Origin of the sequence: Butyrivibrio sp. ob235 (assembly GCF_900109475.1) — a bacterium.
In the GTDB taxonomy this organism is placed as follows: domain Bacteria; phylum Bacillota; class Clostridia; order Lachnospirales; family Lachnospiraceae; genus Butyrivibrio.
In genome coordinates, this window is sequence record NZ_FOBE01000015.1 from 57,672 (window position 1) to 102,573 (window position 44,902).

Below are 44,902 nucleotides of genomic sequence, written 5' to 3' on the forward strand. Positions count from 1 at the left end.
AGACCGGAGCTCTTTACTGTCATGAAAGGTATGATGGCACAGGATATCCTGATGGCTTAAAGGGAAAAGAAATTCCTGAGATAGCAAGGATAATAGCGATTGCTGATGCTTACGGCACCATGATGGCTCCGAAAAGCTACCGCGATGCTTTACCTTATCTCACCGTGCGTGAGGAACTTATCAAGGGATCAGGCACGCAGTTTGATCCGGATTTTACCGACATTATGGTTAAAATTCTGGATGAAGATAGCAGAATTGAAAGTCAGGAGGAAATTAAGCTTCAGAAGACGCTTAAGTGCAGGAAGTACAGAGACAGTATCTCCGTGGGAATTCCGGTTAATACAAAGGAGAGGGAGATCATTTTTTCCTCCAAGAGGGCAGGTGGAGACAGTAAGAGCTTTTCAGCCCCTTCAATTATTCTGTTCGACTCCTATGACAGAATTGTGCATGACAATCAGAAAGCCATAGAGGCATATCATTATCTGGAATTCGGTGAAATATGGTTTGACGGGCATTATATCTCCACAAGTGCGAGAGAGGTGGAGATAACCGAGGCAGAGAAAACAGCATTAGATGGAAAACGTAAATACAGCATTCAGGCGGCAAAATTTGAGGATCATTTGTCACTTCAGATGATTAGCCCCGAGCACATTTTTAATGTTATTGTTGCACTGCCTGATAAATCAAAGGCTGTTTATATCGGTATCACCGGTGAAAACTGTGATATACATGATATCGAAGTTCAGCTTACAGGAAGAGAGATTAAGGAAGGTGATATAAGGAAAATCGTTGGTGATGTAAGCTTCATCGAGAGGATGGAATCCGATGTCCCGAATGTCCAGGTAAACGGCTTCCGCAGCGCATCAACTCAGGGGATAAAGGTTGAAGACGGTCTTAATATCAAATTCCATAGCATGACACTTCCCGATGCGGATCTTGTGTGGCATTGTCCTTACATAGTTCTTTTCTCCTCCGAGGATGGAAACATAGGAGGAAGCGGGTATAAGGAATATGCGCTTATTAAGATAAACGGCGAGGAAGAGGAAGTAGAGACCAACGCCCGCAACAAATTTATCATGAAAAAGAAGGACACCTTCCCAGGGTGGGATGTCTGGAAAACTGAAAATAAGGCAGGAATTGAGAGTGAGATAAACTTTATTAAGCGAGGAAACAAGATTACAACGATTACTGAGAATCTTGGTATCTACATAGAAAATATCACTGAGGTATCGGGAATTGGAGAGATTGTTTACGCGGCTCTGACCGGCGATGAAGTCGCCCTGACTGACATCAGAATAAGATAAAAAATGGCACAGACGCCTCTAAGAGGAACTGTGCCATTTCTGCGTTTAAACATCAGTCTTCAAATGATACATCAAAAAGACCACTTGTGATATCTGCTTTTATGTACTTTTCTTTATTATTGTCTGTTCTGAATTTGCGCTCTGTTATAGTGCCGCCAACCTTGATGGTTCCGGAGGTTGCATCTATATTAAAGTCGTAATCGTCCTTTTTTCCGGCAATACCAAGCTTCATATCACCTGAAGTGGATTGAAGATCAGCTTTGTTCACCTTGAATTTCTCAAAGACCATAAGACCGCTTGTCATATCGGCACTGAGTTCATCTGTTTCGCAATCTGTAAGGTGCATATCTCCCGAAGTGAGTTCGAGGCTCAGTTTGTCAGTGATGACTTTATCGAGATTGATGTCACCTGAAGATGCGGATACCCTAAGATCCTCGGACTTTATGTTATCAAGCTTTACAACTCCTGAAGATACGTCGACTTTTCCCTTGATATCAACACTGTCGACAGCTATTGTGCCGGAAGAAGCCTCGAGCTTGGTATCGATTATTCCGGCATTATCGGGAACGGTGATCTTGTAATACTGCTCGCCATCTCTGTCAAAATTGAAGCTGAGAAGAATTCCGTTGTGTGACGGCTGATTTATCTTAAGCTTCTTGCCATTCTGATCTACCTTGGGGATGTTGTCCTCATAGGCGCAGTACTCAAGCTTATAGGAATCGCCCCTTACAAGATATGTGTTGATTGATGCTGTATCCACGTCCAGCTCGTCAAATTCGGAAAGCTTTATAGTATCTTTTACCAGTTCTTTATTTGCTCTTGCGCTCGCGCCGTTTGAACCGATTGCGATAATGGGGCTGGCACCAAGAAGGATCCCTGCGCCGAGGATTATCGCACCGAAAGCTACCATCACACCTGCTACCATAAATACAATTCTATTATTCATATCGCGTCTCCCTCACTTTCTTATTTCTAAAAATCGAACGGAAAAATGCTTTAACAAATATAATAAGTGCATAGGTAAGTGCTATTCCAAGACCTGCCATGATCAATCCTGCACCTATTGTGAAGAACTTCTGGCCTATTCCGGGAACCATCACGCCCCAGAATATGGAAGCAAAACCTGCTGCTGCAATTGCAACTGCTGTAATTACCAGTGATAAGAGTATGGCCAGTAATGCTATGCCAAGTGCAAGCACAACCGCAACTGCTGCAATTCCAAGGGGCAGTGAGAGAGGGAGAGATATTATGCCAAGTATTGTGAGCCATAAAACTGTGGCCTTTCCCTTTACTGTCTTTTGCTCCTCGGTGTTCTCTATGTGCTTTTGCGTGCACTGTTCGATAATACTTTTGGCAACTTCCTTGGGAGTACCGAGCTTTGCTACAACATCCTCGTCTCCGGTAAGTTCCATGTCGGAAATATATCCATCGTAATACTCGATAGCATCCAGCCTGTCGTCGACAGGGATGAGTCTTAATCTGTTATCGAGTTCATTTAAAAATTGTTCCTTGTTCATTCTGTCATCCCCTCCTCAGAACTCTTGGCGATGTCTGATCCTGTCCCCTTTATCAGACCGTCGATTTTGTCCTTGTACTCGTTCCACTCGCCTTCATAGAATCCAAGCATCTGTCTGCCCTCATCCGTGATTGCGTAATATCGTCTGTTTCGCCCCTGAAATGGAGCATCATAGGTTCTTAGGCACCCTGACTTCTGAAGCCTTCTGAGAACCGGATAGAGGGTTGATTCCGAAATATCCACCACCTGACGCACCTTTTGTGTCAAAGTGTAACCATATGAATCTTCACTTCTAACTATTCCCAGAACGCAGGCATCCAGCAACGGTGCTGTTAATTGATACGTCATGCTTGTCGCTCCTTTCTACTGTTTTGATCATATAATATTATATAACGTATAGTATTATAAATATCAACACATTATATAAAAAATAATAATATAATAGCAATAAGAATAATATTTCAGATTAAATGTAAAATATACTTGACATATTTCATCTAGAGGGTTATTTTATAGTTACAAGAGAAAATGATCATGACTTTTGCGATAGCAAATAAAACGTACATTTATAGGAGGATGATTGAAATGAAAGAGTCTTGGATTTTAGTAATTATGTATCTGATTATTGTTGCTGTAATTGCTGTTATTGCAAGGAAGAAGAAAAAGAATCAGCAATACGACGAGATGCAGCAGAGCATTCGCGCCGAAGCATTTAAGCGTGCATACTTCACCACAGTTATACTTCTTGTTGGAATCATCATATATGATACCTGCGCCGGAGCACCCCTTCCGCAGTATGTTTTAAGCGGACTTCTCATCGTTGTGGTTATGGCAAGCTTTCTCATATTTGCGATTTACTGCGTGCTTCATGATTCGTTCTTTTTTATGGGACAGAGCTGGCGCAGCTACTTCGGAGTAAGCATAGGCATTGGCGTCATCCAGCTTATTTCCTTTGTATCAACTCTTTTGAGATGGTTCAGAGAGGATAGGATTAACGATTCCTTCGCGTACCTGTTTTTCTCAAAGCTTTCAAGCAGTGCCATGATGGCATTGACCTTCCTGACACTTGCGGTTGTTATCGGGGTAAAAAGTTTAAGAGATGGGAGAACAAGTGAGGAATAAGCTATGAAGAATCTTAAATTAAAATCAGCCAGAGCTGCGAAAGACTTATCCCAGGACGATCTTGCCAAGCTCTGTAATGTATCAAGGCAGACTATCAGTGCAATTGAAAAGGGTGATTACAACCCGACTATTAAGCTCTGTGTATCAATCTGTAAGGCTCTGGACAGAACTCTTGATGAACTGTTTTGGGAATGAAAATAATATGTTATTATATTGGTAAGAGGCAAAGACGCTTACATCAGTGGCGTTCTTTGCCTTTTTGTTTTACATAGTGTTTTCTCGCATGGAGGGCTTCGTATGGCAGCATTTGACAGAATATTGTCCGGGATTCCGGAGATGGATAAGGCACTTGATAATATAAGACTTGGAGACAACGTGGTTTTCAGAGTTTCAGAACTCTCGGAGTTTAAGCTTTTTGTGGATCCATATATTGAGCAGGCAAAAAAGGATAATCGAAACATTATCTATTTCAGGTTTGCATCCCATGAGCCTTTAGTGGAGGACTGCCCGGAGGTCAAAACTATCCATATTCCGCTGTCACATCGCTTTGAGACCTTCACTGTGGAGATACATAACATTATAGATAAAGAAGGTAAAGACGCCTTCTATGTGTTTGATTGTCTCTCAGAGCTTCAGATTGCCTGGGCGACTGACCTAATGATGGGCAACTTTTTCAGAGTTACCTGCCCGTTTCTATTCATTCTTGATACAGTGGCCTTTTTCCCGATTATAAGAGGTAAACATTCATATCATGCTGTTAATAAGATTCTCAATACTACTCAGCTTTTCCTAGATGTTTATTCTGATACCAGAAATGTCTATGTGAGGGCGGAGAAGGTCTGGAACCGCGACTCAGAGACAATGTTCCTTCCTCATATTTATAAAAAGGAGGATGGGACCTTCAGACCTATTCTGGATGGTGTCCAGTCAAGCCGGTTTTACCAGGTACTTGATAATTTCCAGAGACCCGGTGAGGATCAGTACATCGACTTCTGGGACAGATTTTTCAACATGGCGAAAATGCAGTACGACAATCACATGGACATCGAGGAGTCCTGCAACATGATGTGCAATATCATGATGACCCGCGATGAGAAGATGAGGCAGATGGTGAAAAAGCACTTTAAGCCGGAGGATTATTTCAACGTTCGAAGTCACATGATAGGTACCGGACTTATCGGAGGAAAAGCCTGTGGAATGCTGCTTTCAAGAGCCATCATAAGAAATATGGCTCCTGAAATTAACGAGGTACTGGAACCCCATGATTCATTTTTTATAGGTTCTGACATCTACTACACCTACATCGTTGACAATGAATTTTGGGATATCCGTGTCAGACAGAGAACGGAAGAGGAGTACTTCTCCCTTGCGGAGGAATTTGCAGATAAGCTGAAGAAGGGAGTTTTCTCGGAGGACCTCAGAACTCAGTTCGGACATATTCTGGAGTACTACGGGCAGGATCCGTTTATCGTAAGATCCAGCAGTATCCTTGAGGACGGTTTTGGTAATGCTTTTGCGGGAAAATATGAATCGGTATTCTGTGCCAACAGGGGTACTCTTGAGGAGCGCCTATCAGAGTTTGAGAATGCCATAAGGACTGTATATGCGAGCACCATGAGTCTGTCAGCTCTTGATTACAGAAAAAGAAGAGGGCTTGATAAGAGAGATGAGCAGATGGCATTGCTTGTTCAGAGAGTTTCAGGCTCCTATTACGGGCAGTACTATATGCCCTGTGCGGCAGGAGTCGGCTATTCCTACAGCCCCTACAAGTTCCTCTCGGGCATTGATCCCAAGGCAGGAATGCTGAGACTTGTCATGGGACTTGGTACCTCAGCTGTCGACAGAACCATGGGATCCTATCCTCGTCTCGTTAGTCTTGATATGCCTGAAGCGACTTCAGCCGTGACGATAGCGGAGAAACACCAGTTTTCACAAAGGGCGGTCGAAGCCGTGGATGTGGGCGAACACATGCTTAAGAGGCTTGAACTTCGCGACATCGAGAGCAAACTTCCAATGTATCTTATAAATACGCTCCTGGAGCATGACTTCGAGGTGGAGGATTCCCTTAAGGAGCGCGGAATCTACCGCGATGTGAGATTCATTTCCTGCAGTGGACTTGTGAAAAAAGAGCAGCTGATGACTCAGATGCAGCAGCTGATGCAGGTTATCCAGAAGGAATATGAGCACGCAGTGGACATCGAATTTACAATGAACCTCTCAGAGAATGGGGAATATTCGATAAACCTTTTGCAGTGCAGACCGCTGCAGATATTCAAGGATACAGCAGCAGTCGAGATCCCTGAGAATATTCCGAAGGAGAAGATCATCCTCGAGAGCATAGGAGCATCGATGGGACTCTCCAGAAGCGTTCCAATTGACCTTATAGTCTATGTGGACCCTAAGGCTTATTACAACATGCCCTACGCAGAGAAGTCCGGCATCGCCAACCTCATCGGGAAAGTCAACTGGACCTACAGAGAACAGGGTAGACACATGATGCTCATCGTGCCCGGCAGAATCGGAACTTCATCACCTGAACTCGGAGTACCCACAACTTTCGCTGATATCAGTGAGTTTGAGACTGTTTGTGAAGTTGAGGAAAAGGAAGTGGGCTACAATCCCGAGCTCTCCTACGGAAGCCACATCTTCCAGGATCTCGTCGAGGCTGACATCCTCTACACCGCTGTTTTTGCGAATGAAAAGACTCTTGTTTTCGCTCCGGATAAGCTCTCCGCATATAAAGATATCTCCTCTGATTTTATAAGTGATGAGAAAAATAAAGACATAGCCAGAGTCTACGATCTTAAAGGCAGCGAACTTACTCTGTACTACGACCTTGAGAACAACAAATTGCTATTGGTATAGGATAGTAAATAAAAATTTCATCCCCCGGTAAATAATTTGAACTTTTATTACGATATATAAGTATAGAACAAATTATGAGGGGGATCACATGTACAAGCACAGAATTACTTCACACATTTTATCAGTATGCTTTTCCTGCATGCTTTTTATTACTGCACTTTTCTCATCAAATATCACCGTTAGTGCCGACTCAGCGCCTACATCCTACAACCTCTGGATCGGCAGTACCCAGATCACAAGCGCCAACATGGCTTATATAAAATGCGGAACAGGAAGTGCTTCATTTGATCCTTCCACCAATACTCTTACCTTTAATAGTGCAACGGCAATAAGCGGCACCTACAATGGGAAAATCGCTTCAAACTGCATGGTCTACACAGAAATCCCTCTTAAAATTCGCGGCAACGCAAAACTACTGGCTCCCAATATCACAACTATGATAATCGGATCCTACATGGCTGCGCTCGACATACAAGGTAATTTTGATTTTAGCGGAGGAAAGAACGGCTTCTTCTCCACAGACAAAATAACAATTAGCGGTGGTAATACTTCTATTACAATAAAAAACGCTGACAAAGCGATATCAGGAAGAGGAGGAGTTCTGGTAGATGGCGGCACATTGGAATTCACCTCTGTCAATCAGGGAATCTATACGGATACAGGAGCGCTTGAACTCCTTAGCGGGAAAATAAGCATCAGTGCGAAAGAATCTGTAGTACTGGCCTATGATAACAATGACATAAATATAGCAAGTGACCTCATATTTGAAACACCCAAAAACTTCACAATTAAGAATATAAAAGTCGGCGATAGCAGCTATAACGTGATTGCGGACGATGCAGGAAATATTGCCAAAGAACTACGCGCAGCATCAGCACAGCCTACAACCTACGGAGAAGATCCGATTCCTGAGCCTGAAACAAAACCGGAAGATAATACGAGCAAAACAGGACTGCAGCCCGTAGAGGAAGTAAAGAAAGTTGAAGAACCTGCACCGGGAGGAAAAGCGGAAGGAACAGCCTTTACTGTGGAGGAAAAAGCGGCTGAGTTTGTAGTTACTTCCTCTGCACAGGAAAATCCTACGGTTGATTATAAATGTACTATTAATAAGAAAGCAAAAAGGATAACCATTCCCGAGACGGTTACTGTAGACGGAATTACTTATAACGTTACTGGTGTTGCAACCAAGGCATTTAGCGGCTGCAAGAAACTAGGGACTGTAACAATAGGTAACAACGTAATAAATATCAGAGCGAATGCATTTAAAGGTGCAAAGAACCTTAAGACCATAAATGTCAAATCTACAAAATTGACCAAAGACTCTGTTGCTTCAAAAGCTTTTAAGGGCACACCGAAAAATGTGACAGTAAAGGTTCCGAAGAAACTGAAGAAGACCTATCAAAAGCTTTTCATAAAGAAGGGCTTGGCAAAAAACGCTAAGATCAGGTGATCTCTATGGATGATTCAAAAAGAAGCCATGACTTTTTATGGATAGTGTTATTTCTTATTGTATTCATCAACGGCTTTGAAGCAGGCGGATATCAGGCAAGTCTGTGGAACATCGGGAAAAACTACGACTTGTCGGTTACATCCATGGGCCTGTTTGCTTCTGTTGAGCTTTTTGCGACAATGCTTGCACCGTTGATTCTCGGAGGATGGGCAGACCGAACCGGAAAAGCGAAGTGCATTACAATTCTCTTAGCTCTTCAGATCACGGCAGCAACTTTGATATTCTTCACTGATGCGGAGAAATTCTTTATCGGTGGAGTATTCTTCCTGGGACTTACCACCAGCGCTCTTCAATTTATTTCCATCGCAGCTCTAATTGACGCATATCCCATAAGCGGAAGTAAGAAGATAGGCTACATCACATCCATGTATGCCTTCGGTGCACTTACGTCGCCGCTTATTGTTAATTATTATCTTGGAAAAGGCCTAAGCTGGCGTACACTTTTCGCGCTTCTTGCAATAGGAAGCACAGTATCTCTGATAGGCCTGTTTAAAACTAAGAACACCGCGACTGAAACAGCAGTAGCGGGAGATTCCGCGCAGAGCAAGAACTCTGCCGGAGAATTTATCATTGGCGGAATTTTACTTTTGTGCACAATCATGTGTATCTATGTCGGTTTTGAAAACGGCTTTGCCTTCTTCGTCGATACACTGTTTACCGATGTATTAAAATCAGGAATCGGGAAGTATGCTCTGTCACTTTTCTGGGCTGTTATGATTCCTTCGAGAGTTATCGTCGGCCACTTCTCGAAGTATGCGCGGCAAATTCTCCTTACTGCCACTGCTGCAATTCCGATTATCACAATAATCCTAACCAATTCCGAAAACAGCATGCTTGTACTTTTACTTTGCATACCGCTTGGCTTTGCGAGCGGGGCAATCTATCCCTGCGTACTTAATATAATGAAAACTATGGCAGGGAAGAAGACAGCAACAGCAACCGGAATGATCACCACCGCTACAGGTATTGGCGGAGTAATATTTACAGCCCTCACCGGAAAATTCGGGGATCTTTTTGGACTTCGCAAAGCAATCATGTGTCTTGCGGGCTTCTTTATAATATCTTTTTTGTCAGCATATTTCGCAGGGAAAATTCATAATAGGAATAATATGTAATTCTCATAAGTAATTTTATATGTAAATTTTTTGTAAACAATTTTTTTCTTGTTCTTTAAAATGCCGGTTAAATCACACCGGTTTCCGCGCTATTTCTGCGCTAACAGAATTCATTTAACAAAAAAGCTCGATAATAAAAGAGGAAACTCATAAAATTCATGTATACTTGAATATATATGCAAAGAGCGCATGAATTTATTTTTGTATGTCTTAATAATTGTATAAAGTGATGAAATTACTAAAAAATGCTTGCTATAATCATAGAAACGTATTATATTGTAATCGTTTCATGTAATTATGATTGTGCTATGGAGAAGAAAAATGTTGAAGAGGTCTAGCAAAGTAATTTCATTCGTGCTCGCTATCGCGCTTATGATAGGGGTGTTCAATGTAAATACCCTTAGTGCAGAAGCAGCGACAATCAGCGGCTATGCTAATGTGAATTTTATCTGGTCCGGAAATGGTGACATTCCCGGTGAGTCCATAAAATACGGAAATAATAATAAGGAAGTTTGGCCCAGATGGAAAAGCACAGGTGATCAGTCACAACCGGCAAATAATATATACTTTGCGAGCAAGCATAAAGAATATATTTTTGAATTGAAAGATGAATATCAGGGCTATGATGTATACGAAATCAGGATAAAACTGAGCCGTCAGAATACTCCGATTTCCCTGGCATTGCATGATGAAATTACACTGAGCGATGGCAATAATGATACTCACAAAAATAAGGCAGATCTGTATAATCAAAGCATGAATTCAAACGGTGAGATTATTATCAAGCCAGATTTCTCCGGTAAGTTCAAATATATAGGCTTTGTATCCCAGGTAGCAGGAACAGTAATCGGAATAAACTCAGTTACTGTTGTAAAAAAGAGTCATGGTGATCAGTCATCTACATATTCCGGAACAACAAATACTTTAACGTATTTTGCAAAAAAGAATATGGCATTCTACAATATGTATCCTAATGAGGATAATAAGTATTGGGGTAATAAGAATGTCATAACAGACGGAAGTATTTATTTCGGAAGAGATTATCAGGAATCTTATTTTGACCTCGGACAAGATATTGATATAAGTAAGCTTGTCAGCATAAAAGCAAAAATATACAGTTGGGATACTTCTCTTAGAACTCTTACATATATTTTATATGATAAAAACTTCAATCAAATATGGTGCAGATATGATATAAACGGAACCGGAAACTTCGGAACTGAACCTGTGGCCGGAAAAGCCAGATACTTTGGCGTAATGTCAAATAATGATGATTACGAAGGGAATATATACTGGTCAACAAAAAAGGTATCCATCAGTGATGTGGAATTTGTTATGGCAGATAAGCCCAACCCGATCATTGATCCCAGCGCAGAAATTTCTGAAGCTCAGAGTGCATACACGGAAGCATACTATGCATACCTGGAAGCTTCAAATGCTGCAACAAATGTTAAGAATAATCCTACTGCAGATACTATTTCAAAAGCGCTTGAAGCAGCAGATTCAGCTAATAAAGCAGCAAGCAGAGCTGATGCAGCTGCAACGGCATTATATGATATTGTGTCTAAATTAACGGATTCAGATGCAAAAACCAGAGCAAATAATAATGTATTTTATGCCCGTTACTATGCTTATCTTGCTGAAAGCGCAGCTATACAGGCTAAATCAGCAGCAACTTCAGCAAAGAAAAAGTTTGATGATGCAGCAACAGCAGCAGCACAGGCAGCTAATGATGCAGCAACAGTTGCAAATAATGCGGCAAGCGCGGCCCAGAGAGCAGCAGATTCAGCAAATGCGGCACCAAGTGCAGACACAATCAAAACAGCAGAAACAGCAGCAAAGGCAGCAACAGATGCAGCAAAGGCAGCTGACACAGCTGCGAAAAATGCTAAAAATGCAAAAAGTGCAGCATATAGCAAAGATGCTCAGACAGCAGCTGGAAATGCATATACAGCAGCGAAGAATGCCAAGGATGCAGCTAATACAGCAGCGAAGAATGCAAAGGATGCTGTAAAATCAGCTAAGCAAAAACTTATTGATAAAGCAGAATCAGCAGAGGCAGCAGCAACAACTGCTGCAGATGAGGCAAACACAGCAGCAAAGGCAGCAAGAGATGCAGCTGCAGCAGCCAATGCAGAGTCAGAGAAGGAAAAACCTTCCATAGAAAAACTGGAGATAGTAGCAAAGAATGCTGAAGATGCAGCAGAGGCAGCAATAAACAAAGCAAAAGCAGCAGCAGAGGCAGCAACAGCAGCAACAAAAGCAGCAAATACAACAGATTCTACAGTAAATAAGAATGCGGAAAATGCGGCAACAAAGGCAATAAATGCAGCAAATGCAGCTACAGTATCTGCAGATGCAGCAAAGGCAGCAGCAGATGCAGCAAGAGTAGTAAAGATTGCTAAGGAAGTAAGTGATGCAGCACAGGCAGCAAAGGATAAGCCTTCAGCAGATACAGTAGCGGAAGCAAGTGCAGCAGCTAAGAAAGCAGAAGATGCAATAACTGAGGCACAGGCAGCTGAAAAGGCTGCAGAGGAAGCCATAACTAATGCAACTGATGCTGATACAAAGAAAGCAGCAGAAGATGCTAAGAAAGCAGCAGAAAATGCTGTAACAAAGGCTACAGAAGCTAAAAAGGCAGCAGAAAAAGCAGCAGAAGAGGGACAGGGAAAACTTGAAGCTGCAGAAAAGGAAGCAGCGGAAAAGGCAACTGCAGCAGCTAAGGCAGCAGACGAAGCAGAAAAGGCTGCAGTTAATGCTGAGAAGGCAGCAGAGGAAGCTAAGAAGAAAGCTTCTGAAGCAAAAGCAACTCCTACAGTAGATACGATAAAAGCAGCTGAGGAGGCTTCAGAAAAGGCAAAAACAGCTAAGACTGCAGCAGAGACAGCAATGGCAACAGCAGATGCAGCAGCTAAGGCAATAACTGATAAGAATAATTCTTCAAAGAAAGATGCTGAGACAGCAGTAGGCCTGGCAGATACAGCAATAAAAACCGTAGAAGAAGCTCTGAAAGTAGCAGCTGATGATATTGCAGCAGCTAAGAATGCTCTTGATGAAGCTGCAAAAAAGCAGGCAGAAAGTGCAAAGGCAGCAGCAGAGGCAGTTAAAGGTCAGGCGGATTCAGCAAAAACTGAAGCAATCAATGCAAGAGAGGCAGTTGATGCTGTTGATCCCACAGAAGGTCAGATTAATGCAGCTAAATCAGCAGCAGATGCAGCAGTTCCAACTGCAGACATGACAAAAAAGACTGCTTCATCCTTAACAGATATAATTAACAGCATTTTGAATAATCCTTATATATCGGATGCTACAAAGGATGCCGCAAATACAGCAAAGACAGCGATAGGGGATGCAACCACAGCTGCCAACCAGGCAATAGAAGAAGCTTCAGAGACAAGACGTGTTGCAGAAGAAGCTCAGAGTAAACTTAATCAGAAGGCAACAGAAGCACTCCAGAAAGCACAAACAGAAGCTGCGGCAGCAAAAACAGAAGCAACTAATGCAGTTGACGGAGCAAAGGATGCTGCAGAAGCAGCAAAGGAAGCTGCTGAAAAAGCAGAAGCGGCTGCAAAAGCTGCGCAGGAGAATCCGTCAGATTCAACATTTGAAGAAGCAAAAGCAGCAGCAAATGATGCTAAAGATAAAGCCAATAAGGCCAAGGATGCAGCTAATGATGCAGTAAATAAAGCTGAAAAGGCAAAGGAAGCAGCAGAGGCAGCAAAGACTGCAGCTCAGTCATCCGGTGATGCAGCAACGATAACTTCAGCAGGCAAGGCTGTAGATGACGCCACAAATGCGGTTTCAGCAGCAACTGCAGCTAAGAAGGCAGCAGAAGCAGCAGAGGCAGCAGCAAAGGCAGCAGAAGCAGCTATAGCAGCAAATGAGGCAAAGGCAGCTGTGGAGAAGACTCCTTCTCAGGCAACAATTGACGAGGCAAATACTGCAGCAATAAATGCAGAAGAAGCAGCAAAGGCAGCAGAAACAGCAGCAACTGCAGCCAGCGAGGCAGCCGGCAATACAGATGATGAAATTGCCAAAGGAGCAGCAAATACAGCAGCTGGAGCTGCTAATTCAGCGGCAGGAGCAGCAAATACAGCAGCACAGGCAGCAAGAGAGGCGGCACAGGCAGCACAGAACAATCTTGAAAAGGATGCAGTAGATAAGGCAATAAGTGAAGCACAGGCAGCAGCTGAGGAAGCAAACGAAGCAGCTAAAACAGCAAATGAGTTAGTTAATAACACAAATGATAGTTATTCTCCTGAGGCTGTAACAGCTGCGGAGACGGCAGCAAAGACAGCATATGAAAAAGCAAAAACAGCATATGAAAAAGCACAGGCAGCAACAGATGCAGCAGCTAAGACAAATAATGAAGATTATAAACAGACATTAGCAAAGGCAGCAGAAGAAGCCAGAAAAGCAGCAAATTCAGCATCCCAGGCATCAACTGCAGCATACCAGGAAGCAAAGAGAGCTTCTCAGGGTGCAGAGATCAGAAAAACTGTAGATGAGACAACAGCAGCAGCCGATGCAGCTGATGCAGCTAAGGTAGAGGCGCAGAATGCACAGAAAACAGCAGAAGATGTAGCAAAGAAGGATGATAATGACATTACTGAAGATGCAGTAAATGAAGCTTCTAAAGCAGCAGAGAAAGCAAAGACTGAGGCAAAGACAGCATCTGACAAGGCTAAAGCAGCTGAAAAATCAGGAAATAAAGCAGCTGAATTGATTGATACAGCTAAGAAAGCTATAGATCAGGCTGAAACAGAGGCAAAAGCATATCCTGATAGTGAAGATAAAACAGCATGGCTTAATAAGATTGCTAAGGCCAAGGATGCAGCTGAAGCAGCTGCTACGGAAGCGTCCAATGCAGTAGCTAAAGCGAAGAAAGCAGCTAAGGATGCAGCAGATGCAGCAGAGAAAGCAGCTGAAGCAGCAAAGGATGTTCAGAAAAAGTATAACGATAAGCTGAGTGCAGAAAATGCTGCAGCAAGACAGGCAGCACAGGATGCAGCAGATGCAGCTAAAAAGGCAGCAGATGATGCCAAGGATGCAGCTGATAAGGCAAAGAATCTTGCAGATGATGCAACAAAGAAGGCAGAGATTGCTGATAAAGAGCGTACAGCAGAAAATATAAAGGCAGCAGAGGATGCAGCTGACGCAGCTAAAAAAGCAGCAGAGGCAGCAGCAAAGGCAGCTGAGAATGCAGCACAGGATGCAGCAGATGCTAAGAAGACAGCAACTGATGCAGGAAATAAAGTTGCTGAAGGTACAGCTAATACTGCAGCAAATACAGCCGGAAATGCTGCAACAACTGCAAAAGAAGCATCAGAAGTAGCACAGGCAGCAGCAGATGCTGTAAAGAATACAAAGGAAGCAGCGGAAGCAGCAAAGAAGGCAGCTGATGAAGCAAAGCAAGCAGCAGACGCAGCTAAGAAAGCTGAAGCTTTAGAGAAGGCACAGACAGCAGCAGATGAAGCAACAAAAGCAGCTGAAAAAGCAAAGACAGCAGCTGATGAAGCAGCAAATGCTGAGGCAGAAGCTAAAAAGGATCCTTCAAAAGATACAGCCCAGGCAGCAGCTGATGCGGCAGACAGAGCACAGCAGGCAGCAGAAGACGCTAAGGATGCAGCAGACGCAGCACAGAAAGCAGCTGATGAAGCAGCTAAGGCAGCTGAAGGATTAGACGACACAGAAGCTACAGATGCTGCAGCTAAGGCAGCAACAGATGCAGCTAAGGCAGCTGAAGCTGCGGCTCAGGCAGCTGAGGATGCTAAGAGAGCTGAAGATGCAGCAAATCAGGCCGTTGAAGCAATCATATCTGATGAAGACAAGAAGGCTATTGAAGAGGCAGCCGAGGAGGCGGCTAAGAAGGCAGCTGAAGAAGAGGCAGCAAAGAAGGCAGCTGAAGAAGCAGCTCAGATAGCCGAGGATGAAAAGAAGGCAGGCGAGAATGGTCAGAATACTGATCCCTCCTCCAAAAATGATCCTGCAAATGGTGATAACGGCGCAGGCGAGAACGGCACAGGTAACACCGGCGCAGGCGAGAACGGCACTGGTAACACCGAAACAGGTGAAAACGGAAACGGCCAGGGTACTACTCCCGAAGGTTTGGAGAACGGTGGCAACAACGGATCAGGCAACGGCACAGGTGCCGGAACCGGTGAAGCAGTAATTCCACAGGATGTTGCCGGGAACAACGGTAATTCCGAAACAGTTCCCGAAAAATCTGAGAACTCAGAAAATGCTAATGAAAGTAATAACGGTCAAGCTAAGTCTGGAAGCAAATGGAGTACTTCTGATTATGAAGAAGATGATAATGAATTTGATCCCGATTTTGCTGACTGGGATGAGGACGAGAACTTCGAATTCAATGGAGTCCTTCCGGCAACTGTTACAATAAGAGGCATCACATACTATGTTGGTGCTGACGGAAGAGCTACAGTTACAAAGATTGGAAAGATTAAAAAGGCTTACATTAACGCTATTACATTAAATGGTGTTAAGTATCCTGTAGTTCAGATCAAGGCAAATGCCTGCAAGGGTAACAAGACTCTTAAGATTCTTAAGATCGGCAAGAACGTAAAGAAGATTGGTAACAAAGCATTCTTTAAGAATACAAAGCTTAAGAAAATAACAATTAAGGCGAATAAGTCTCTTAAGGTAGGAAAGGGCGCCTTTAAGAAGCTTGCCGGTGGTGCAACCATCAAGGTCAAGAGTGTTAAAGGAAAAGCTAAGGCTAAATTTATTAAGAAGCTTAAGAAGCAGGCAGATGCTAAGATAAAGTAATCATCTAAATAGCATAAGAAAAGACGCAGATAGAGAAATCTATTCTGCGTCTTTTTGTATTATCTAGCTAATGAGATATTGACACCTTCCGGGTGCCGGAAGATACCTTATTTATCTTCATCCAAAGGGAACGGAAAATCCTGAATCTCTGCGAGCGCATCGGAGAAACGTTTTGTAAGGCTCGCCTCATTATCCAGAATGTATCCAAGCCTCTGGCACCAGATTTCGTAAAGGATATTCACCATTTTTTCCGGATCATAGCCCAGATCGTTTAAAATGGCGCGCTCCTGATCAAGTAAATCATGGTAGTGCTTAAACTGCGGATCATCCTGAAGATCGTCTTTTGCTATATTTATAAGAGAATTGATTTTTAAGATATCCATAAGGTAGTCTCCTTGTTTCTCTATATCTATATTTTAACCCTTTTCATGCTATAAAAATCTAAAAGTTATCTTAAAAATAAACCAAGTAAGCTTTTGAAAAAAGGGCGTAAAAAGACTATAATTTGTATATTCGGTATAGAAAGAAAATACTATATGTAGTGGGAGGAAAAAAACAAAAATGTCAAAGACAATTACACTGACAATCAAAAAGCAGAAAAATATCGCGCTCATAGCTCACGATGGTAAAAAGGCTGAGCTTATCGAGTGGTGCAAGAATAATGCGGAACTGCTGAAGAAACACTTTTTATGCGGCACAGGAACCACAGCACGCATGATTACAGATGCGACGGATCTTCCGGTCAGAGGTTACAATTCAGGCCCTCTTGGCGGAGACCAGCAGATCGGAGCTAAAATCGTTGAGGGTAAGATCGACTTTGTAATATTCTTCTCTGATCCCCTGACAGCAGCGCCTCATGATCCCGATGTTAAGGCTCTCATGAGAATTGCCCAGGTGTATGACATACCTTTTGCAAACAACAAGGCAACAGCTGATTTCCTTATTCATTCAACACTTATGGATGAGGAATATGATCACGACATTATAAATTTCAAGCAGAATATTGAGCATAGAGCAGAGACCTTGCTCTGATGCCCGGGAGGAGAAGGAAAAATGGCATCAGGTACACTTAGATATTATTCACTTGCCCAGGGGGGACAGGTTAACATCAATTATTCTATTCCGGCAGATACTCCGGACTTTATGGTGGCAGAGAATCCGAATTTCAAGCGACCCATGAAGACCTTGTATCTTCTTCACGGCTATTCCGGAAATGAGAGCGACTGGATTTACAGCGGTGTCGCTGAGGATTTGGCTTCTACTTATAACCTTGCGGTTATCATGATTACAGCCGGCAACAATTTTTATCTGGACAGAAAGGCTACAGGCCACCAGTACTGCACCTTCGCAGGTAAGGAAGTGGTGGAATTTACAAGAAAACTGTTTGGCTTATCTGATAAAAAAGAGGACACTTTCATTGCCGGTCTTTCCATGGGAGGCTTCGGAGCCCTTCACACAGGTCTTGCTTTTCCTGAGACCTTTGGAGGAATTGTGGCACTGTCTTCCGCACTCATCATTCATGAGGTTGGAAACATGAAGCCGGGAGAGGGCAATGATGTAGCAAACTACGAATATTACAGCGAGGTATTCGGAGATACCACCAAGGTAGTGGAATCCGATGCCAATCCGGAGGTTTTGTACAAGCGCCTCAAGGATGAGGGTAAGAGTATCCCTCCGATTTACATGGCAGTCGGAACAGAGGATTTCCTCTACGAGAACAATCAGGTGATGAGGAAATTCCTTGAAGACAATGATGCAAACATGAAATACGAAGAAGGTCCCGGAATCCATGATTGGAAGTTCTGGAACAAGTATATTTATAACGGAGTTGAGTGGGTTCTTAACACAGTCGGATAATTGGGGAAAAGTCTGTTGGGGGTTGTATGGAACTGTACTATAACATGATCGTTAATATCGGCTTTCTGATTCTGATTGCCAATATTTTAGTCAGGATTCCGGTAGTAACACAGATAATCTGCGAAGAAAAAAAGCACACGCTTTTAGCCAAGCTGGTGCTTGGAGCAATCTTTGGCGGCTTTTGCATTTTTTCGACCTGTACAGGCGCCCAGGTTCAGGGCGCCATACCCAACACCCGTGTTCTGGGTGCCCTTGCGGGAGGTCTCTTATGCGGACCTACCGTGGGGATTCTTGCAGGGCTCATCGGCTCTGTTCATCGTATCCTTTTTGATATTCATGGTGTGACCACCTTCGCCTGCGCACTTTCCACTTTTATGGAGGGCGTTCTTGGCGCTTTAATCTACACCTTTTTCCAGAAAAGAAATATTGATTTTGAGTGGTACTTCCTTGTGATGATAACCGCTGCCTGCGAGTGTCTTCACATGGTTAACCTTCTCATTTTCGTAAAGCCCTTTAGCCTTGCGGAGAGCATTGTTAAGGTTATCGCCATACCCATGGTGGCATTTAATTCAGCCGGAATGGTGTGGTTTTTCTCCGTGTTCGAGGATGTCTATACGAAGCAGAATCTTATAGCGGCGGATAAGATGAGGCTTGCTCTGAATATTGCGGACGCCTGCGTATTGAATATCAGGAAAAGTCGTATCACCGATGATGATTATAAGGAGATGGAGAAGACTATCAGCGGCTTTTCCAGGTGCAGAGACGTATTCTTCTTGCCTTACAGTCAGAAGAACAGGCTCTTTGAAAGTGAGTATGAGTTCAGTGAAGACTTTGTGGAGGGCATGGAAAAAGAGTGTACCACTCAGCTTATCTACAGGAAGGAAAAACGTCCCTTCGGTTTCAGGCAGGCACTGGTTGCTTCCGGCTGCCGAGTAACAATGGGAAATGAAACCTGGGGATACCTTGTTCTGGTATTTGAAAGACGATATTCATCTCCGGAGGCTGCGGAATGTCTGGTATCTGCGCTGGCAAAATTCTTTTCAACCAATTATGAAGCCTATCAGGTTGAGTACCAAAAGAAGATGCGAGAGCGCGCAGAGTTTAGGGTACTTCAGTCGCAGATAAATCCTCATTTTTTGTTTAACAGTTTAAATACTATCTCCTGTTTTTGTAGAGAAAAGCCCGACTATGCCAGAGAGCTTTTGCTGGCGCTAAGCGTGTACTTCAGGCATAACCTTAATTCGAGTAATGACTACATGATAGATATCGCTGCTGAATTTGAGCAGGTGGATGCATATCTGATGCTTGAGAAGGCCCGATTCGAGGATAGGCTCAGAATAGAGAAGAATATCGAGGAAGATATTCATATGCAGGTTCCGACGCTGATCCTCCAGCCCATTGTTGAGAATGCGATTAAGCACGGAGCGATGAAAAGAGAGATCGGAGAAGTCAGGATAGATGCCGGAATGGACGGCGAGGAGCTTTTGATAAAAATATCCGATAACGGCCACGGCATTCCCGATCAGGTACTCCGTGCTTTCAATGATAAAACGACCAAAGGTAAATACGGACTCCTTAATGTTGACGGAAGACTTCGCAGCATCTACGGAGAAAAGTACGGCCTCGTAATCGATTCATCACCTGAGGGCACAACCGTTACAATCCGTATCCCACCCAGGACACTAATTTGATTATATGCCTTCCCCCTCTGGAGTAAGGTGCCCGAAGGGCGGATGAGGTGAAAAAAATGACACGAATCCTTATCGCCGACGACGAACGTCCGGCACGCAGCGAACTGCGTTTCCTGCTTGAAAAAATAATAAGACAGCTAAACCGTCCCGATGCCGAGATCCACGAAGCGGGCAGCGGAGCAGCAGTTCTGGAGCTGACAGAAAAAGTGAATTTTGATGTCTGTTTTCTTGACATTGAGCTCGGGGACATGAAGGGAACAGAGCTTGCTGAGACAATCATAAAGAAAACGCCGGATGCCGCGATTGTATTTGTGACGGCTTATGAAACCTATGCCCTGAATGCCTTTGAACTTGATGCCATTGACTATGTCATGAAGCCCTTTGACGAGGTGCGCATAAGGAAAGCTGTCGAGAAACTCATGCAAAGAAAAGTCGCGGTAAAAAAGATGCCGGGGCCCTTTGCACTTCCGGCGGGAGATCACATGGAAGTGGTTATGGCTGACAGCATCAGTTATATTGAGGCGGTACACAAGGGAGCCAAGGTCCACTGCCATAAGAGCGTATACTTTACAGGAGATCCTCTTATTGAATGGGAGAAGAAGCTTTCCTCTGCAGGCGACCAGTTTGTCAGGGTTCACAAAAGCTTTATAGTAAACTTAAATGCCTGTGAAGCCCTTGTGCCCGATTACAATAACGGATATGCATGCAAGCTTAAGGATTGCGGTGAGGAGACTATTCCTATAAGCCGTAATATGATCCATGAGATAAAAACTCATTTTGGAGTCTGAATATATAACTGATTTTTATAAGCATATACATTTTAGTACCCATTTTTTGCATTTGAATCCCGGAGCATTGCTTCGGGATTTTCTGCGACTATACTTAAAAGTAGGGAAGAAATGTCTTTCACTAAAGTATAGGAGGGGATTCATATGATCAGCTTTTTGGTATGTTTGTGTGTTTTGGTAGCAGGTTATTTTATCTACGGCGGCATTGTTGAAAAAGTATATGGGCCGGATGACAGACAGACTCCGGCAGTAAGAATCAATGATGGTGTAGACTTTGTTGTAATGCCGAGATGGAAACTATTTTTGATTCAGCTCCTTAACATCGCAGGTCTCGGACCGATCTACGGTGCTCTTGCAGGAGCTCAGTGGGGAACATCCGTATTCCTCTGGATTACCCTCGGAACCTTACTTGCAGGTGGTGTACATGACTTCTCGGTAGGTTTCATGAGTATGCGTCATGACGGCGCAAGCGTATCTGAGCTTACAGGTATGTACCTTGGAAACATTATGAAAACCATCATGCGTGTTTTCAGCGTAGTACTGCTTGTAATGGTTGGTACTGTTTTCGCAGTAGGCCCGGCCGGACTTATTTCACTTCTTATTGGTAATCAGGGAGGTTCAGGACTTCTTACGAACACAACCTTCTGGCTTGCTCTTATTCTTGTTTATTACTTTATCGCAACCTTTGTTCCGATCGATAAGATCATCGGTAAGCTTTATCCCGTATTCGGTATCTGCCTTATAGTTATGGCAGTTGGTGTTGGCATTGGAATTTTCACACATGGATATACAATCCCTGAGATCGAATTATCCAATCTTCATCCCAGCAGCACACCTATATGGCCAATGATGTTCGTATCTGTTGCCTGCGGCGCTATTTCAGGATTCCATGCAACCCAGTCACCTCTGATGGCTCGCTGCTGCAAGACTGAAAAAGAAAGCCATATGGTATTCTACGGAGCAATGGTATGTGAAGGTATAATCGCCCTGGTTTGGGCTGCAGCAGGCAGTGCAGTTTATGCAAGAACCGGCGGCCTTACAGCAGGTCTTACAGAAATGCTTGGAAATGGCCAGGCAGCATGCGTATATGATATCTGCACAAAGACAATGGGCGGCTTTGGTATAGTTCTTGCAATGCTCGGTGTTATCGCTTGTCCTATCACATCAGGCGACACAGCTTTCCGTTCAGCAAGACTTGTTATTTCAGACTGGTTCAAGGTAGATCAGAAGCCTTATATGAAGAGACTTATCCTCTGTGTACCGCTTCTTCTTGCAGGCGCATTTATCAGCCAGCTTAACTACAATGTCATCTGGAGATACTTCAGCTGGTCGAATCAGACACTTGCTATGATAGCTCTTTGGACAGCATCAATGTACTTGTACAGAAATTCCAAGAACTACTGGATTACAGCAGTTCCCGCAACCTTCATGTCCGCAGTATCCGTTACATATTTCTTCTGCGCACCCGAGTGCCTGCATCTGTCGACAATGATTGCTTATCCTGTTGGAATTATCGCAGCGATTGCATTCCTGGGACTCTTCATTGTAAGCACAAGAAAGCCGGTGGTGAACGACGAAAAAAAAGATGATCACCATCAGCACTTACACACAGCCTGACAGCAGGTGGTGATTTACAGGCAAACTAAAACGGGAGCTTCGGCTCCCGTTTTTAATTGCCTTCCCCCTCTGGGGGCGCTCGACGTCCGGGGGACGTCGGTTCAGCGCGGACCGAAGCGGAGCGAAGACAGGTGGCACGAAGTGCCGGATGAGGGGATTTTTTTAATTACTTTCAGTTAAGGCTTCAACGATTTTCGTGTAAGCCGGTTTAGGCTGGTAATACTTGTCAAAGAGCCTTGAGTTGGTTGTATCACCCTCACGGTAATGATCGACAAGACCAAACAATGTGACATTGGTTATGTTTGCTGGACCGCCGTTGTCACTGTCAAGTCTGCAGAGCATTTTGAAAATGCGACCGTATTTATCAGCCTGTCTGCTAAACTGAGCGTCGGTTTCATCATCGACTCCCACTGAGAGTTCTGTTATCTGAATCTCAAGACCGAGCTCGGAGAATTTGCGGATTGCAGATTCTATAACGGCATCCGAAGGATAATCGATGCCCCAGTAACCCTGCATTCCAATGCCGTCTATCAGTCCTTTTTCTTTCAGAGATTCACAAAGCGTATAAATACCTTCAGTTTTGGGCGCCTGATAGGTATTGTAGTCATTGTAGAAAAGCTTAACATCATCTGCGACATATTTTCTTGCGTAGGTAAATGCCATTTCTACGTAGTCCTGGCCGATAGTCTTGTACCATGGATTATCGGCGTTTTCTATTTTGGTTCTGCACATGAAAGCACTGTCAGAGTCTGCGCTGTCGGGATCGACTGCCTCATTTACAACATCCCAGCAGTAAACAACTCCGGGATATTCATCCTGAACATGAGTTACTAGCTGGCGGATATAACTCTCCATTCTAAGGAGCATGGTATCCTTGGAAACATATTCGCCGTCATCTGTGTAACCCTCTCTGAAAAACCACTCAGGAGCCTGGGTGTGCCACACGAGGGTATGTCCTCGCATCTTCATGCCATTTTGCTTACACCAGGAAAGCGTGGGATCTATGGACATAAATGAAAGAGCAGGCTCTTCATTTCCCTCTTCCAGGTTTTTCTGTGATCCGACCTGATCCAGTATGTAGCAGCTTTTCATCAGGTTTGTCATTGTGCAGCTGTTAAAATGCTTCTTGGAGAGCTCCATATACTGCGGAATGTTTAAGGTCTGATTGTCCAAAGTACTTCCGTTTATACCCACGCCGATAGTGAAATAGTTTGCGCACAGATCCTTTAAAATCGCGTCATCCGTAGGTGCGGATTCTTCCTCAGTATCGTCTGTCTCTGTGGAAATCTCACTAACTGCTGTTCCGTTTGTGGTAGGATTGGTATTTCTTCCACAACCACTGAGCGATGAGATAATAAGGGCACTCATCAACAGAACACAAATGCAATTTTTTCTCTTCATCTTAATTCCCTCACATAATATTGATTTTTGTATTCTCTACTATAAATGAACATGGCTGTACTATCTAACCATTAGTTGCCATGATATACGTTTATATTGCGGGAACGATTAACGCCAAACGGCAAAAGGTAAACATTTTATCCACGAAACCGTAAAAGCGAATTATAATGATTTTAATAAATCAAAAAAAGTCGAGGGGTTTATATGATAATTGCTAAGTATTTCGTGGAGTTCCTGTTCTACAGCTTTCTGGGCTGGGTGTGGGAATCAATTTATTGCACAGCCAAGGAGAAGAAGTGGGCGGACAGAGGCTTTTTGTTTGGGCCGGTGTGTCCGATCTACGGCTCATGCGTTGTGGTAACATCAGTAGTTTTCAGCTATTTCAAGGTGCTTTCTTCGCCTGATTTTCCTATATGGGGCATATTTATTATCTGTATGCTCGGAAGTGCTGTTGCCGAGTTTGCGACTTCCTGGGTACTTGAAAAAAGATTCCACGCCAGATGGTGGGATTACAGTACGATGCCTCTAAACATTCAGGGGCGCATATGCGTACCGGTAAGTATTGCGTTTGGAATAGCCGGAGTTTTGATAGTAAAATTCCTGATTCCTGTTGTGGAAGGTTTGCACTCTGTGGCCAATCCTCATATCTATGAGGTTCTGGCAATAGTTCTTGCAATGGTATTCGGAGCAGACTTTGCTCTCACCGAGGCCAGCCTTTCAGCACTTTTGAAGGATGTTGAGAGGATGCACGAGGAATTCAACATTCGAGCCCAGACCAATTATGAGAAGATGGCCTCAGCTTCCAAAGCTATTGAGCAGAGAATTACGGAAGAGCGCGCGGCGGCCGAACTGCGGGTGGAAGCGCTCTCAAAGGCTTATGTTGAACAGCTCTCTTTGAACCAGAGACGAATACTTCTTGGAATAGAGAGCTTTACATCCAGGAAAAACGAAGAACTTGCGAATCTGAAACTGAAGAATAAGTTTGCGCAGGACCTTAAAAACAAGGTAAGAGAGCGCAGGTCAAAAAAATAATCATCCGGTATTTACAAAATTAAATATGTGTAATAAAATATAACCGACAGCTTGTCGGTTATATTTTTTATTTCATAGAAAATTCCTATGAGATAAAAAAGTATCAGGTAGAATTGGAAGATGAGAATAGTTAAAAGTGCTGAAGAGAGAAAAAATGAAATATTGGATGTTGCAGAGCAGCTCTTTGCCGAAAAAGGCTACGATAATGCAAGCACAAATGATATCATAGCCAGAATCGGAATTGCCCGCGGCACCCTGTATCATCATTTTGGATCAAAAGAAGAGATACTTGATGCGATAATTGACAGGATGACCCGGGAGGGTATAGCCAGAGCTGCTATGATTGTTGGCAGCAAAGATATGTCGATTGATGCGAGGCTGGTTGGAGCCCTCAGTGCACTTAATGTACAGAGCAATGTCAAGGATGAAGTCATGGAGCAGATTCATAAACCTCAGAATGCTCTATTACACCAGAAGATGCAGGAGAAGCTGCTTGGCGGTGTGGTTCCTCTGGTGACAAAGCTCATAGAAGAAGGAATTTCAGAGGGGCTGTTTAATACTTCATATCCAAGCGAAGCGTCTGAGATGATAATGCTTTATGCAAATACCGCTTTTGATGAAAACGAGAACTTATCACCGGAGCAAAGGATAAATAAAGGAAAAGCATTTATTTATCACGCTGAGAGAATCCTTGGGGCAAAACAAGGGAGTATGCAGGAATCGCTTATGAGATTCTTTTAGAATTTACAAGGGACTTACAAAAGTGAGTCCCATATATTTGAAACTTTGACCGACAATCTGTCGGTAAGGGCGAGGTGAAAAATGTATATGAGACTTTTACTTAATGATTTAAAAAAGAATAAGCTTTCTGCCATGGCTACCTGCATCTTCATGGCAGCAAATGCGACGCTTTTGGGACTGGCGATACTTCTTTTTGTCAGCCTGTCCGATTCCATAGATTCACTTATGCGCACTGCGATAACTCCTGACTTTTTACAGATGCATACCGGAGAGATAGACGAAGAGGAGCTGAGAGTTTTTTCACAAAACAGAAGCGATGTCCGGAATTGGCAGGTATGCAAATTCCTGAATTTATCAAATAGTATGCTGCGCATCGGTGGTAAAACCTTTGATACCAACATGCAGGATAACGGCCTTTGCTATCAGAGTGAGGAATTCGATTATCTTGTGGATATGGATAATAACATTATTGATCCCGGGGAGGGAGAGGTCTATGTGCCTGTCTGCTATAGAGATGAGTATGAAGTAAAAGTGGGAGATGTTCTGAGTATCGGCTCAGAGGAACTCACTGTCGCAGGATTTCTAAGGGATTCTCAGATGAATTCTGCCATGGCTTCATCTAAGAGATTTCTGATAAGTAGAGCTGACTATGAGCGCCTGAGACCGATGGGAAGTGAGGAGTATCTGATTGAATACAAGCTTTTGGGCGGAAATGATATCAATGCTTTTGCTACAACCTATAAGGATGCGAATCTCCCTGATAACGGCCCTACGATCACATATCCTCTTATCAGAATGATGAATGCTCTTTCGGACGGCTTAATGATCCTTATTATTCTGCTAGTCAGTGTGGTGGTGCTTTTTATATCAATGCTTTGTATCAGATGCATACTACTGACTCAGCTTGAAAAGGATAAAACCGAAATAGGTATGCTTAAGGCAATCGGAGTGTCACGAAGAGGAATTCACACTTTATATATGCGCAAATACATGATCCTTTCCGTGTTTGGATGTATCTTCGGAAGCTTACTCGCGGTAGTGATATCGGACCCTCTTTCGGCCCAGATGAAAGCTCTGTACGGAGATGCAGGAGGGATGGGGAAAATCGGTATCCTGATGATCATAGGAGAGTTTTTTGTTCAGGTTATTATCCTTTTGTATGTGAGACTGACACTTTCCAAAACCGAGAAAGCATCTGCTGTTTTAGTCATGAACGGACAGGGGAGTTTCGGGAAAAAGAAGAACCTATGGATTCCGATTGGAATAATAACCGCATTCTCGGTTTTTATGATAATGATACCCCTAAATATCAAGAGTACCCTGTGTGCACCCGATTTTGTTACCTATATGGGAATTGGCAAGAGCCAGATTCGCATAGATATAAGGCAGACAGGTGGCGGTGATAACCCGGAAGAACAGCTTCAAAGGAAAATCGGGACAGATGCTAGGGTTAGCGACTTTGTGCTGATGCAGACAAAATCCTATAAGACAGAGATGCCAGACGGAGCATCCTACAATCTTCTTATTGAAAACGGCGACCACGGGAAATTTCCGGTAAGTTACAGCAAGGGGACTTTTCCTTCAAAAGCAGATGAGATAGCGCTCTCCGTACTAAATGCGGAGGAGATGAAAGTGGATGTTGGAGACACCATCAAGGTTTTTACCGATAAAGACGGGAAAGCGGATTCGGAGATATCCTGCAAAGTATGCGGTATTTACTCTGATGTGACAAACGGAGGGAAAACAGCGAAGGCGTGTATGCTTTTCGATAATGATAATCTTCCCGTGATGTGGAGCATCATATATGTCTCCTTAAAGGATGGACAGCCTTTGAAGGAATGGACAGAAGAATATCGAAGCGCTTTTGCAAATTCGGGTGAGGGCATTAAGGTGACTCTCATCAGCGAGTATCTGGACGGAGTGTACGGTCAGACCATTGAAAATATAAAACGCACTTCTGCTGTTGTTATGATATTTGCCTGCCTCGTTCTTTTTGTTGTAATTCTTTTGATGCTGCGTCTGCTCATCTGGAGAGAAAGAGGAAGTAACTCTTTTAAAAAAGCGCTTGGATTTACGAGTGGTGAGATCAGAAAGGAATATCTAAAGAAAGCTGCAGCGGTTCTTGTTATAGGGATAGTGCTTGGCATTGTTGCAGGAGCATTTCCGGGAGAGGGGCTGGCAGGAGCAGTGCTTGGGATGATGGGAGCGAAGGGCTTTCGCTTTATCATGGATCCGTTTTATGTAGGAGCGGTTGTTCCTATGCTGATTGTGATTACAGTTTTGGCTGCGGCATTTACGGCACTTCTGGAGATAAAAAATATTCGCGCTAACGAATGCCTGGGGGCCGGACAAGGAAGGTGAGATATCTATGGAGAAAATATTAAAGGTAAAAAATCTTAGAAAAGGGGCAATTCTAAACGGCATAAGTTTTGAAGTGCTGCCCGGTGAGCTTATAGCAATTATGGGGCCATCGGGTTCAGGGAAATCAACGCTTTTATACAGCGTATCCGGCATGGATACAGTGGATGGCGGAGAGATTTCATTTTGCGGGAAAAACGTAGAAGCATTAAGCGAAGATGAGAGAGCAGAGCTTCGGCTTAATCACATGGGGTTTGTGTTTCAGCAGATGAACAGCCTTTCAAATCTTAACATAGAGGATAATATAGTTTTTCCGGCAGTTCATTCAGATAAGAAAAAAAGCAATGCTCATTATGAGAAGGCGAGACTACTTATGGAAAAATTCCACATAGAAGATTTGGCAATGCGAAGGGTGAATGAAGTCTCCGGGGGACAGCTTCAAAGGGCATGCATATGCAGAAGCATGATAATGGAGCCGGAGATCATTTTTGCGGATGAACCCACGGGAGCTCTGAATCAGTCTGCGTCAGCAGAAGTTATGGATGCATTTCTAAAGGCCAATCAGGACGGGACGACAATTCTGATGGTGACACATGACAGTAAGGTTGCGGGTATATGTGACAGGATACTGTACATTCTCGATGGCGAGATAAAGGGCGAGCTTAAGCTTGGAAAATATAAAGCGGAAAATAGAAAAGAAAGAGAGCAGGAGACAGCTGTGTGGCTGGAAAGTATGGGGTGGTAAATATGGAAAAAAAGAGTAATTTCCGAAAATTCTTACTTTTATGGGCAGGTGAACTTATATCATCTGTTGGCGGCGGACTGACCAGTTTTGGACTTGGAGTATATATTTTCAGACAGACGGGAAGTGCCGGGAGCATGGCAATGGTCACATTACTTGGATTTCTTCCAACACTGCTGCTCTCAGTTCCCGCAGGAGCGCTGGCAGATCGCTACGACAGACGGCTTCTCATGATGATAGGCGACGGGTGTTCAGCTCTCGGCGTAGCCTGTATCCTGTTTTGCATGATGAGAGGAGAAGCATCGCTTTTGCAGATATGTATCGGAGTTTTTGCAAGCGCATGTTTCTCGGCACTTCTTGAACCTTCATTTCGTGCTACAATTACCGATCTTTTAACCAAGGAAGAATTCTCGAAAGCCAGCGGCCTTGTGTCGCTCGCGGGAAGTGCGAGATATTTACTCTCGCCGATAATAGCAGGTTTTCTGTTATCAATAAGTGATGTGAAACTCCTTCTTGGGATTGATATATGCACATTTTTCCTGACAGTAATAAGTGCAGCGGTAGTAAGACACGGTATCGGCGCTAAAGAGATAGAGAAGAAAGAACCACTCCTTCAAAGCGTGAAAGAGGGCTGGAATATTCTCTGTGAAAAAAGAGGAGTTTTGACATTGGTAGCTATATCTTCCGTAATTACACTTTTTATGGGAGTGCTTCAGATACTTGCGGAGCCGCTCATCCTGTCAATTGCTGATGCCAAAACTCTGGGTGTGTCTGAGACTGTCTGCGCCTGCGGAATGCTTGTAAGCGGAGTGTTCCTGGGCATAAAAGGAATAAAGGGATATTATGTCAAAACGCTTGGAATAGCCCTGATCTTTGCTGGAGTATTCATGTTTGGATTCGGACTCTGGGAGAATATTTTTATTATATGTATCTTCGGATTTTTGTTTTTTGCCACTCTTCCGTTTGCAAACAACTGCCTGGATTACCTTGTGAGAACTAATGTGCCTGATGGCGCGCAGGGAAGAGTGTGGGGGCTTATCGGTTTCATTTCCCAGATAGGATATGTTGTCGCCTACGGTGTTTCAGGAACAGCTGCAGATCTGCTTGGGCAAATCGACGGTCGGGGCGTTGGAAGAGGAGCCGCTCTGGTTATTCTTATTGCGGGAGTATGTCTCTCCCTGGCATCGGTATCCGTTCTTATGTCCGGAGATATACGAACCCTGGAGAATAGTTGAATATTTTTTTATATAGATTTTAGATACTGTTCATAACATATTGATTTAACTTATGTATAATGATTTCTAATATGGTGCCAGACTGTGTAGAGTCTGATACCGGAGGAAGTTTGGGGGTATGTTTCTTTTGTATATTTTTAAGGAGGAACTGCCTATGATTAGGAAAATGATCAGTAAAGTCAACGTTATTCTTGCTACAGTAGCTACTGTGAGTATGACTCTTTCGCCGGTTACAGCTTTGGCTAAGGGGAATATTGCCGAGGACATGATCGGCACAACTGATATTACTTGGGATATGGTTACTTCTCAGGATGGAGCAGATGAGCTGATCGATGCAGGAAGATTTGTCCAGTTTGATGAAGTGGATTGCCAGATGTGGATTCCTGATGCTATGCAGCCTGAGGAATTAACGGAAGAAGATCTTGAGAAGGGCTATCTTGGCTACTATTCCACAGAGGAAAGAGATTGTGTCGCAGGTATTGTATATGTTGATGTAGGTGGGATGACTCTTGAGGAATATAAAAATGCTCTTTCAGAAGATAAAGATATATCCGGAATTACTGATATTACATTGAATGGTTTGCATGGTATTATTTATGAAATAAAGAATAAGGATGCATGCTGCGTAAGCTTTACATCAGATACTGGCTACGTTCTTGAATTTACTTTTGCACCCATGTCAGATGAGGGATATAGTGCTGTAGTAGCCTGCATGATTGCCTCGATATCAGAACAATAATATAATAAGGACATCGAAAGCCTCGATATTGCTATCGAGGCTTTCATTTTTACTAGATGAAGGGACTAAAAATGACTAAAGCTGTTATATTTGACATGTTTGAAACGCTCGTTTCAATGTTTTCCGGCGATACTTATTTTAGCGAAGACATGGCGGCAGACTTAAAAATCGAGGTCGATACTTTCAAAAATGCATGGCATTCCACAGAACATGACAGAAGCTGTGGAAACTGCACAATAGAGGAAGGGATAAAAACAACCCTTGAAATGCTGGGGGCTTACAGTGAGAAATCCGTAAAGCTTCTTGCAGATAAGCGAAGGAAGACCCTGGAAGGGATATTTGAACGAACTCCCGCGGAAACCATAGTTCTTTTGAAGGAGCTTAAGAGACGCGGCATAAAGATTGGTCTTATAAGCAACTGTTATTCTGATGAAGCTGATGTTATTAGAAAAAGCTCTATTTTCCCATACTTAGATGCAGCAATGCTCTCATATGAGCAGGGAACATGTAAGCCTGAGCATGAAATATATGAAAAAGCAATGGAAGAGCTAGGCGTTACTGCTGAGGAATGCCTGTATGTCGGAGATGGTGGATCGAAAGAGCTTTTTGCTGCCAGAGACCTTGGAATGAAATGCCTTCAGGCACAGTATTTTGCTGATCTGGCTTTTGAGCCACATGTTCCATGCTACAAGCTTGATGAATTTGAACATGCATATGCGCAGGATGATGTTTTGAAGAGTATTGAAAAATAAGAATCAGATTTGTGAAAAAAGCCCTAATGTGGTAAACTCATTGTGCCTATTTGGGCTTTTTATTATGTTAATTATTTGTTTTTAAAGGAGATAAATACCATGAAGCTTGGAATCGAGGCAACTAGCTCATTTCACGTGTTGTCACGCCTGGTTACATATCTTCATTTTTCCTAACAATTCCCAAATCTTAATTTTACATAATTTCACGTAAATTCACGTGAAGTAGGAAATGCTGGTACATAGCTGGCACAAATTTGGTACATAGAAGCGTCCCTACGCCATTAAAGCTTGGTAAGCCTAGGAGTGATAGTTTCACCTGGGGTTTTGATTTTTGGAGCAGTTATCTCAAACGAGGTAGCTGTTTTTTTACACATGATATAAGCAATACTGTATAATTAGATTTGCTTGATAGGAATATTTGGAGGCGAGATATGAGCAATCTTATTAAAATTGATAAAGAATATAAAGACTGGATTACAGAAGTATCAAAACGTTTCAGACAGACCCAGCTAAAAGCTGCTGTGAAAACTAATAGTGATATGCTCAGGTTCTATTGGTCTCTTGGTAGGGATATTGTTGGATTGAGCGAGAAGAATAATTACGGTTCTGGCTTTTATAAAACAATTAGTGAGGATCTTAAAGATATCTTTCCAGATATTAAATCGTTTTCGCCTACAAATCTTAAATATATGAGATATTTTTATGAGATGTATCCAGAAATATTAAATCGTCCTCAACTTGGGGACGATTCTGAAAATGAATTAAATCGTCCCCAGGCTGGGGACGATTTGGAAAATGCAATATTTTTTATTCCTTGGGGGCATAACAAAGTTATCATAGAAGTAACGGTAAAGAATAGAATAATTACATTATAGAAAACTGAAAAATATCATTACATAGACCAGCAAAGGTCGGAGACGTCCGATACTTACTGGTCTATTTTTATGTCCAAAATCAGGTGCACATGGAAAAGGGCATAACGGAACTATCAACCATATTTTTATTTTTAGAAAGGAGAGTAGTCCGAAAACTTGCGCAGTTTTTGGATAAGCTGAAGTTGCTGTCTAAAAATCTCTTCTGCAGATGAGGCATTTGGTTATAAGGTTTAAGGCAGATGAATAATTTCTGCTGTAACAGAATCATTTCAGAAATGAAAAAGGTCGTTTCGTGATGAGATCATAGTTTTTCTTATGTATTTATGATACGAATAACTTGGAGGATTATTGCCTTATGAAGATAGCAGTATGTGATGATGAAGAAAAAATAAGAAACATAATAATGTCGGAGCTGAAATCATCATTTCCGGATGATGAGATTATAAGCTTTGGTATAGGGGAAGATGTGCTGAGATCTGTTGAACAAGATGGTTATATGCCGAATATTATTCTCCTGGATATTATGATGCCCGGCGTGTCCGGAATGGATGTCGCCAGGAAACTTCGTGATATTAGTGATGATGTTGTTATCATTTTTATAACAGGGGAAAAGCAATATGTATTTGATGCTTTTGATGTGAGAGCTTTCCATTTTCTTGTAAAGCCATTCTCAAATGAGAAGTTGGTAAGTGTGATAAAGGCTGCAAAAGAGGAAATAGCCAAAGCTACATTAAAGCCTCAAAAGAAGTATGTGATGTTGAACTCACGAGGCAGTCATATAAGACTATGCGCTTCTGACATTATATTTGCAGAAGTGTATGGGGCCAGGATAATCGTACACACAAGAACCGATGAAATTGAGTATTATGGACATCTTTCAGAACTGGAAAAGCTTGTAGGTGATGGCTTTTTCAGGACTCATAGAGGGTATCTTGTAAATTTGCGATTCGTAAAGAAGTATGATGCAGGAAAGTGCTATATGTCTAAGGGGGAAGCACTTATTTCAAAACAAAACTATAAGGTTTTTGTAAAAGCTTTGATGGATTACAACAAAAAGAGAGTGGAGTAAGCTGCTTTTCCATAATTAATAGAGGTTAAGAGAATAAATGATTACAGAAGCTATGTGGGATCAGGTAAATCAGATATCAATGATTGCAAATGTATTGTTAAATGCAGTACTTGTGTCAGTATTTTACATACCATTTATGAGAAAAAGAGTACGTGCTGTTATACTCGGAGCGGTTTATGCAATGGCGATGTCTATACTATATTTTGCTACCATAAATTTTTCAGGTGTGACTGCTTATGCTCTTGGCTGTGCTGCAGTATGTATTATCTCCGCTATAACGGAGAGGATAAATATACCGCAGAAAATTTTTTTATCAATAACTATGTATTTGCTTTTGTGGATATCAATGGAACTGGCAATCTTACCATGGAACTTAATATGTTCTGTGACATTTTTGAATCCTAAAGTGGTAGGGGATTTACAGCAGATTATGCTTTATGGTTTGGCACAAGCTATTCATGCTGTAATAAGATGTGCTTTGTTGGTTATAGGAATACATCTGATTAAAACGATGTACAGCCGTAAAAAAGAACTTATGGAATGGAGAGAATTAGCTTTTTTATCAGCAACGTACATAACAATAATAGTATCTTACTGGATATGTACATTTATGGAAGAAGCTTTTGAAAAAGCTTCGGGTGAATATTTCTGGAATAGATATCCTGTATATCATGAAATGCGTGCATTATTTGGTGTGGTAGCTTTTCTCACTATGATTGCAGTGATCTATTTTTATCAAAAGATTAAGACTTCAGAGGAAGAAGTACTGCAAAACTCTCTTGTAAACAGTCAGATTGACGAGTTGTCAGGGCATGTTCATTCAATGGAGAAAGTTTATTCAGATATTCGTGGGATAAGGCATGATACTAATAACCATATCATGGTACTTGGTAATCTAATAAAAGAAAACAATAGTGATCAGGCTTTACAATACTTACATGACTGGTCTGAGGATTTCCATGCTGTAGATATAAATGCAAAGACCGGAAATCCTGTCACTGATATAGTGATTTCAGAGAAGCGGAGACAGGCTGAGGATGTTGGAATACGATTTGTAGAGGATTTTCACTATCCGAAAGAAGGTAAAGTGGAATCCATAGATGTGGGCGTTATCCTGAATAATGCTCTTTCAAATGCTATAAGGGCTGCAGAAAACCTGGATAAATCTTTCGTGGAGATAAAATCCTGGCGTAGTGGTGATATGTTCATGATCCAAGTCAAGAACAGCTATAACGGACTGTTGCGGTCTTCTGATGAGAACGGACTTATGGAAACATCGAAGACAGATCGTGATAAGCATGGTTTTGGCTTGAAAAATATGCGAAGGATTACAGAAAAGTATTATGGAACTACCCAGCTTGAACAGGAGGGAGACGTGGTTATATTCACTGCAATGATGGTTATTTGAGTCCATTCATGATTGAAAAAGGTCGTTTCATGAAAAATCTATAAGTTTTTTTTATTAACTTTCCGAAGCCTTTGGTAGAGCTGAGAGGACTTGGCGAAGTATTTTTGAGCCTAGTCCGAACGTGTTCTGGCGAACGAAGTGAGATCAGAACTTCCATTATTTAATACAAGGAGGTGTGTGTAATGGCTTTAACAAATGTTATGACTCAGTCTCTTATATCTGCCAGTACATCCATGAAACAGATACAGCTTCAGCAGGGAGTGAAAAAGCAGATGGATGGTAAGGCCGGTGTTTTGGATGCTGAGATCAAGAGAGATGAGGCATCCGGCGCGGATACCACAAAAAAGAAAGAAGAACTTGCTGAAACTCAGAAAAGATCTGAAGACATAGCAAATAACAATATGGAGCAGATTGCTGAGACTAATAAGGAAATGCAGAAAGCCAGGGAAGCTGATGCGACCCTGCAGAAAGAGAATGAAAGAGCTGAAGCAGCGCGTGAAAAGAAGAGAGCTGAGAGAAGGTGGCAGGAACAGCATCTTCAGGAGGCTGCATCAGAAAGAAGAGCGGAAGAAGCAGACAGAGTTGCAAATGCACAAGCAAGGGCATCCGGATTCTCAGACGAAGAAAATGCAAAGGCACAGCAGATCGATGTCGGTGGCGTGAAAGTTTCCGTTGTTTCAGAGTCCACGCACAATACAAAGGTTCCGCATATTGATGAAAAGATTGCAAAATCAACAGGAACAGAGGTGTCTGCAGCAGAAGGCGTCAGTGTGAGTATTGATGTAAAGACTTGAGTCGAAAAAATAAAAAATCCAAAAAAATCATTAACAGCTATTAATTATTAACACACATTATCCGATATGTTATTATGAAAAGGTAACATATCGGATTATGTGACATTTTGAGGAGATTTTCATGAAAAGAGAAGAAATGCTTCCTAGTGAGAGTGAATGGCTGATAATGGAGACACTTTGGGATGCTGGAAGAGACCTTACTTCTGTAGAGATATGTGAGAGACTTCCCGGACAGAACAAAATGTCGCAGCGAATGGTGAGAGTTCTTATCAACAGGCTGTGCAAGAAGAATCTTATTTCATATACAGTAGATGAAAAAGATAGCAGAGTTTATCATTATCTTCCCATAAAGACAAAGGAAGAATGCAGACGTGAAAAGAGCATAGATTTTGCCAATAATTATTTTGGAGGAAATAAACTAGGTGCGGCTTTTTCTTTTCTGGAGGCAGAGTCACTTACTGAAGATCAGATAAAGGAATTTGAAAACATTATAAAGAATGCAAAGAAGAATAAGTAGCTCACGGATGAGCAGAGGTATGTTATGCAAGGACTGCAGCAATTCTTTACAAATTTATCACAGTTTTTTGAATTTTTGGTCGTTTATTATTCAATCATTTTAGGTTTCTGTGCGCTTATATCAGTACTGGTTTTGGGGATCATTATGTTCCTTAGAAAGACTGTCTTAGCAGATAGAGTATTTGCGAAGGCTGCTTCTTGGGGACTATTGATCCTTTGTTTATTTTGCGGAAAACTTAAGCTTATTTTCGAAACCAAAGCCGGGTGGTATACATTGGGCAGATGGAATCTGTTATGTGCACACAGGATCGTTTCAATTATCTATATAGTTGGAATATTCATATTTGCGACATATTTTATATACAGAAGAAGGCGACTAAATAAATTTGTGAAGGGGCTGGATAAAGCCACGACCTGCGGCTTTGATAATGAAATTAGAAAATATCCGGGTACTATTTCCCCTTTCTGCATAGGTTGTATCCACCCTATAATAGTTATTCCGGAAAAGCTTGACGTGCAGAATGCTCTTATAGTTATAAAGCATGAAGAAACTCACATTAAACTGGGACAGCTTTGGATAATTGCCGGATATGATATGGTGCGGTGTCTTTTGTGGCCTAATGTTTTTCTTCATATTGCTACAAAGTACATAAAAAGGGATCTTGAAGATGTTTGTGATGCTGTGACTATGCAAATGAATGGGATTGATCCTTTTGATTATGGTGAATCACTTCTGGCAAATGCCAGGGAAATCATGTTGTCCCGAAAAAACATGAAGTGCGAAGAAGGGTTCCTTTTTGCATGGGATGATAATTATAAGGTGCTAAATAAAAGGATTCACAGGATACTTGAGAGGAATGGCTATAACAGAAAAGTGGTTTTAGCCGGTGGTGTCCTTTTCATAATGGCACTTATAGCTTCAATCTTTGGAATAAAATGCTTTTCGTACAAGCGTAATAACCCGTTGGATATAAGTGGCATTTACAGCATGACAAAGATGGATACGGTTGTACAAGATACAGAAGAAAAGATAGTTACAGGGTATGATGGGGATTACATATATATTGATGGAGCGGCTTTAAAGGAAGCATACCCTGATGTTGAAATAGAAGAGCAGTCTCTATTTGTATTTGTCGGGGGATATTATAAAATTCCTGGAGTTGGCGGTGGAGGAGGCTGGGGAGAATTTTCGGCATCTGACGTAAAGGACGGAGTGTTCAGAATAGAGAACCATGATGATATAGACGTATGGAACTGGATGATAATGTGGTTATGAAAAATCTTTATGCGTAGCGAAGCAAGGATGCTAGTCGCACTTAGCGAACTTGTGAGCTTAGTAAGACTGTATGCGGAACGAAGTGGAGAAGGCGATAACTATGTATGGATATGAACTACAGATCAGAGGAAATACAGAGTATTACTCAAAGCGCTTATATGACCTTAATGGTAATCATGTAGGGACTATTTCTATGTCCAGACCAAGGAAAACGAGTAACAGCTCTAAAAAGAAGAGACCTGCTATGTATAGCTTCAAGCAGGTTTCAGCACAGGTATTAAGTGCCAAGACTTCCGCAAAAGCTGCTCAGGTTTCAATCGGGATCAGGATGAAAATCGGGAACCTTCAGAAGAAGCTGAAAACCGGAGAATACGATGATGAAGAGATTCTGAGGGCAATCCTGCATGCGGAAATGGTTCAACGTGCCTGTGAGAAGAAAAAGAAGAACCTGAAAATGGAAGAAACTGCTGAGCAGAACATGGACGAAGAATTGCCTTCTGAGCAGGAAAATCCTTTAGAAAAAGTTCAGTCGGATGAGGAAATAAGGGAACTTGAACAGGAAGAGTTCGAAGCTCTTATGGAAAAGCTGGAAATGTCTGCTGAGGAGATGTATGAAGAGGCTGAGGAAACGGCTCAGCTTGATCAGGAGCTAGATGAGATGGCCGAAGCACTCTCAGGGTCCATGGAACCACAGGATCTTGAACAGCTAAAGGCTAAACACAGATCTGATGAAGCAAGGGATATCATGAAGGCTGACTTAAAATATCTAAAGGCAATGTTTGAACGGCTTCAGGCAGAAAAAGAGAATTTGGGGAAATCGTCAGTTTCATCAGGTTTTGATAGTGGTGTTTCGCTATCACTTGGCGGAGATGAGATGCCCGTGATGGTACAGGACTCTGGAATGACAGAAGTAGGTGGCATGGTTGATGCAGAAATATAGCTTTTTTATAACTAAATGATTAACAGATGTTAATAAAGGAGGTATTTGTTATGAGTACAGGATTAGTAGGAAACATTCAGAATACTGATTATTCAGTCATGAACACAGAAAACTATAGTTCTGAAAATGGAAAGAAAACTGACAGTGTTCAGGAAGTAGCAAGCGAGAATAAAGAATCTGCGGCAGTTTACGAGAAGACGGCTGAAAAGGATGCAGGGTTATATAGCATAAATAAGAAGTCACCTGCAGACAGAGCAGCAATAGTTCAGCAGATGAAACAGGCTGAAGAGGATCAGAGAAACAAGCTTCTGGAAATTGTCAGGAAAACATTGGAAGGTCAGGTTTCAGCTTTTGGAAAGGCAACAGATGACAGCTTTTGGAAAAGACTGGCTGGTGGCAATTTCAAGGTAGATGCAGCAACTAAAGCTCAGGCACAAAAGGATATTTCTGAAGATGGATATTATGGTGTAAAGCAGACTTCTCAGAGACTTTTTGACTTTGCATCAGCTCTTGCAGGCGATGATGTAGAGAAAATGAAAAAGATGCAGAAGGCTATGGAAAAGGGATTCAATCTGGCTACAGGTGCATGGGGGAGAGAGCTTCCATCCATATGTAATGAAACATTGAAGGCAGCAAACAAGCTTTTTGATGAGTATTATAAATCGAAGGAAGAGGAGACTGCAGCTACTACAGCAAATGCTACTGAGCAATAATCTATGGGAGGATCTGCTTATGGGATGGATTAAGAGCATATATGCGAAAGCAATAGCATTGCTGGAATCTTTTTTCTCAATGGAAAAGGATTCATATATCACACAAGAGCAGATTGAAGAGTTAGAAAGAGTATTGGAGAGTGCATATGAACATAAACGTACAGGGCTTAAATTTGTTTAATAATTTTTCCTCCAAGGCAGAACAGAACCGAATGGAACGGCAGCAAAAACGCGATAATCAGATTGCGTTTATCGAGAACCAAAAGCATAACCTCAAAAATATACAGTCTGAGTCCATTGAAGACATCAAGAAGAAACTTCAAATGATTGAAGACTATGATAATCAGATAGCTGCGGTTAAAGCGGAATACAACCATGAACAGGTATTTCATATGCTTGATGAGGCATGGGAGACCGGAGAGAAGATTGCTGAAGCAGCCAAGAAAGCAGCACCCAAGACACCCGAAGAGCGCAAAGAAGAGTTTATCGAAGAAGCAACCGGAGTGGAGAAGAGCGATGGACTTCTTGCGGATGTTATGGATAACCTTGAAGAAATGGATGAAAACATGGAATCAGTTGAATCTGTTGAAGATATACCAGAGGAAGATAAGCTGATTGCCGAAGAAATGGAAAATGATCAAAGCATAGATGGGAAGACTTTTACAGAACAGCAGAGGATGGAAGAACTAATGATGCACAGAAAAAGGATAGACATTAAGGTCTGAGACCTGGAATATGATGGATACAAGCTCTTTCATGAAATTATCAACTTTCATAAAAAGATTGCATCCACAGTGAAGCAAAGGAGGGCAAGGAGATGTCAACGATAAGAGACTCATTAAGTGGTAGTTATTATGATAAATCTGATTATGATTTCAGCGATTATAATCAGAATGCAAGCTCTTTTTTATCGGGGCTAAATATAAATACCAGCACAAGTGCAACAAGCCCTTTTAGTGTTTCTGATTATGCTATGCTCCGAAATGGCTCGTACAAAAAGCTTGTGAAAGCATACTATGCCAAGCAGAAAGTAGAAAATGCTGCTGCAGGTAAGGACTCGCATGCAAAGCTTACTTCTATGGCAAGTAATGCAGGCACATTGACGAAAGCTGCGCAGAATCTGATGAAGGACTCTCTTTGGCAAAAAAAGCAGAAGACTACTAAAAATGAGGAAACAGGTGAAGAGACAGTAACTGAAGAGTACGATTGGGATAGTATCGGCAAGGCTGTTAAGAGCTTTGTGGATAGTTACAACCGAACATTGGATGGTGCTGCAGAGTCAAACACCAAAGATGTGCTACGTTCTGCTACATGGATGATTAAAACAACTGAAGTAAATGAGGATCTATTAAACAAGGTGGGCATAAGTGTAGGAGCCAATAATAAGCTTGAGGTGGATGAGGATAAGCTTAAGAGTTCAGATATAAAAACACTAAAGACACTTTTCACCGGGTATAATTCGTTTGCGTCAAAGATGAGTGACAAAGGAAGGGCGATTACTAACGCAGCAGCAAGGGGTGGTGGATCGTATAATAGCCAGGGAAGATATTCGGATGCACTTTCATCGCTGTTGCCTTCAACTGTTGATAAGAAGGAATAATGTCCACTCATGACATAAAACTGACCATTCATAACATTGACCTATAGAGAGTGCTGGCATAATGTTATGATTAAAATATAGTTGAAATTCAAAAAGCTTACATGAAGAATCATGTTAAGCTTTTTGTTATGTCTATGGAGATAACTTTGTTGTTAACGGCATTATGATTGTTAGTTTTGATGATATGGATGTGATAGACAATAAAAGAGGAAAGTGGGTTCACACATTATGAGAAAAATGTGTTTTGCAATCTGTGATGATGAAAAAGCAGTACGAGAATTACTTTACGGATGGCTTTCCGGAAGTGTGTATAACGCGGAAATAAAGGAGTATTCATCAGCTGAAGACCTCATAAAGGACATAGATTCAGGAACAAAAATAGATGTGCTTTTTCTTGATATAGCTATGGGTGGTACTGATGGAATTGAGGCAGCAAAAGCTCTGGGGGAAAGAATTGAAGAAAGTGGCCGCAGTATCAGGGCTTCAAGGCCGCTTATCATATTTGTCACAGGTATTCCCGACAGAATGGGAGATGCTTTTGGTGTAAGGGCTTACGGTTATCTTCTTAAACCAATATCTAAGGCTGCATTTGAGTCTGAACTTCGAAGAGCAGTGGAAGAACTGAAAAAAATGGATGCCCAGATGATATGTGAAGCTGCATATGAAGAGGATACAGGAGAACAATACACAACAATCCAGACAGGTGGAATAACAATCCAGATAGCCATCAAGGATATTTTGTATATAGAAAGTAATGGCAGGAAAACTACTGTACATCTCAAAGGCAAAAGCTATGAAGTGTATAAAAGAATGTCAGAATTTGAAGATGAACTGGGAAAAGAGTTTTTCAGAATACATAGAGGATATCTTGTGAATTTGAATCATATCAGAGGGTACACAAGGACAGAAGCCATTATGGGCAGCGGAGATTCTATAATTATTTCCAAATATAAATATGCAGATTTTGTTAAAGCATATATGGATCATATTTTGTGACGAGGTACTTGGTGTATATGTCAGAAGTGCAAATTAGGATAATAGAAGAATTTTATGGAGTATCAATAATTTTGATACGAGGCATATTTTTGTATTTTTTCATGAGCCTGTTTATAAAAAAAGAGGTCTTGAACAGTGTAAAGAGGATTGTGTTATCAGTAGTAATTACGATTGAGGCATTATGTCTGTATTCTCTTCCTTTCCCTGTAAAAGGGCTATTTACCGTAATAAGTGTTCTGACAATCGCAGCAATATTTTATTTTTATGACAAAAAAGCAATGCCACACATAATCTTTGTGTTTTTCCTCTGGCAGAACGTATATTATGTCTGGCATTTGATTAATACAGCAGCTTCTAATTCAATAACAGACATGGTCATAGGAAGTATAGATTATTCGCTGGAAGGAGCGATAGAAGAACTGTGGCTCAGGATGTTTTTGCTGATGCTTGCTCAAGTAATATTTATGACTGTCATGGTGTGGGGAGAATTTTTATTAATAAAAAGGATTTGTCCAGAACAGTATGATATGACCTGGACAGAAGCAGTCTATCTTTCAATCTACTCTGCGGTATCATATTTTATTTCATACATGATTGTAGATGTCATGGTTGTTCCGCTACAAAAGGAAGTATTTGTTTTGCTGGACGAAAAGAGAAGTCTTAGATATACTCTGACAATTCTTGCAGTGCTTATCTTTATAGGTGAATTATCAGCCATAGCAACCTGGCAGCGGTATAGGCGCTTAAAGGAAGAAGACCTTTTGCTTCAGGAACAGGTGCAGGAGCAGGAGTTTCTGAGAAAAAAGATAGAATTTACTGAAAAACATCACGATCAGATCAGGACTCTGCGTCATGATATGGCAGGGAAGCTGATGATTTTAAAGAGTTTTATCGAGAATAATCGCTATCAGGATGCAAGTGATTTTTTAAGTGAAATGGATATAGAGCTGAATGCCAGTGGGGTGAAATATTCTACAGGTAATCCGGTTACTGATGTTGTAATAAATGAAGCGGCAACTCAGGCAGAAAAGCAGGGATGTACCTTTGAGTGTGAGTTTTCTTACCCTGAGGATAAGAGTATCAGTGCTATGGATATGGCTATTGTACTCAATAACCTTTTAGATAATGCATTGGAAGCGGTGGCATTGTTATCGGAAAAAGAACGATTTATTAAGCTATATGGGACTTCAAAAGATAACTTTTATCTGATAAAAGCAGAAAATTCTTATGATGGAACTGTTATACGTGACAAAGATAGCTCGATAGTTAGCAGGAAAAAGGAAAAAACAGATAACGGGCAGCATGGTATTGGGCTAAAAAGTGTAAAAAACATCGCAGAAAAATATCTCGGCGGAGTCAAAGTGGAGACTGGAAATAATACTTTTATCGTTACGGTAATGCTGCAGTCAAAAGAAAAATGACTATTCATTACATTAAACTGTCCGTTCGTTACAATCCTATTTAATTGTCTCATTTCATGGACGATACTTGAAATAGCTAAGGAAAAAGCTCCTTGTGAGGAGGTGATCGCATGAATTTTGGGATGGATTATGTAGGCGCGCTAATGAGCAGGATCGGTGGTGCCGGCTCAGTTTGGAGTGGCTATGGGCTTACCGGGAACTATGGACTTTCATCATTTTTAGGAAACTGGCTGGCGTAAGGAAAAACTACATAGATTAAAGCTACGGAAAGCGCTTTTTGAGCAGAGCACTTAGTGAGGTATTGCCGAACTTAGTGCGAGCCATGCAAGTTCACTTAGTGAGGTTTTTTCGAACTTAGTGAAGCTTGCAGTGAGATATTTGACAGAAGCTTAAGGAGGGCTCTATATGCGAATTGATCAGAGTGAAATAAACAGTGCAGCTTCAAGGTATTATGATAAACAGTACGGCCAAACTGGAAAAGGCAGCAACATGGGATTTGTTGGTCTCGTCGATAAAACAACTGAGACTGAAACGACAACCTATGAAGCCAAGGGAACAGTCAAAACTACAGATGGTAGAAGCATTGATGTTAATATGAACGCCTCTATGGAACGATGCAAAGTGTCAGAAGTTTTTGTGCCGATGGCTTCTCCGCTAGATGCGCTGTTTGATCCACTTATCATAAATACAGGATCAGACACTGCAGGGCTTAGTGATAAGAAATTCAAATTTGACCTGGATGCTGATGGAAAAGAGGATGAGATATCTACGCTTGGTGAAGGAAGCGGATTCCTGGCACTGGATAAAAATGGAGATGGCAAGATTAACGATGGAAATGAGCTTTTTGGAGCGAAAAGTGGTGATGGCTTCAAGGATCTTGCAGAATATGACATAGATGGAAATGGATGGATAGATGAAAATGATGAGGTTTTTGATCAGCTCAAAGTGTGGTACAAGGCTGAAAACGGCGATGAGTTAAAGAGTCTTAAGGATGCAGGTGTCGGAGCGATTTTCCTTGGAGCAGAAGAAACAGAATTCAGAATGGATGGTGCAGATCAGGTTCTTGACGGAAAGATCCGGAAAACAGGCATGTTCCTAAAAGAGAACGGGGGAGCAGGGACTATTCAGCATGTGGATATGGCTATAAAAGGACGCGAGGCTGAACTATTATCGGATGAAGAAAAACTTGATCAGTTAATGGAACAGATAAGAAATCAGAGTACTCAGAATCGACAAAGAAACAATAATAATACTAACGCTCAGAGGAGAGCTCAAAAAGCTGCCAGACAAAAGAAGCAGATTGAAGAGTATTACAAGAAAAAGGATTATCAGAAACAATTGACTGAGGAAGCTATTGAGCGTCGGGAAATGCTGGAGGAGCGAAATAAACTTGCATGACAATTGATAATAGTAATCCATCAATGACAGTAGAAGAAGTTTCTGAGTATTCCAATATAGGAATAAACAGAATAAGGGAATTATGTAAAGATCCGTTAAACAAGATTTCCTTTCAGGTAGGCAGAAAAATATTGATTAAAAGAGAAGCATTTGACGAGTATTTGAATAACGTGGAGCTCATTTGACGGAGGCTGATATGGTTGAAAAAATGGGTGTTCTATGTTATTTTTATACACGCGTGATGATGCTTCTTTTAATATGAAGGACAGGGCTTGAGAGAGAAGTTTGCATGAAGGACTTGATATTTGTTAACTTTCGTACAGGTGAGCCAATTAAGAATTCTACTTACGATACCAACCTATATAAGATATGTGACAAGGCAGGAATAAAACCTTTTTGTATGCACGCATTAAGACACACATTTGCAACCAGATGTATTGAGAGAGGAGTCAATCCGAAATCTCTTCAAAAGATTTTGGGACATGCTCAGCTATCCACTACGATGGATACTTATGTACATGTGACTGATGATTCTTTACTTCTTGCAATTAAACAGTTTGAGGCTGCTGATAAGCCTTAATTATTTTTTGCTGAAAATTTGGGAAGTAAAAAAATAATCAAAACTTATCATTTCTGGTGTAAAATGGTGTAGATTTTATAGTAATAATGTTAAGAAATCCCTTAAATAAGGGAAAAAGGAGATAAAAGATGAAACTAGGAATCGT

The 44,902-nt window shown here is 41.9% G+C and carries 41 protein-coding genes (1 of these 41 running past the window's edge); 36 read left to right on the top strand and 5 right to left on the bottom strand.

Annotation, left to right across the window (positions count from 1 at the left end; all coding sequences use genetic code 11):
* Nucleotides 1–1,304, top strand: partial view of an HD domain-containing phosphohydrolase gene (locus tag BMW61_RS11770; RefSeq protein WP_091822108.1) — the 3' portion only. Its footprint begins 1,051 nt before the window's first position; only the last 1,304 of its 2,355 coding nucleotides appear in the window; its start codon lies beyond the left edge, outside the window; its stop codon occupies nucleotides 1,302–1,304.
* A gap of 52 nt (nucleotides 1,305–1,356) precedes the next feature.
* Here BMW61_RS11770 and BMW61_RS11775 read toward each other — a convergent pair whose 3' ends face one another.
* From BMW61_RS11775 to BMW61_RS11785, 3 genes are read right to left on the bottom strand one after another with little or no spacing between them, the layout of a single operon-like run.
* Nucleotides 1,357–2,250 (bottom strand): DUF4097 family beta strand repeat-containing protein, encoded by an 894-nt coding sequence (locus BMW61_RS11775; protein WP_091822110.1) that lies wholly within the window; start codon nucleotides 2,248–2,250, stop codon nucleotides 1,357–1,359.
* On the bottom strand, nucleotides 2,243–2,821 hold the full coding sequence (locus BMW61_RS11780; RefSeq protein WP_091822113.1) for a DUF1700 domain-containing protein: 579 nt from the start codon (nucleotides 2,819–2,821) through the stop codon (nucleotides 2,243–2,245). The genes BMW61_RS11775 and BMW61_RS11780 overlap by 8 nt, the downstream gene beginning before the upstream one ends.
* Entirely contained in the window at nucleotides 2,818–3,168 is a 351-nt protein-coding gene (locus tag BMW61_RS11785) for a PadR family transcriptional regulator (protein ID WP_022760659.1), read from the bottom strand. The genes BMW61_RS11780 and BMW61_RS11785 overlap by 4 nt, the downstream gene beginning before the upstream one ends.
* 237 nt (nucleotides 3,169–3,405) lie before the next feature.
* Between BMW61_RS11785 and BMW61_RS11790 the strand changes: the two genes are divergently transcribed.
* The 6 genes from BMW61_RS11790 to BMW61_RS21600 all read left to right on the top strand — a co-directional run bounded on the left by BMW61_RS11790 (nucleotide 3,406) and on the right by BMW61_RS21600 (nucleotide 16,218).
* Nucleotides 3,406–3,942, top strand: a complete 537-nt coding sequence (locus BMW61_RS11790; RefSeq protein WP_091822115.1) for a DUF2178 domain-containing protein — start codon at nucleotides 3,406–3,408, stop codon at nucleotides 3,940–3,942.
* Between the two features lie 3 nt (nucleotides 3,943–3,945).
* Nucleotides 3,946–4,137, top strand: a complete 192-nt coding sequence (locus BMW61_RS11795) for a helix-turn-helix transcriptional regulator (protein WP_091822118.1) — start codon at nucleotides 3,946–3,948, stop codon at nucleotides 4,135–4,137.
* A gap of 102 nt (nucleotides 4,138–4,239) precedes the next feature.
* Nucleotides 4,240–6,807 carry a PEP/pyruvate-binding domain-containing protein gene (locus BMW61_RS11800; RefSeq protein ID WP_091822120.1) on the top strand — a complete coding sequence of 856 codons (2,568 nt, stop codon included), beginning with the start codon at nucleotides 4,240–4,242 and terminating at the stop codon, nucleotides 6,805–6,807.
* An 88-nt stretch (nucleotides 6,808–6,895) separates the two neighbouring features.
* Entirely contained in the window at nucleotides 6,896–8,257 is a 1,362-nt protein-coding gene (locus BMW61_RS11805; RefSeq protein ID WP_091822123.1) for a leucine-rich repeat protein, read from the top strand.
* A gap of 5 nt (nucleotides 8,258–8,262) precedes the next feature.
* Nucleotides 8,263–9,432, top strand: a complete 1,170-nt coding sequence (locus BMW61_RS11810; RefSeq protein WP_091822124.1) for an MFS transporter — start codon at nucleotides 8,263–8,265, stop codon at nucleotides 9,430–9,432.
* Nucleotides 9,433–9,753: 321 nt separating this feature from the next.
* Nucleotides 9,754–16,218, top strand: coding sequence for a leucine-rich repeat protein (locus BMW61_RS21600; protein WP_139176288.1), 6,465 nt, complete (start codon nucleotides 9,754–9,756; stop codon nucleotides 16,216–16,218).
* Between the two features lie 107 nt (nucleotides 16,219–16,325).
* Here the strand turns inward: BMW61_RS21600 and BMW61_RS11820 are convergent, their stop codons facing one another.
* On the bottom strand, nucleotides 16,326–16,601 hold the full coding sequence (locus BMW61_RS11820; protein WP_022760653.1) for a hypothetical protein: 276 nt from the start codon (nucleotides 16,599–16,601) through the stop codon (nucleotides 16,326–16,328).
* Nucleotides 16,602–16,779: 178 nt separating this feature from the next.
* Here BMW61_RS11820 and BMW61_RS11825 point away from each other — a divergent pair, with 178 nt between their 5' ends.
* The 5 genes from BMW61_RS11825 (at nucleotide 16,780) to BMW61_RS11845 (ending at nucleotide 22,171) form a co-directional block, all read left to right on the top strand.
* Nucleotides 16,780–17,250: a methylglyoxal synthase gene (locus BMW61_RS11825; RefSeq protein WP_022760652.1), complete on the top strand. Its 471-nt coding sequence runs from the start codon at nucleotides 16,780–16,782 to the stop codon at nucleotides 17,248–17,250.
* A 21-nt stretch (nucleotides 17,251–17,271) separates the two neighbouring features.
* On the top strand, nucleotides 17,272–18,075 hold the full coding sequence (locus tag BMW61_RS11830) for an alpha/beta hydrolase (protein ID WP_022760651.1): 804 nt from the start codon (nucleotides 17,272–17,274) through the stop codon (nucleotides 18,073–18,075).
* Nucleotides 18,076–18,101: 26 nt separating this feature from the next.
* Nucleotides 18,102–19,766 (top strand): LytS/YhcK type 5TM receptor domain-containing protein, encoded by a 1,665-nt coding sequence (locus BMW61_RS11835; protein WP_091822127.1) that lies wholly within the window; start codon nucleotides 18,102–18,104, stop codon nucleotides 19,764–19,766.
* A gap of 56 nt (nucleotides 19,767–19,822) precedes the next feature.
* Nucleotides 19,823–20,554, top strand: coding sequence for a LytR/AlgR family response regulator transcription factor (locus tag BMW61_RS11840; RefSeq protein WP_091822129.1), 732 nt, complete (start codon nucleotides 19,823–19,825; stop codon nucleotides 20,552–20,554).
* 144 nt (nucleotides 20,555–20,698) lie between these two features.
* Nucleotides 20,699–22,171: a carbon starvation CstA family protein gene (locus tag BMW61_RS11845; RefSeq protein ID WP_022761716.1), complete on the top strand. Its 1,473-nt coding sequence runs from the start codon at nucleotides 20,699–20,701 to the stop codon at nucleotides 22,169–22,171.
* Nucleotides 22,172–22,333: 162 nt separating this feature from the next.
* Here the strand turns inward: BMW61_RS11845 and BMW61_RS11850 are convergent, their stop codons facing one another.
* The gene (locus BMW61_RS11850; protein WP_091822132.1) at nucleotides 22,334–23,572 is read right to left on the bottom strand and encodes an endo-1,4-beta-xylanase; all 1,239 of its coding nucleotides are present in this window, start codon (nucleotides 23,570–23,572) and stop codon (nucleotides 22,334–22,336) included.
* 204 nt (nucleotides 23,573–23,776) lie between these two features.
* Between BMW61_RS11850 and BMW61_RS11855 the strand changes: the two genes are divergently transcribed.
* The 24 genes from BMW61_RS11855 to BMW61_RS11960 all read left to right on the top strand — a co-directional run bounded on the left by BMW61_RS11855 (nucleotide 23,777) and on the right by BMW61_RS11960 (nucleotide 44,757).
* The gene (locus tag BMW61_RS11855) at nucleotides 23,777–24,604 is read left to right on the top strand and encodes a putative ABC transporter permease (RefSeq protein ID WP_022761714.1); all 828 of its coding nucleotides are present in this window, start codon (nucleotides 23,777–23,779) and stop codon (nucleotides 24,602–24,604) included.
* A gap of 120 nt (nucleotides 24,605–24,724) precedes the next feature.
* Nucleotides 24,725–25,345, top strand: a complete 621-nt coding sequence (locus BMW61_RS11860) for a TetR/AcrR family transcriptional regulator (protein ID WP_091822135.1) — start codon at nucleotides 24,725–24,727, stop codon at nucleotides 25,343–25,345.
* A gap of 87 nt (nucleotides 25,346–25,432) precedes the next feature.
* The gene (locus BMW61_RS11865; RefSeq protein ID WP_175475176.1) at nucleotides 25,433–27,706 is read left to right on the top strand and encodes an ABC transporter permease; all 2,274 of its coding nucleotides are present in this window, start codon (nucleotides 25,433–25,435) and stop codon (nucleotides 27,704–27,706) included.
* A gap of 7 nt (nucleotides 27,707–27,713) precedes the next feature.
* Complete coding sequence (locus BMW61_RS11870; RefSeq protein ID WP_091822142.1) at nucleotides 27,714–28,448, top strand: ABC transporter ATP-binding protein; 735 nt, start codon at nucleotides 27,714–27,716, stop codon at nucleotides 28,446–28,448.
* 2 nt (nucleotides 28,449–28,450) lie between these two features.
* Nucleotides 28,451–29,680, top strand: a complete 1,230-nt coding sequence (locus BMW61_RS11875) for an MFS transporter (protein ID WP_091822146.1) — start codon at nucleotides 28,451–28,453, stop codon at nucleotides 29,678–29,680.
* 154 nt (nucleotides 29,681–29,834) lie between these two features.
* Nucleotides 29,835–30,419 carry a hypothetical protein gene (locus BMW61_RS11880; RefSeq protein ID WP_139176290.1) on the top strand — a complete coding sequence of 195 codons (585 nt, stop codon included), beginning with the start codon at nucleotides 29,835–29,837 and terminating at the stop codon, nucleotides 30,417–30,419.
* Between the two features lie 71 nt (nucleotides 30,420–30,490).
* The gene (locus BMW61_RS11885) at nucleotides 30,491–31,171 is read left to right on the top strand and encodes an HAD family hydrolase (protein WP_091822152.1); all 681 of its coding nucleotides are present in this window, start codon (nucleotides 30,491–30,493) and stop codon (nucleotides 31,169–31,171) included.
* Between the two features lie 431 nt (nucleotides 31,172–31,602).
* The gene (locus BMW61_RS11890) at nucleotides 31,603–32,046 is read left to right on the top strand and encodes a DUF1016 N-terminal domain-containing protein (protein WP_091822155.1); all 444 of its coding nucleotides are present in this window, start codon (nucleotides 31,603–31,605) and stop codon (nucleotides 32,044–32,046) included.
* 355 nt (nucleotides 32,047–32,401) lie between these two features.
* The gene (locus BMW61_RS11895) at nucleotides 32,402–33,115 is read left to right on the top strand and encodes a LytR/AlgR family response regulator transcription factor (protein ID WP_091822158.1); all 714 of its coding nucleotides are present in this window, start codon (nucleotides 32,402–32,404) and stop codon (nucleotides 33,113–33,115) included.
* Between the two features lie 37 nt (nucleotides 33,116–33,152).
* The gene (locus BMW61_RS11900; RefSeq protein ID WP_091822161.1) at nucleotides 33,153–34,523 is read left to right on the top strand and encodes a sensor histidine kinase; all 1,371 of its coding nucleotides are present in this window, start codon (nucleotides 33,153–33,155) and stop codon (nucleotides 34,521–34,523) included.
* A gap of 182 nt (nucleotides 34,524–34,705) precedes the next feature.
* The gene (locus BMW61_RS11905; RefSeq protein ID WP_022761706.1) at nucleotides 34,706–35,317 is read left to right on the top strand and encodes a hypothetical protein; all 612 of its coding nucleotides are present in this window, start codon (nucleotides 34,706–34,708) and stop codon (nucleotides 35,315–35,317) included.
* Nucleotides 35,318–35,438: 121 nt separating this feature from the next.
* Nucleotides 35,439–35,834, top strand: a complete 396-nt coding sequence (locus BMW61_RS11910; protein ID WP_091822164.1) for a BlaI/MecI/CopY family transcriptional regulator — start codon at nucleotides 35,439–35,441, stop codon at nucleotides 35,832–35,834.
* A gap of 144 nt (nucleotides 35,835–35,978) precedes the next feature.
* Entirely contained in the window at nucleotides 35,979–37,109 is a 1,131-nt protein-coding gene (locus tag BMW61_RS11915; protein WP_175475177.1) for a M56 family metallopeptidase, read from the top strand.
* A gap of 70 nt (nucleotides 37,110–37,179) precedes the next feature.
* Entirely contained in the window at nucleotides 37,180–38,049 is an 870-nt protein-coding gene (locus BMW61_RS11920) for a hypothetical protein (RefSeq protein WP_139176292.1), read from the top strand.
* Nucleotides 38,050–38,099: 50 nt separating this feature from the next.
* Nucleotides 38,100–38,762, top strand: a complete 663-nt coding sequence (locus BMW61_RS11925; RefSeq protein ID WP_026497849.1) for a hypothetical protein — start codon at nucleotides 38,100–38,102, stop codon at nucleotides 38,760–38,762.
* 19 nt (nucleotides 38,763–38,781) lie between these two features.
* A complete protein-coding gene (locus BMW61_RS21915) occupies nucleotides 38,782–38,943 on the top strand; it encodes a hypothetical protein (protein WP_175475178.1) in 162 nt (53 codons plus the stop codon).
* Nucleotides 38,909–39,487 carry a hypothetical protein gene (locus BMW61_RS11930; protein WP_139176293.1) on the top strand — a complete coding sequence of 193 codons (579 nt, stop codon included), beginning with the start codon at nucleotides 38,909–38,911 and terminating at the stop codon, nucleotides 39,485–39,487. Before BMW61_RS21915 ends, BMW61_RS11930 begins: the two co-directional genes overlap by 35 nt.
* Nucleotides 39,488–39,579: 92 nt before the next feature.
* Nucleotides 39,580–40,362, top strand: a complete 783-nt coding sequence (locus BMW61_RS22480) for a hypothetical protein (protein WP_242876719.1) — start codon at nucleotides 39,580–39,582, stop codon at nucleotides 40,360–40,362.
* A 228-nt stretch (nucleotides 40,363–40,590) separates the two neighbouring features.
* A complete protein-coding gene (locus BMW61_RS11940; RefSeq protein ID WP_091822174.1) occupies nucleotides 40,591–41,358 on the top strand; it encodes a LytR/AlgR family response regulator transcription factor in 768 nt (255 codons plus the stop codon).
* A 128-nt stretch (nucleotides 41,359–41,486) separates the two neighbouring features.
* Nucleotides 41,487–42,779 (top strand): sensor histidine kinase, encoded by a 1,293-nt coding sequence (locus BMW61_RS11945; protein WP_175475179.1) that lies wholly within the window; start codon nucleotides 41,487–41,489, stop codon nucleotides 42,777–42,779.
* Between the two features lie 110 nt (nucleotides 42,780–42,889).
* Nucleotides 42,890–43,018: a hypothetical protein gene (locus BMW61_RS22735; RefSeq protein ID WP_278296207.1), complete on the top strand. Its 129-nt coding sequence runs from the start codon at nucleotides 42,890–42,892 to the stop codon at nucleotides 43,016–43,018.
* A gap of 166 nt (nucleotides 43,019–43,184) precedes the next feature.
* On the top strand, nucleotides 43,185–44,177 hold the full coding sequence (locus tag BMW61_RS11950) for a hypothetical protein (protein WP_091822180.1): 993 nt from the start codon (nucleotides 43,185–43,187) through the stop codon (nucleotides 44,175–44,177).
* The gene (locus tag BMW61_RS11955) at nucleotides 44,174–44,362 is read left to right on the top strand and encodes a helix-turn-helix domain-containing protein (RefSeq protein WP_091822183.1); all 189 of its coding nucleotides are present in this window, start codon (nucleotides 44,174–44,176) and stop codon (nucleotides 44,360–44,362) included. Before BMW61_RS11950 ends, BMW61_RS11955 begins: the two co-directional genes overlap by 4 nt.
* A gap of 104 nt (nucleotides 44,363–44,466) precedes the next feature.
* Nucleotides 44,467–44,757 carry a tyrosine-type recombinase/integrase gene (locus BMW61_RS11960; RefSeq protein WP_022761695.1) on the top strand — a complete coding sequence of 97 codons (291 nt, stop codon included), beginning with the start codon at nucleotides 44,467–44,469 and terminating at the stop codon, nucleotides 44,755–44,757.
* Nucleotides 44,758–44,902: the final 145 nt, after the last annotated feature.

Coding starts and splice junctions, on each gene's coding strand:
- BMW61_RS22480 (WP_242876719.1), top strand. CDS start 39,580: ATGTCAACGATAAGAGACTCATTAAGTGGTAGTTATTATGATAAATCT.
- BMW61_RS11775 (WP_091822110.1), bottom strand. CDS start 2,250: ATGAATAATAGAATTGTATTTATGGTAGCAGGTGTGATGGTAGCTTTC.
- BMW61_RS11895 (WP_091822158.1), top strand. CDS start 32,402: ATGAAGATAGCAGTATGTGATGATGAAGAAAAAATAAGAAACATAATA.
- BMW61_RS11855 (WP_022761714.1), top strand. CDS start 23,777: ATGATAATTGCTAAGTATTTCGTGGAGTTCCTGTTCTACAGCTTTCTG.
- BMW61_RS11885 (WP_091822152.1), top strand. CDS start 30,491: ATGACTAAAGCTGTTATATTTGACATGTTTGAAACGCTCGTTTCAATG.
- BMW61_RS11805 (WP_091822123.1), top strand. CDS start 6,896: ATGTACAAGCACAGAATTACTTCACACATTTTATCAGTATGCTTTTCC.
- BMW61_RS11870 (WP_091822142.1), top strand. CDS start 27,714: ATGGAGAAAATATTAAAGGTAAAAAATCTTAGAAAAGGGGCAATTCTA.
- BMW61_RS11920 (WP_139176292.1), top strand. CDS start 37,180: ATGCGGAACGAAGTGGAGAAGGCGATAACTATGTATGGATATGAACTA.
- BMW61_RS11800 (WP_091822120.1), top strand. CDS start 4,240: ATGGCAGCATTTGACAGAATATTGTCCGGGATTCCGGAGATGGATAAG.
- BMW61_RS11825 (WP_022760652.1), top strand. CDS start 16,780: ATGTCAAAGACAATTACACTGACAATCAAAAAGCAGAAAAATATCGCG.
- BMW61_RS21915 (WP_175475178.1), top strand. CDS start 38,782: ATGGGATGGATTAAGAGCATATATGCGAAAGCAATAGCATTGCTGGAA.
- BMW61_RS11880 (WP_139176290.1), top strand. CDS start 29,835: ATGATTAGGAAAATGATCAGTAAAGTCAACGTTATTCTTGCTACAGTA.
- BMW61_RS11955 (WP_091822183.1), top strand. CDS start 44,174: ATGACAATTGATAATAGTAATCCATCAATGACAGTAGAAGAAGTTTCT.
- BMW61_RS11790 (WP_091822115.1), top strand. CDS start 3,406: ATGAAAGAGTCTTGGATTTTAGTAATTATGTATCTGATTATTGTTGCT.
- BMW61_RS11830 (WP_022760651.1), top strand. CDS start 17,272: ATGGCATCAGGTACACTTAGATATTATTCACTTGCCCAGGGGGGACAG.
- BMW61_RS11795 (WP_091822118.1), top strand. CDS start 3,946: ATGAAGAATCTTAAATTAAAATCAGCCAGAGCTGCGAAAGACTTATCC.
- BMW61_RS11890 (WP_091822155.1), top strand. CDS start 31,603: ATGAGCAATCTTATTAAAATTGATAAAGAATATAAAGACTGGATTACA.
- BMW61_RS11785 (WP_022760659.1), bottom strand. CDS start 3,168: ATGACGTATCAATTAACAGCACCGTTGCTGGATGCCTGCGTTCTGGGA.
- BMW61_RS11840 (WP_091822129.1), top strand. CDS start 19,823: ATGACACGAATCCTTATCGCCGACGACGAACGTCCGGCACGCAGCGAA.
- BMW61_RS11940 (WP_091822174.1), top strand. CDS start 40,591: ATGAGAAAAATGTGTTTTGCAATCTGTGATGATGAAAAAGCAGTACGA.
- BMW61_RS11860 (WP_091822135.1), top strand. CDS start 24,725: ATGAGAATAGTTAAAAGTGCTGAAGAGAGAAAAAATGAAATATTGGAT.
- BMW61_RS11900 (WP_091822161.1), top strand. CDS start 33,153: ATGATTACAGAAGCTATGTGGGATCAGGTAAATCAGATATCAATGATT.
- BMW61_RS11910 (WP_091822164.1), top strand. CDS start 35,439: ATGAAAAGAGAAGAAATGCTTCCTAGTGAGAGTGAATGGCTGATAATG.
- BMW61_RS11915 (WP_175475177.1), top strand. CDS start 35,979: ATGTTCCTTAGAAAGACTGTCTTAGCAGATAGAGTATTTGCGAAGGCT.
- BMW61_RS11960 (WP_022761695.1), top strand. CDS start 44,467: ATGAAGGACTTGATATTTGTTAACTTTCGTACAGGTGAGCCAATTAAG.
- BMW61_RS11850 (WP_091822132.1), bottom strand. CDS start 23,572: ATGAAGAGAAAAAATTGCATTTGTGTTCTGTTGATGAGTGCCCTTATT.
- BMW61_RS11865 (WP_175475176.1), top strand. CDS start 25,433: ATGAGACTTTTACTTAATGATTTAAAAAAGAATAAGCTTTCTGCCATG.
- BMW61_RS22735 (WP_278296207.1), top strand. CDS start 42,890: ATGAATTTTGGGATGGATTATGTAGGCGCGCTAATGAGCAGGATCGGT.
- BMW61_RS11905 (WP_022761706.1), top strand. CDS start 34,706: ATGGCTTTAACAAATGTTATGACTCAGTCTCTTATATCTGCCAGTACA.
- BMW61_RS11845 (WP_022761716.1), top strand. CDS start 20,699: ATGATCAGCTTTTTGGTATGTTTGTGTGTTTTGGTAGCAGGTTATTTT.
- BMW61_RS21600 (WP_139176288.1), top strand. CDS start 9,754: ATGTTGAAGAGGTCTAGCAAAGTAATTTCATTCGTGCTCGCTATCGCG.
- BMW61_RS11930 (WP_139176293.1), top strand. CDS start 38,909: ATGAACATAAACGTACAGGGCTTAAATTTGTTTAATAATTTTTCCTCC.
- BMW61_RS11950 (WP_091822180.1), top strand. CDS start 43,185: ATGCGAATTGATCAGAGTGAAATAAACAGTGCAGCTTCAAGGTATTAT.
- BMW61_RS11820 (WP_022760653.1), bottom strand. CDS start 16,601: ATGGATATCTTAAAAATCAATTCTCTTATAAATATAGCAAAAGACGAT.
- BMW61_RS11810 (WP_091822124.1), top strand. CDS start 8,263: ATGGATGATTCAAAAAGAAGCCATGACTTTTTATGGATAGTGTTATTT.
- BMW61_RS11925 (WP_026497849.1), top strand. CDS start 38,100: ATGAGTACAGGATTAGTAGGAAACATTCAGAATACTGATTATTCAGTC.
- BMW61_RS11875 (WP_091822146.1), top strand. CDS start 28,451: ATGGAAAAAAAGAGTAATTTCCGAAAATTCTTACTTTTATGGGCAGGT.
- BMW61_RS11780 (WP_091822113.1), bottom strand. CDS start 2,821: ATGAACAAGGAACAATTTTTAAATGAACTCGATAACAGATTAAGACTC.
- BMW61_RS11835 (WP_091822127.1), top strand. CDS start 18,102: ATGGAACTGTACTATAACATGATCGTTAATATCGGCTTTCTGATTCTG.